General features: G+C 71.1%; 51 protein-coding genes, 1 pseudogene and 1 riboswitch (1 of these 53 cut by a window edge). Of the genes and pseudogenes, 29 read left to right on the top strand and 23 right to left on the bottom strand.

What is annotated here, in order from left to right; all coding sequences use genetic code 11:
- A protein-coding gene (locus ACIRJR_RS05015; RefSeq protein WP_403773975.1) for a hypothetical protein crosses the window boundary here: on the top strand, positions 1-736 show its 3' portion. Its footprint begins 293 nt before the window's first position; only the last 736 of its 1,029 coding nucleotides appear in the window; its start codon lies beyond the left edge, outside the window; its stop codon occupies positions 734-736.
- A 35-nt stretch (positions 737-771) separates the two neighbouring features.
- On the opposite strand, the gene ACIRJR_RS05010 is transcribed toward ACIRJR_RS05015, so the two are convergent.
- Together ACIRJR_RS05010 and ACIRJR_RS05005 are read right to left on the bottom strand one after the other, a co-directional pair.
- Complete coding sequence (locus ACIRJR_RS05010) at positions 772-1,008, bottom strand: hypothetical protein (RefSeq protein WP_403773972.1); 237 nt, start codon at positions 1,006-1,008, stop codon at positions 772-774.
- Positions 998-1,240 carry a hypothetical protein gene (locus ACIRJR_RS05005; protein ID WP_403773969.1) on the bottom strand — a complete coding sequence of 81 codons (243 nt, stop codon included), beginning with the start codon at positions 1,238-1,240 and terminating at the stop codon, positions 998-1,000. The genes ACIRJR_RS05010 and ACIRJR_RS05005 overlap by 11 nt, the downstream gene beginning before the upstream one ends.
- Positions 1,241-1,354: 114 nt before the next feature.
- Here ACIRJR_RS05005 and ACIRJR_RS05000 point away from each other — a divergent pair, with 114 nt between their 5' ends.
- The 7 genes from ACIRJR_RS05000 (at position 1,355) to ACIRJR_RS04970 (ending at position 6,745) form a co-directional block, all read left to right on the top strand.
- Positions 1,355-2,197, top strand: a complete 843-nt coding sequence (locus tag ACIRJR_RS05000) for a Scr1 family TA system antitoxin-like transcriptional regulator (RefSeq protein WP_403773966.1) — start codon at positions 1,355-1,357, stop codon at positions 2,195-2,197.
- Positions 2,178-2,444 carry a DUF397 domain-containing protein gene (locus ACIRJR_RS04995; protein WP_403773964.1) on the top strand — a complete coding sequence of 89 codons (267 nt, stop codon included), beginning with the start codon at positions 2,178-2,180 and terminating at the stop codon, positions 2,442-2,444. Before ACIRJR_RS05000 ends, ACIRJR_RS04995 begins: the two co-directional genes overlap by 20 nt.
- Before the next feature lie 30 nt (positions 2,445-2,474).
- Complete coding sequence (locus ACIRJR_RS04990; protein WP_403773961.1) at positions 2,475-3,203, top strand: haloacid dehalogenase type II; 729 nt, start codon at positions 2,475-2,477, stop codon at positions 3,201-3,203.
- A gap of 353 nt (positions 3,204-3,556) precedes the next feature.
- Positions 3,557-4,456: a hypothetical protein gene (locus ACIRJR_RS04985; RefSeq protein WP_403773958.1), complete on the top strand. Its 900-nt coding sequence runs from the start codon at positions 3,557-3,559 to the stop codon at positions 4,454-4,456.
- 251 nt (positions 4,457-4,707) lie between these two features.
- Positions 4,708-5,232 carry an ECF RNA polymerase sigma factor SigK gene (sigK, locus tag ACIRJR_RS04980; RefSeq protein ID WP_403776347.1) on the top strand — a complete coding sequence of 175 codons (525 nt, stop codon included), beginning with the start codon at positions 4,708-4,710 and terminating at the stop codon, positions 5,230-5,232.
- Entirely contained in the window at positions 5,229-6,044 is an 816-nt protein-coding gene (locus ACIRJR_RS04975; protein ID WP_403773955.1) for an anti-sigma factor domain-containing protein, read from the top strand. The genes sigK and ACIRJR_RS04975 overlap by 4 nt, the downstream gene beginning before the upstream one ends.
- A 266-nt stretch (positions 6,045-6,310) precedes the next feature.
- Positions 6,311-6,745 (top strand): ATP-binding protein, encoded by a 435-nt coding sequence (locus tag ACIRJR_RS04970; protein ID WP_403773952.1) that lies wholly within the window; start codon positions 6,311-6,313, stop codon positions 6,743-6,745.
- 54 nt (positions 6,746-6,799) lie between these two features.
- On the opposite strand, the gene ACIRJR_RS04965 is transcribed toward ACIRJR_RS04970, so the two are convergent.
- The 4 genes from ACIRJR_RS04965 to ACIRJR_RS04950 all read right to left on the bottom strand — a co-directional run bounded on the left by ACIRJR_RS04965 (position 6,800) and on the right by ACIRJR_RS04950 (position 15,603).
- Positions 6,800-8,815, bottom strand: coding sequence for a glycosyl hydrolase family 28-related protein (locus ACIRJR_RS04965; RefSeq protein WP_403773949.1), 2,016 nt, complete (start codon positions 8,813-8,815; stop codon positions 6,800-6,802).
- Positions 8,816-9,060: 245 nt separating this feature from the next.
- A complete protein-coding gene (locus ACIRJR_RS04960) occupies positions 9,061-11,652 on the bottom strand; it encodes a glycoside hydrolase family 9 protein (RefSeq protein ID WP_403776344.1) in 2,592 nt (863 codons plus the stop codon).
- Positions 11,653-11,988: 336 nt separating this feature from the next.
- On the bottom strand, positions 11,989-14,775 hold the full coding sequence (locus tag ACIRJR_RS04955) for a glycosyl hydrolase (protein ID WP_403773946.1): 2,787 nt from the start codon (positions 14,773-14,775) through the stop codon (positions 11,989-11,991).
- A gap of 249 nt (positions 14,776-15,024) precedes the next feature.
- Positions 15,025-15,603, bottom strand: coding sequence for a TetR/AcrR family transcriptional regulator (locus ACIRJR_RS04950; protein ID WP_403773943.1), 579 nt, complete (start codon positions 15,601-15,603; stop codon positions 15,025-15,027).
- A 92-nt stretch (positions 15,604-15,695) separates the two neighbouring features.
- Here ACIRJR_RS04950 and ACIRJR_RS04945 point away from each other — a divergent pair, with 92 nt between their 5' ends.
- Entirely contained in the window at positions 15,696-16,142 is a 447-nt protein-coding gene (locus ACIRJR_RS04945; RefSeq protein WP_403773940.1) for an anthrone oxygenase family protein, read from the top strand.
- A gap of 69 nt (positions 16,143-16,211) precedes the next feature.
- On the opposite strand, the gene ACIRJR_RS04940 is transcribed toward ACIRJR_RS04945, so the two are convergent.
- Positions 16,212-16,721, bottom strand: coding sequence for a DinB family protein (locus ACIRJR_RS04940; RefSeq protein ID WP_403773937.1), 510 nt, complete (start codon positions 16,719-16,721; stop codon positions 16,212-16,214).
- A gap of 165 nt (positions 16,722-16,886) precedes the next feature.
- Here ACIRJR_RS04940 and ACIRJR_RS04935 point away from each other — a divergent pair, with 165 nt between their 5' ends.
- Positions 16,887-17,318: a hypothetical protein gene (locus ACIRJR_RS04935; protein ID WP_403773934.1), complete on the top strand. Its 432-nt coding sequence runs from the start codon at positions 16,887-16,889 to the stop codon at positions 17,316-17,318.
- A 100-nt stretch (positions 17,319-17,418) separates the two neighbouring features.
- On the opposite strand, the gene groL is transcribed toward ACIRJR_RS04935, so the two are convergent.
- The 4 genes from groL to thrC form a co-directional block, all read right to left on the bottom strand.
- Positions 17,419-19,041: a chaperonin GroEL gene (gene groL / locus ACIRJR_RS04930; protein WP_033297197.1), complete on the bottom strand. Its 1,623-nt coding sequence runs from the start codon at positions 19,039-19,041 to the stop codon at positions 17,419-17,421.
- Positions 19,042-19,619: 578 nt separating this feature from the next.
- Entirely contained in the window at positions 19,620-19,826 is a 207-nt protein-coding gene (locus tag ACIRJR_RS04925) for a cold-shock protein (protein WP_003967346.1), read from the bottom strand.
- A gap of 439 nt (positions 19,827-20,265) precedes the next feature.
- Positions 20,266-20,541 carry a MoaD/ThiS family protein gene (locus ACIRJR_RS04920; protein WP_376368846.1) on the bottom strand — a complete coding sequence of 92 codons (276 nt, stop codon included), beginning with the start codon at positions 20,539-20,541 and terminating at the stop codon, positions 20,266-20,268.
- 28 nt (positions 20,542-20,569) lie between these two features.
- Positions 20,570-21,868 carry a threonine synthase gene (gene thrC, locus ACIRJR_RS04915; protein WP_403773931.1) on the bottom strand — a complete coding sequence of 433 codons (1,299 nt, stop codon included), beginning with the start codon at positions 21,866-21,868 and terminating at the stop codon, positions 20,570-20,572.
- 18 nt (positions 21,869-21,886) lie between these two features.
- Positions 21,887-22,014, bottom strand: a riboswitch (SAM riboswitch).
- 153 nt (positions 22,015-22,167) lie between these two features.
- Here thrC and ACIRJR_RS04910 point away from each other — a divergent pair.
- On the top strand, positions 22,168-23,118 hold the full coding sequence (locus ACIRJR_RS04910) for a glucosyl-3-phosphoglycerate synthase (RefSeq protein ID WP_403776342.1): 951 nt from the start codon (positions 22,168-22,170) through the stop codon (positions 23,116-23,118).
- Positions 23,119-23,213: 95 nt separating this feature from the next.
- Positions 23,214-24,590: a trehalose-6-phosphate synthase gene (locus ACIRJR_RS04905; protein ID WP_403773928.1), complete on the top strand. Its 1,377-nt coding sequence runs from the start codon at positions 23,214-23,216 to the stop codon at positions 24,588-24,590.
- Positions 24,591-24,648: 58 nt separating this feature from the next.
- Here ACIRJR_RS04905 and otsB read toward each other — a convergent pair whose 3' ends face one another.
- The 4 genes from otsB to ACIRJR_RS04885 all read right to left on the bottom strand — a co-directional run bounded on the left by otsB (position 24,649) and on the right by ACIRJR_RS04885 (position 28,769).
- A complete protein-coding gene (otsB, locus tag ACIRJR_RS04900) occupies positions 24,649-25,497 on the bottom strand; it encodes a trehalose-phosphatase (protein ID WP_403773925.1) in 849 nt (282 codons plus the stop codon).
- Positions 25,498-25,571: 74 nt separating this feature from the next.
- Positions 25,572-27,170: a hypothetical protein gene (locus tag ACIRJR_RS04895; protein WP_403773922.1), complete on the bottom strand. Its 1,599-nt coding sequence runs from the start codon at positions 27,168-27,170 to the stop codon at positions 25,572-25,574.
- 103 nt (positions 27,171-27,273) lie between these two features.
- Positions 27,274-27,534 (bottom strand): DUF3263 domain-containing protein, encoded by a 261-nt coding sequence (locus ACIRJR_RS04890; protein WP_403773919.1) that lies wholly within the window; start codon positions 27,532-27,534, stop codon positions 27,274-27,276.
- 14 nt (positions 27,535-27,548) lie between these two features.
- Entirely contained in the window at positions 27,549-28,769 is a 1,221-nt protein-coding gene (locus ACIRJR_RS04885) for an extracellular solute-binding protein (RefSeq protein WP_403776339.1), read from the bottom strand.
- A 288-nt stretch (positions 28,770-29,057) separates the two neighbouring features.
- Here ACIRJR_RS04885 and ACIRJR_RS04880 point away from each other — a divergent pair, with 288 nt between their 5' ends.
- From ACIRJR_RS04880 to ACIRJR_RS04870, 3 genes are all read left to right on the top strand, one after another.
- Positions 29,058-29,951, top strand: coding sequence for an ROK family protein (locus ACIRJR_RS04880; RefSeq protein ID WP_403776336.1), 894 nt, complete (start codon positions 29,058-29,060; stop codon positions 29,949-29,951).
- Positions 29,951-31,105, top strand: a complete 1,155-nt coding sequence (nagA, locus tag ACIRJR_RS04875; protein ID WP_403773916.1) for an N-acetylglucosamine-6-phosphate deacetylase — start codon at positions 29,951-29,953, stop codon at positions 31,103-31,105. The genes ACIRJR_RS04880 and nagA overlap by 1 nt, the downstream gene beginning before the upstream one ends.
- 152 nt (positions 31,106-31,257) lie before the next feature.
- Positions 31,258-32,190, top strand: coding sequence for a 1-phosphofructokinase family hexose kinase (locus tag ACIRJR_RS04870; RefSeq protein ID WP_403773914.1), 933 nt, complete (start codon positions 31,258-31,260; stop codon positions 32,188-32,190).
- Between the two features lie 89 nt (positions 32,191-32,279).
- Here ACIRJR_RS04870 and ACIRJR_RS04865 read toward each other — a convergent pair whose 3' ends face one another.
- Both ACIRJR_RS04865 and cdgB read right to left on the bottom strand, forming a co-directional pair.
- Complete coding sequence (locus ACIRJR_RS04865) at positions 32,280-33,278, bottom strand: carbohydrate-binding protein (RefSeq protein ID WP_403773911.1); 999 nt, start codon at positions 33,276-33,278, stop codon at positions 32,280-32,282.
- Positions 33,279-33,410: 132 nt separating this feature from the next.
- Entirely contained in the window at positions 33,411-35,063 is a 1,653-nt protein-coding gene (gene cdgB, locus ACIRJR_RS04860) for a diguanylate cyclase CdgB (protein WP_403773908.1), read from the bottom strand.
- 347 nt (positions 35,064-35,410) lie between these two features.
- On the opposite strand from cdgB, the gene ACIRJR_RS04855 reads away from it, so the two are divergent.
- On the top strand, positions 35,411-35,917 hold the full coding sequence (locus ACIRJR_RS04855) for a flavin reductase family protein (RefSeq protein ID WP_403773905.1): 507 nt from the start codon (positions 35,411-35,413) through the stop codon (positions 35,915-35,917).
- Positions 35,918-36,099: 182 nt separating this feature from the next.
- Here the strand turns inward: ACIRJR_RS04855 and arfB are convergent, their stop codons facing one another.
- Positions 36,100-36,534 carry an alternative ribosome rescue aminoacyl-tRNA hydrolase ArfB gene (arfB, locus tag ACIRJR_RS04850; RefSeq protein WP_403773902.1) on the bottom strand — a complete coding sequence of 145 codons (435 nt, stop codon included), beginning with the start codon at positions 36,532-36,534 and terminating at the stop codon, positions 36,100-36,102.
- Positions 36,535-36,706: 172 nt separating this feature from the next.
- Between arfB and ACIRJR_RS04845 the strand changes: the two genes are divergently transcribed.
- The 5 genes from ACIRJR_RS04845 to ACIRJR_RS04825 all read left to right on the top strand — a co-directional run bounded on the left by ACIRJR_RS04845 (position 36,707) and on the right by ACIRJR_RS04825 (position 42,965).
- Positions 36,707-37,282 carry a TerD family protein gene (locus tag ACIRJR_RS04845; RefSeq protein WP_103516378.1) on the top strand — a complete coding sequence of 192 codons (576 nt, stop codon included), beginning with the start codon at positions 36,707-36,709 and terminating at the stop codon, positions 37,280-37,282.
- A 209-nt stretch (positions 37,283-37,491) separates the two neighbouring features.
- Positions 37,492-39,081 (top strand): M4 family metallopeptidase, encoded by a 1,590-nt coding sequence (locus tag ACIRJR_RS04840; RefSeq protein ID WP_403773899.1) that lies wholly within the window; start codon positions 37,492-37,494, stop codon positions 39,079-39,081.
- 177 nt (positions 39,082-39,258) lie between these two features.
- Positions 39,259-39,711: a hypothetical protein gene (locus tag ACIRJR_RS04835; RefSeq protein WP_403773897.1), complete on the top strand. Its 453-nt coding sequence runs from the start codon at positions 39,259-39,261 to the stop codon at positions 39,709-39,711.
- 35 nt (positions 39,712-39,746) lie between these two features.
- On the top strand, positions 39,747-41,939 hold the full coding sequence (locus ACIRJR_RS04830) for a hypothetical protein (RefSeq protein WP_403773894.1): 2,193 nt from the start codon (positions 39,747-39,749) through the stop codon (positions 41,937-41,939).
- Positions 41,940-41,945: 6 nt separating this feature from the next.
- Entirely contained in the window at positions 41,946-42,965 is a 1,020-nt protein-coding gene (locus ACIRJR_RS04825; protein WP_403773891.1) for a hypothetical protein, read from the top strand.
- Positions 42,966-43,020: 55 nt separating this feature from the next.
- Here the strand turns inward: ACIRJR_RS04825 and ACIRJR_RS04820 are convergent, their stop codons facing one another.
- Positions 43,021-43,578 (bottom strand): heme-binding protein, encoded by a 558-nt coding sequence (locus tag ACIRJR_RS04820; RefSeq protein ID WP_403773888.1) that lies wholly within the window; start codon positions 43,576-43,578, stop codon positions 43,021-43,023.
- A 97-nt stretch (positions 43,579-43,675) separates the two neighbouring features.
- Here ACIRJR_RS04820 and ACIRJR_RS04815 point away from each other — a divergent pair, with 97 nt between their 5' ends.
- From ACIRJR_RS04815 to ACIRJR_RS04805, 3 genes are all read left to right on the top strand, one after another.
- Positions 43,676-45,388 carry a sensor histidine kinase gene (locus ACIRJR_RS04815; RefSeq protein ID WP_403776333.1) on the top strand — a complete coding sequence of 571 codons (1,713 nt, stop codon included), beginning with the start codon at positions 43,676-43,678 and terminating at the stop codon, positions 45,386-45,388.
- Entirely contained in the window at positions 45,385-46,011 is a 627-nt protein-coding gene (locus ACIRJR_RS04810; protein WP_403773885.1) for a response regulator, read from the top strand. Before ACIRJR_RS04815 ends, ACIRJR_RS04810 begins: the two co-directional genes overlap by 4 nt.
- A gap of 75 nt (positions 46,012-46,086) precedes the next feature.
- A complete protein-coding gene (locus ACIRJR_RS04805; protein WP_403773882.1) occupies positions 46,087-46,584 on the top strand; it encodes a hypothetical protein in 498 nt (165 codons plus the stop codon).
- An 18-nt stretch (positions 46,585-46,602) separates the two neighbouring features.
- Here ACIRJR_RS04805 and ACIRJR_RS04800 read toward each other — a convergent pair whose 3' ends face one another.
- Entirely contained in the window at positions 46,603-47,310 is a 708-nt protein-coding gene (locus tag ACIRJR_RS04800) for a pentapeptide repeat-containing protein (RefSeq protein ID WP_403773880.1), read from the bottom strand.
- Between the two features lie 99 nt (positions 47,311-47,409).
- Here ACIRJR_RS04800 and ACIRJR_RS04795 point away from each other — a divergent pair, with 99 nt between their 5' ends.
- Complete coding sequence (locus ACIRJR_RS04795) at positions 47,410-48,603, top strand: NAD(P)-binding protein (RefSeq protein ID WP_403773877.1); 1,194 nt, start codon at positions 47,410-47,412, stop codon at positions 48,601-48,603.
- 168 nt (positions 48,604-48,771) lie between these two features.
- Here the strand turns inward: ACIRJR_RS04795 and ACIRJR_RS04790 are convergent, their stop codons facing one another.
- Together ACIRJR_RS04790 and ACIRJR_RS04785 are read right to left on the bottom strand one after the other, a co-directional pair.
- A complete protein-coding gene (locus ACIRJR_RS04790) occupies positions 48,772-49,248 on the bottom strand; it encodes a GNAT family N-acetyltransferase (RefSeq protein WP_403773873.1) in 477 nt (158 codons plus the stop codon).
- Between the two features lie 37 nt (positions 49,249-49,285).
- Positions 49,286-50,194, bottom strand: coding sequence for an aminoglycoside phosphotransferase family protein (locus tag ACIRJR_RS04785; protein ID WP_403773870.1), 909 nt, complete (start codon positions 50,192-50,194; stop codon positions 49,286-49,288).
- Between the two features lie 63 nt (positions 50,195-50,257).
- Between ACIRJR_RS04785 and ACIRJR_RS04780 the strand changes: the two genes are divergently transcribed.
- From ACIRJR_RS04780 to ACIRJR_RS04765, 4 genes are all read left to right on the top strand, one after another.
- The gene (locus ACIRJR_RS04780; protein WP_403773867.1) at positions 50,258-51,649 is read left to right on the top strand and encodes an NAD(P)/FAD-dependent oxidoreductase; all 1,392 of its coding nucleotides are present in this window, start codon (positions 50,258-50,260) and stop codon (positions 51,647-51,649) included.
- A gap of 220 nt (positions 51,650-51,869) precedes the next feature.
- Positions 51,870-52,568, top strand: a complete 699-nt coding sequence (locus ACIRJR_RS04775) for a TNT domain-containing protein (RefSeq protein ID WP_403773865.1) — start codon at positions 51,870-51,872, stop codon at positions 52,566-52,568.
- Between the two features lie 74 nt (positions 52,569-52,642).
- On the top strand, positions 52,643-53,008 hold the full coding sequence (locus tag ACIRJR_RS04770) for a hypothetical protein (RefSeq protein WP_403773862.1): 366 nt from the start codon (positions 52,643-52,645) through the stop codon (positions 53,006-53,008).
- Between the two features lie 590 nt (positions 53,009-53,598).
- Positions 53,599-54,003 carry a hypothetical protein gene (locus tag ACIRJR_RS04765; RefSeq protein WP_403773859.1) on the top strand — a complete coding sequence of 135 codons (405 nt, stop codon included), beginning with the start codon at positions 53,599-53,601 and terminating at the stop codon, positions 54,001-54,003.
- Positions 54,004-54,875: 872 nt separating this feature from the next.
- Here ACIRJR_RS04765 and ACIRJR_RS04760 read toward each other — a convergent pair.
- Positions 54,876-56,084: pseudogene (locus ACIRJR_RS04760) on the bottom strand (IS701 family transposase).
- Between the last annotated feature and the right edge of the window lie 215 nt (positions 56,085-56,299).

Here is a 56,299-nt window from a genome sequence, read left to right as displayed (position 1 = left end):
CAGCCGGGTGAACACCATGTGGCTCATCCTCCTCGCCTGCCTGCCGTTCCTGATCCTGCTGCTGCACCTGGGCTGCGCCGCCGTCCAGACCGCGGCCACCCGGGCGGTGGGCGAGGGGCGCGGGCGCCTCCGCACGGTCCTGGGTGTGTACGTGCTGCGCGGCGTGTGCGTGTGGACTCCGGTGGTGCTCGGAATCCTGGTGGAGGAGTACTTCACGACCACCACGTTCAGGGAGTACACCGCGATCGTCCCGAAGTGGGAGTACCCCAACCTGTTCGAAGTGCTGCGCTACGGCCCGCCCCTGCTGGGCATGGCGAGCGCGCTGGTGCTCCGGCTCGGCTGGACCCTCGCCCCGGCGGCCGCCGCGGGCGAGGGCCTCGGGCCCCGGGCCGCGATGCGCCGCTCCTGGTCGCTCGTGTGGGGCGGGGCCTCCGCCTGGCTCCGGACCGTGGCCGTCGCGCTGCCGCTGGGCGGGCTCACTGTCGGGCTGTACGTACTGCTCCAGGCCGTCGCCCGGCCGACGCGTGCCGGGGCGGCCACCCTGTTCCTGGGGTGGGGCCCGGACAACACGTACGCCGCCTACGTGGCCGGGGTCCTCGCCCCGATCGCCACCGCCCTGCTGCTCACCGGCGCCCTGGTCCTTCCGCCGGCACACACCGCCCTGGCGGTACTGCACCAGCGGCTCGCCCGGACCACACGGCGGCGGCCCCCGGGACCGGCGGGCACGCGGGCGTGACCGCCGGGACGGCCCTCACGGCGGGCTCCACCGGCTCATGACGGCAGCCGCCCCTCCCGGTTGATCTCCGTAACCCGCGCCCGGAGCACCAGCCCCGGCGGGGCGGGCCGGATGGCCTCCGGCGGGCATTCCCACTCCGCGCCGCCGCCCGGCGGACGTAGTTGTACGTACGGGCCGACGCGGCCCATCACCCGGCCCACCCGGCCGTCCCGGCCGTCCACCGCGAACGTTCCGGGCTCCGGCGTACACGGCTCCAGCCCTTCAACTGTCATGAGCGGCCTTCGCTTCGAGCAGCGCGCTCAGCCGCAGCGCCGTCTCGACCGAGCACCGGCCGAGGTCGACGAGCGGAGTGGGCTCGCTCCTCGCGCACGATGCCAGGTCGACCCGCAGCGACGGCAGCTTCACGCCGACCCCCGCGAACCCGGCCCGCAGCCGCGCCACCGCGTCCTCCGCAGCCCGCACTCTGCCCGCTGCCTCATTGCGCCGTTCCGTAGCCGTCATCATGATCTTCCCCATTTCCACGCTGAGTAGTGGCTATGCCTACTCAGCGTGGCCAATTCATCGCTACCGTGGAAGAGGCGCAGTTCCAACACCCGCACCTGTCCACTGGGAGTCGCCTTGCCCGGACCGAAGAAGCTCGATCCTTCCTCCTCGCCCCGCGCCCTCCTCGGCGCGGAACTCCGGCACCGGAGAGAGGCCGCGGGCCTGTCGCAGGAGGACCTGGGGGCCCCGCTGTTCGTCAGCGGCTCCTTCATCGGGCAACTGGAGGCGGGAACGCGGCGCATGCAGCTCGACCAGGCCCAGAAGCTGGACGAGGTACTGGCGGCGGACGGCTTCTTCGTACGGAACTGCGCGGCCCTGAGGAAGTCCAAGTACCCCGACCACTTCGCGGAGGCGGCGGAGGCGGAGCGCGAAGCGATCGCCATCAAGGAGTACGCGCCTCTCCTGATTCCGGGTCTCTTGCAGACCGAGGCCTATGCGCGAGCCGTGTTCCGGGCGTACCAGCCAACAGCCACGGAGGACACCATCGACGAGTTGGTGGCAGCACGGCTGGCCCGTGCGCAGCTGCTGGTCGATCCAACAACACCACTGGTTTGGGTCGTTCTCGACGAAGCGGCGCTACGTCGTCACACAGGCGGCAGGACCGTGATGGGCCAGGTCCTCCGGCACATCGCCGCACTGGCTCGTCGCCATCGCGTGATCGTCCAGGTGCTGCCGTTCTCCACTGGGGCGCACATGGCTCTCGAAGGCCCGCTCAAATTGATGTCGTTCTCGGACGCACCCCCACTCGCCTACCTCCAAGGCCTGGGCACAGGGAAGTTGCAGGACGATCCGGCAACGGTCAAACGGTACGAACTGACCTACGATCTGGTCGTGGCCAGCGCCCTGTCACCAGAAGTGTCCCTAGCCCTGATCGAGTCGGTGGCGGAGGATTACACCCATGATGATCAGCAGCTCTGACTATGACCTGTCCACGGCCACTTGGCACAAGTCCTCCTACAGCGACGGGAGCGGCGGCAACTGCCTGGAGGTCGCCACCTGGCGCAAGTCGACGTACAGCGGCGGCAGCGGAGGCGACTGCCTCGAAGTCGCCGACAACCTCCCCGACGTCGTCCCCGTCCGTGACTCCAAGGTCACCGACGGCCCGGCGCTCGTGTTCCGGACCGGTGCCTGGACGGCCTTCATCGCCGACCTCAAGCGCTCGTAACCGATCCGTCGCCGCAGGAGGCCACACCGCATGCCCGAGTTACAGATCGACGCCCTGGTCTTCGACGTGCTGGGAACGCTCGTCGACGAACCCACCGGTATCCGCGCCGGAATCCGGGAGCTCGGTCCGTCACTCGACGAGGCCACGACCGAGGGACTCCTGACGCTGTGGCAGGAGCACATCGACCGCGCATCACGTCACGTGCTCGACGGCAGCCGGCCCTACGCCACCAGCGAGGTCCTGGACCAGGAGGCCGCCCGGATCGTCGCCGAGGCCGCCGGTGACCAGGACCCCGCTGCCGTGGCGGCCCTGGCCCTGGCGGGCCGTCGCCTGCCGCCGTGGCCCGACACCGTCGCGGGGCTCGCCCTGCTCGCCGAGCGCTTCCCGCTGATCGGCCTGTCCAACGCGAGCCGGAGTGCGCTGCTGGGGCTCAACGCCCACGCGGGGCTGCGCTGGCACCAGGTGCTGTCGGCCGAGGAGGCCAGGACCTACAAGCCCGACCCGGCGGTCTACCGGCTGGCCGTGACCGCCTCCGGTGTGCCGCCGGAGCGGCTGCTGATGGTGGCCGCCCACGCCTGGGACCTGCGCGGTGCGCAGGCGATCGGGCTCCGCACCGCCTACGTCGCCCGCCCTGTGGGTGATCCGCCCACACCCTCGGACCGGTTCGACCTGTATGCCGACGACCTGACCGACCTGGCCGGACAGCTCGGTGGGGTCCGGAATCCGCCCGGCCGACCGTCGCAGCCCCCTGCGCGATAACAAGAGTCCGCCTCCCGCACCCCTGGGACTCGGCCGGATCCCCACCCGGCCGCACCTGTGAAGCAGGACCGGTTCATCGAGCGGTGCGGCTGCACGTGACGGCGACGGTCTCCGCTCGACCCGGGGCTCAAGTCCTGGAGTCCGAGCGCTCTTTCAGAGGAACGGGAGGAGGACCTTTCCCCACCCACCCACCCTCCTCGGCACCGCGCTCACCTCGAAGAGTTCACTTTTGGTGACCGACTTGCCACGCATCGTGGCGACGCTCTAGCGTGCGGACTGACACAGAACGACCCCCGTCGGTGCGCGAACACCGGACAGGGGTCTGACCACTCAGATCGAAACAGGCGAACTAAATGGCTGTCACTCAGCTTAATGCTGCCCCCTACGCCCCGCAGGCAGCCACGCACCCCATGGCGAACCCCGGCTACGGAAAGCGCTCCGCGCCGGACCAACGCCCCCGCAGCGAGCGCGACTTCTCGCACCTGCCGCCGCGCGAAGCGGCCATCGCGTCGTACGTCGACCGGCTCCCCGACGGCTCCGACATCTCCGTGAAGACGCTCGCCAAGGTCCTCCCGTACGGGCAGTGCGCCCTGCGGACCGCACTCAACAGGCTTCAGGCGGCCGGGCATCTGCGCCGGGGCAGCGAGTGTGTGGCCACCGACGAGGTCATGCTCTGGGTGACGCGGACGTTCTTCTCCCGGACGGCGCGCGACGACGACTGGTGGGCGGCGTTCATCCGGGGCGACGCCCCGCGCGAGGCTCCCCGGCAGCCGACCCGCTCCCGGGCGTTCGTCCTGCTGGCGGCTCTGGGCCGCACGGCACCGGCGCTGAGCCTCTCGGCGGCGGAGTGCGCCGCGCTGGAACCGCAGGCCGGTGAGTGGTTCGAGCGGGGCGCCACGGAGGCGGAGCTGCTGCACGCCCTGACCCAGGGGCTACCGGTGCCGGTCCACCACGCGCCCTCGCTCATCCGCAGGCGGCTGACCGACAAGCTGCCGCCCCACCGGCCGTCACCGGAGCGGCGGGCGGTGCTGCTCGCCCTCGAATGCGGCGAGTGCCGTGCGCCGGGCAGCCCCGAAGCGCTGACGGGCGGACTGTGCGCGACCTGCCGGGGCGAGGCCTCACCCGTACCCGTGGGCCCGCCCGGCGCCGTATCCACAGATGGGGTGCGGGAACGTGTCGCGCAGGTCAGGGCGGGCCTCGTCCCACGAGCCGACAGGACCGCCCGGGCTCGGCGGACGACCCCTGCGGGCTGAGCACCTCCGGACGCCCCGTCCGCCGGTACAGCCTGTTCGGGTGCGCACAGGAGGCCCGGCCCAGGGACCGGTGCCTATATTCGGTGGGTGGCCACCGCTCCTGCCGGGCCACATGACCCGTGCGCCGCACCGTGCCGTGCCGCCCTGCGGCCGCCCGCACGCCGACACGTCAGCGAGGACCCCGGGTGCATGCCGACAACCGCGGAGGGGACGTCCGGGAACGGCCCGGGGAACCGGACCTGGACCAGCTCATGGTCTCGGCCGGCGAAGGCGACCGGGAGGCCTTCGCCGGGATCTACGACGTGACCGCGGGCCCCGTCATGGGACTGGTACGCCGGGTCCTGCGGGACTCCGCCCAGTCGGAGGAGGTCACGCAGGACGTGCTGCTGGAGGTGTGGCGCACGTCCGGGCGGTACAGGCCCGACCGTGGCAGCGCGATGACGTGGATCATGACCCTGGCGCACCACCGCGCCGTCGACCGGGTGCGCGCCGCTCAGGCGAGCCAGGACCGCGAGCTCAGGGCGGCCATGCTCAGCGAGGACACCCCCTTCGACGAGGTGACCGAGCGGGTGGAGACCCGCATGGAGTGGCAGCAGGTGCGCCGCTGCGTGCGCGGGCTCACCGACATCCAGCGCGAGGCCGTCGTCCTCGCCTACTACGGGGGACACACCTACAAGGAGATCGCCCAGTCCCTGTCCCTGCCGCTGGGGACCGTCAAGACCCGCCTGCGGGACGGCCTGCTCCGGCTCCGCCGCTGCCTGGGAGCGAAAGGGTGATCACCACGGACCCGCACGAGTCCTCGGGCGCCTACGTCCTGCACGCCCTGCCCGAGGAGGAACGCCGGGCCTTCGAGGCCCACCTCGCGGGGTGCGAGCAGTGCCAGGAGGAGGTGGCCGAGCTGAGGGCCACGACGGCGCTCCTGGGACGGATGACGGCGGAGCACCCGCCGCAGGCCCTGCGGGACCGGGTCCTGCGCCAGGTCGCCGACACGCCTCAGGAGCCTCGTCCGCGTACGGGCACGAAGGTACGCAGGGTGCGCGGGCGCGGACCGGCCCGGTCCCTGCGCCTCGCGCTCGCCGCCTCGGTGGCCGTCGCCCTGGTCTGTCTCGGCCTCGCCGGATGGCAGCGCCAGGAGGCCGCGGACGCCAAGGACCACGCCCAACGGGCGGAGGCGCAGGCCGCCCAGGTGGAGGCCCAGGCGCACGAGGCGCAGGCGTACGCCCATCGGGTGGAGGCGGAGCAGAAGAACGTGACGAAGGTGCTCACGGCGTCCGACGTCCGCCTGCAGACCCAGGCGCTGAGCGACGGTGCCACGGCTTCCGTCACCTTCTCCCGGAGCGTGGGCTCGGCCACGCTCGCCGTCTCGGGCCTGCCCGCGCTGCCCGCCGGACGGACGTACGCCGCGTGGTTCATGGAGAACGGGACGCCCGTGCCGGCCGGACTGCTCACCGGGGACCCGGGGCGCCGGGTGACGCTGCTGGAGGGGACGCTGGACAACGCCTCGGCGGTCGCCCTGTCGGTCGAACCGGCCGGGGGCTCTCCACAGCCCACCACCGTCCCCTTCGGCGCGGTCCCGCTGACGGCCTGACCCCCTCCGGGCGCGCACCCGCCCGGAGGGGACGACACGGGCGGGCCCTCCCGCGAGCACCGGCCGGGGGGTCGACCTGTGCCGGTCTCCGCCTTTTTGCGAATCAACCCAAACCTTCCCCCCGGTGTCTACGAATCCCTTGTGTAGAGCCACTCACACCATCGGAACCGCATCCGGCAGGCCCGGTATCCCCGACGTCACGCCAGCCGGCTCCCTCCCTGCGGCGCCCCCAACCGGCGACGCCGCGTCCACCTCGGGACACAGCCATGACCACGATGACCGCACCGAAGCCCCCGCCCGCCCCCTCGCCCATCACGGCCGGCACGCTCTCGATCCCCCTGCCGTCCGGCCCGCAGGCGCCCTCGCACGCCCGCCGCGCGGCCGTCGGCTTCCTCCACTGGTCATGGCCCTCTCTGACCGAGGAGCGCTGCGACGACTTCCTGCTGATCGTCTCCGAACTGGTCACGAACGCCGTCCGGCACGCGCCCGGCCCCAGCACGCTGACCCTGACGACCACGGCGGAAGCCCTGGACATCGCCGTGACCGACTGCTCGTGCGTCCGGCCCGCACCGCGGACTCCGGACCTGAGCGACGGAACCGGAGGCATGGGCCTGCACATCGCCGAGGACCTGGGGGCGCGGGTCTTCACGGAGCCGCTGTCGGCGGGGAAGTGCGTACACGCGGCGTTCAGCGAAGCGTGAGGCGCGGGCCGCGCCCCCGTACGGACCTCCCGTACGGGGGCGCGTCGCGCTCGGTCACCAGGCTCCGGGCGCCGGCGGCGCCACGACCGGCGGCCGGTCGTCGCAGGTGATCGTGTTCGGCAGCAGCCACGGCGCCAGCCAGTCGCCCGCCGTGCCGCCGCCGTCGTTGGAACCGAGGTCGACCAGGGAGAACTCCGATCCGGCGGGGGTGAAGTGGAAGGACCCGCAGTTGTTGACCCCCACGGCCCCGACGTTGCGGGCGTCCACGTTCTCGAAGGTCGCCGAGCCCTCCGCGCGCGCACTCACCACGGAGGTGCCCGTGCCGTCCACCCTGATGTCCTTGAAGTGCACGCCCCGGATCTCGTACGTGTCCTTCACCGGCCAGTCGGTGACCAGCATGATCGCGTTGTAGGTGTTGTCGAGGAAGTGGTTGCCCGTGACCCGGATGTCGGCGTCGATGTCCCGGTCCAGAGCGAAGAACCAGATGGCCCCGAGGCCGATGTTCCAGTTCAGCTCGTACGTCCCGGCCCGCACCGTCGTGTTGTCGGTCAGGTCGAGCCGCCCCCGGAACGCCTCCGCGCCGAAGCGTGCGCCGACGTGCAGGGCGCTGCCCTCCCGGACGGGGTCGGCGACCAGGTTGCCGGACACCTCGTTGTCCGTGCCGCCGTAGACGGCGATGCCGTTGGCGAGAACCGGGCTCTGCACGGTGTTGCGTGCGAAGGTGTTGCCCGAGTTGGCCCGCTTCTCCGACCACATCGCGAGGCCGTCGTCACCGGAGTTGCGGACGAAGGTGTGCGAGACTTCCGAACCTGTCACCCCTCCGTGGAAGTTGATGGCGTCGGCGATCTGGTCGACGATGACGTTGCCCTTGATCCGCAGATTCGACATCGGTCCGTCGAACCACATGCCGACCTTGGTGTGGCGGATGTGCAGCCCTTCGATCGAGGAGTCGCTCATCGCACCGCCGATGCCGTTCACCTGGTCGGTGTCGATGCGCTCGCGTACGTCGCCCTCGATGGCGAAGCCGGACAGGTGGACGCCACTGCTGCCGCCGTCGGCCGCGTCCTTGCCGTAGAAGCCGACCCCCGTGTGGACCGAGCCGTCGGCGGCCGGGGTGCCGAGCGCGACCTCGCGGCCCTTGAACTTCGTGTACCAGCTGCCGGCGCCCCTGATCGTGACGTCGTCGACGACGATGTGCCGGTTGACCTGGTAGGTGCCCGGCGGGACGTACACCGGCAGGTTCTTGCGCTTGGCGTGGGCGATCGCCCGGTCCAGGGCGCCCGCCGAGTCCCTGCGCCCCGAAGGGTCGGCCCCGAACAGCAGCACGTTCGCCGCCCTGAGCTCGACGCGGGGAAGGCCGACGAGCTCGGAGTCGAGTACGTCGATGACGGTCCAGGCGGCACGGCTGCCCGCCGGGACCGTCAGACGGACGGTGTCACCCGCTCGGTACCGCTTGCCCAGCAGCAGGCGCTGCTCGTCGTAGAAGTGGTTCGGCCGGAAGGGCTTGGAGATCACGGGAGCGGGTGTCGTCTCGCTGGGGACGCACGCGCACTCGGTGATCCACCAGCCGGGCTGGAGCAGACCGGCGCCCGGGTCGTTGGTGAACGGGTACTGGTTGTAGAGCCAGGAGTACTCCGAGGTCAGCGTCATCGTGGAACGCTTCTTGCCGTTGACGGCGACATCGAGCGGGGCGGTGGTACCGCCTCCCGCGGGAGCGTCCGGGATGCTGTAGCGCACGGTGATCGCGTTCGCGGCCTCCGGCAGCGTGAACTCGACGTGCTCGCCCGGCACCAGCCTGACCGCCTTACGGCCGGAAGCCTCGGCGGGGAGGGTGTAGGCCGTGCGGTCGGGGCCGATGACCGTGCCGTTCGTCGCGGCGTTCTCCGCCTCCTGCTCGACGAAGGGAACGTCGGCGCCGCGGCCGGCCACCAGCGCGGGGGCCAGGCCCGCTCGCGTCACCACCGGCGCGGCCGCCTTCGCCTCCGCGCCCTGGGCCATGGGTGCGCCGGTCAGCGCCCCCAGTCCGACAACGGCGGCCGTCAGCGCGGCGACCGTGATGTGACGTGACATCGCATGCCCGTTTCTCTCGGAGGTGAGGCGACGGTAGGGCGCGCGGAATCACCACCACAAGAGGTGTGCGAGGACTTTGCTCCTCCCTGATGGAAAGATGCAGGGAAACGTCATTCTTTTGCGCACCCAGGCAGGCGGGAAGAGCGGGGAGTGCGCCGGAACAGCCATGCCGGCGAAGGCGGGCAGCTGCTCGCCTTCGCCGGCATGGCGGCGTTCCCAGGACGTCACTCCGTCCCGGCGCGGGATCAACCCGTCGCGCAGGCACGGCCGTTCAGCTTGAAGGCCCCCGGGTCGGGCGCCGGAGCCGCAGCCGCGGTGTTGAAGCCGAAGTCGACCGCGGCACCCGGCGCCAGGGTCCGGTTCCACGACAGCGGCTTCGCACTGACCGTGCGGCCCGCCTGGTCGAACTCCGCGCTCCAGGTGTGGCTCAGCCGCTGGTCACCCGGGAGCAGCCAGGTGAGCGACCACGGGGAGACCGGCTCCGGGCCGGTGTTCTCGACGCGGACCGTCACGGTCGAGCCGCTCTTCCACGGGTGCGAGGAGTACGCGACCCGGCACGTGCGAGCCGGGGCCGCCGTCCCGCCCTCGCCCGCGTCGTCCAGGTAGGAGGCGATGAAGGCGAGCGGCGCGTTCCAGTTGATGGTGATCTCGTTGGTCGACCAGGAGCCGATGTCGTCGATGTAGCACATGGCCGGGGCGCAGCCGGTCAGCTTCTCGGCCGCCACCGGGTCGCCGGAGGCGATCGCGGTGAGGTTGGGCCCACCCGCGAGGGAGCCGGGCGCCGGGTGCGGCAGGGAGGCGTCGTTCTGGTGCGCCCAGAAGCGGTGGTGCTGGTTCTCGGAGTCCCGCTCGCCGTAGCCCGTGACGTACGACTGGTTCAGTGGGTTGCGGCCCAGCAGGTAGTCGGCACCCCGCAGCACGGCGTCCTGATAGGCGGGTTCGCCGGTCAGGTCGTGGGCCGTGGCCAGGACCACCATGTTGTTGAGGACCTGGCTGTTGGAGCCCCAGACGTAGTCCTCGCCGGCCGGCGCGTAGGGCAGCCCGTACGCCTGCTCACGGGACTGCGCGGCGTAGCGGTCGGCACCCCCGGTGACCACGGAGCGGACCTCGCTCAGCTGGTCCGCGGTCAGGCCGCCGGGCACGGTGGCCAGGGTGAGCGCGCCGAGTCCGGCCGTGGAGCCCCAGGAGATGCCGCCGCCCGCCGGGAAGACCTTGTCCACGTCGCCGTGGAGGGCGGAGGAGAGCACCGCCTGGCGGTAGGTGTCCTTGCCCGTCGTGGTGAACAGCTCCGCGGCGGCCCAGTAGAACTCGTCCGAGACGTCGTTGTCGCTGTAGGCGCCGCCGCCGGTGCCGTCGTTCGGGTCCGCGAGCACGTCCGGGTGCTGCTTCGCCGCGGCCCAGGCGGTCTCGGCGGCCCGCAGGCAGCGGTCCGAGAAGGCCTCGTCGAAGGGGGCGTAGAGCCGGGCGCACTGGGCGGCCGAGGCGGCGAGGTTCAGCGTGGCGGCGGTCGACGGGGGATGCAACTCGCGCTGCTGCGGGTCGAGATGGGGCTTCATCGGCAGTCCGGTCCACGCGGCGTCGTGCATCTTGTGGTGCGCCATCCCCGCCAGCGGCTCACCGGCCGGGACCTGCATCTTGATCAGGAAGTCCATCTCCCAGCGCGCCTCGTCCAGGATGTCCGGCACCCCGTTGTCGCGTTCGGGCACCCGCAGCTCACCGTCGCCGAGCTCCGCCGACTCGGCGTCCGGGGCGGTCAGGGTGCGCTCGTACGTGGACATCAGCTGGGCCACCGAGATGCCGCCGTTGACCACGTACTTGCCGTGGTCGCCCGCGTCGTACCAGCCGCCCGACACGTCCAGCCGGTAGTCGCAGACCCCCGGCTGGCAGGGGACGTCCGTGTCGCCCTTGTTGGGCGCGACACCGAGGTGACCGGCGGGGCGCGCGTACTCCTCGCCGACGAGGTCCGCCTCGATCGGGGCACCGCTGCGGTTGTGGTAGAAGTACGCCAGCGCGTCCGAGCGCAGTCCGCCGTACAGGTCGTCGCGGATCGAGAACGGCTCGCTCACCTCGTCGCCGACCTCCACGGTGTAGCCGTCGCCCGCCGTGGTGAGGCTCGTGAAGTCGAAGGTGTGGACCCTCTGCCGCGAGCTGGGGTCCTCGCCCTGCGGATCCGTTTCACCGGTGGCCGCCGTCGACCCGTCCCCGGCCTTCACCGTCCAGGTCAGCGGCGCGTCGGCGTCGGTCACCACAGTGCCGCTCTTCGGGCCGCGGGGCAGGTACCCGACCTGATTGACGCGCACGGGCGACCCGGTGTCCGGTACGTACACGGGCGGTTCGGCCCCGCCCCGCAGCGACACGTCGTCCAGGCAGAAGGTCGTCGCCCGCTCACCGCCGCCGATCTGCAGCTGCACCGACGCGGCCGGCTGGTCCGCCGAGGCCGTGAACGTCCGGGTCACCTGCGTGGCCTCCGAGCCCACCGGGTCCGCGGTGGCGAGCACCGTCGTGTACGGCTCGGCCGCCTCCTGGATCCTGGTCTGGACGGTCAGGGGCACGGTCGAACTGGCCGTGTAGGACAGCTCGTAACTCTCACCCGCGGTGATCGGGACGTCGTTCTGGCCGACGATGACGTCCCAGGCGTTGGCCGTGCCCGCGGGCACCTCGGTGCACAGCCGGCCGTCCGACACGGCTGCCGAGGTGTTCGCCGTCCACCACCAGGGGGCGGTGCCGGCGGCGAAGTCACCGTTGGTGATCTGCTCGGGGCCGGGGGCGGCGTCATCGGCCAGAGCCGTGCCGGGAACCGCCAGCGCCGCCGCGCACAGTAACGCGGCGGCCGACATCCCGAACGCGCGCCGCCCGTGCCGGGGGCGGAGGCGCGTGGGCCGTGCGGAGAGTGGTGAGGCATTCACCGGGAGGGCCTTTCGTCGACGGAAGCGGGAGGAAGGGCGCTCCCCGGACATGGGAGCGCTCCCATGCAGTGTGCGGGTGGATCGAAGGTTTCACCAGGGTCATGACAGAGGTTCGGGAGTGGTCTTCCGTCCGGACCGGGCGGGCCGGGATCGCGGTGGCTCCGCGATCCCGGCCCGCCCGGACGGACGAACCCCGGGCCCCTCGTCCGGATCAGGCCGGGCTCGCGCGCCCCGGCCCCCGATCCGGGCCGATCCGGACGGCGGGTCCTAGGCGAACGGGATCTTCACGACCGCCGCGTCCGTGCCGGTCTGCACCTGGGACGTGCCGGTGCCCAGCGCGTTCCAGACCTCCAGGCGGACCGTTCCGCCCTTCAGGTCGCCCAGGCTCCCCGTCACCGCCTTGGTGCCCACGGCCTGGGTGTACTCCTCCCACCCCGCGACCGGGTCCGTCGCGAAGTAGCGGAAGGTCTCCGTGCGGTCGAACGTGCCGTCTCCGGTGAGGTCGTAACTGACCCTGACCTGCGGGGCGAGACCCACCTTCGTGCCCGCGTCGACCCGCAGGCGGAAGGTCGTGGACGCGCCTGCCGCGAGTTTCCCGTCGACCTTCCTGACCTCGTAGACCGTCGGCCTGTACGGAGTGCCGTCCCGGTTGACGCCGTCGGCCGAGGCCAGCGTGTCGGCCCCCGCCGCGCCGTCCGTGGCGGTGGTGAGGGTGCCGCCGGACTTCAGCCGGAAGGTGTTGCCGGTGGACGGACCGGGCTCCTCGGGATCCGGGTCCGGGTCACCTCCGCCGGCACCCGTGCCGGTGGCCGTGGAACGGGCCTGAACGGAAAGGGTCTTGCCGTCGGAGAAGGTGACGGTGCGGGCGGTGGAGTCGTAGTTGTGGGCGGCGTAGGTACGGACGCCGTTCTTGGCGAAGACCGCGGACGTGGGGATGCTCCCGCTGACCGTCAGGTCGGGCGCGCCCAGGCTGTCGAGCGTGGTGATCCAGTGGTACGTGTGCGCCTTGGACTCACCCTGCTCCGGGGTGTAGCCCGCGTTGCCCGCGTCCCACTTGGCCTTGGCGGCCGCCGGATCGGCCAGTGCCTCGAACTCCCACAGGAGGTCACGCCACTCGACGGCCGGCCCGCCGTTCTCCCGCTGCATCTCGGCGATGTTCCGCTTGATGGCGGCCTTCTCCCGGGCCAGGTGCAGGGAACCACCGGTGACGGGGAGGACGTTGATGCCGTGGATCTCCTCCGGGTTCGCCGTCCACCAGGTGGAGTACGCGCCGCCGCTGCCCCACACCATGCCGACCGTGTCGTGCCCGAAGGAGCCGGGGAAGACCTGCTGGTCGGCGTCGAACCAGTACTGGGTGATCGCTTCCGACTCGGTGGTCAGCAGGTAGCTGCCGAGGTCGCGCAGCCCCGTGTCACCCGTCGCCGCACCCCACAGGACGAGCCCCGCACTGAGGTTGATGGACTCCGACGAGGACTCCTGGTTGTTGCCCGCCGCGAAGCCCTGGTGGCCCGAGGCCCAGCTGTGGCCCGCGTACACGTCGAAGCCACGCAGGAACGGGTACGCCGTGTCCGTGCGGCTGGGGTTCGCGGTGTCGCGGACCAGGGTCTTGACCATGGTGCCCCAGGCGGAGTCGGCGGCCCACGCCTGGTCGTACTGAGCGATGACCGCCGCCGCGTACACGTAGTAGCTGTAGTGGAAGTGGTGGTCGTTGAGCTCGGTGTCGCTGCCGTACGAGGCCGGGTAGCCGGTGAGGGTCTTCCAGTCCTTGTCGTAGCTGAACTCGCTCGCGCCGCCCGCCGTGAACCACTCCTGGAGGCGGCCCTTCATCAGGCCGAGCAGCTTGTCCCGGATGCCGGGCTGCCCGATCTGGTCGGCGACGGGCACCAGTTGGGCGAGGCGGCCCAGCGCCTTGCCGGTCCAGTAGGTGTCGCCCGCCCCGGAGAACGGGTCCGAGGCGTTCGCCACCTCGTTCAGGTAACCGGTCAGCCGCGCCTTGTCGACCCCGCCGGACGCGGGCAGGGCGGGCAGCACGCCCTGGTTCTTCTGGCTGGTGGTGAAGGACGCGGACTCCCGCACCTTCATGGTGCCGCGCGGTGAGACGTAGGTGTACGGCGTGAGCGCGTCGGTGGTGTGCAGCCACTGGTGGCGGTACAGCGCCTGGAGCGTGCCGCGCTCGGTGCCCTCCTTGGCCTCCGTGGTCAGGGTGTAGGTCGCCTTGACCGTGCCGCCGGTGGACTGCCAGGCCACCGTGGAGCCGGTGACGAAGCTGAAGGCGTACTTCCGGTAGGTCGCGAGCGCGTCCGTGGACGGCAGCACTGCGAGCGAGAAGTAGTCCTTGCCTCCGAGACCGGCGGTGATCGCCGTGCCGGAGACGTTCCAGTCACTGCCGGTCGGGGCGAAGAGGGCGTAGTGGTGGCCGCCGACCGTGACGCCGAGGACGTTGCCGTTGTCCGCGAAGACGGTGGGGGTGGAGGCCGTGGTGATGCGGGCGTCACCGCCGGAGCCCTTGGCGTACACGAAGGGCATGCCGTGGCCGATGGTCGTGCGCAGCGTGCGGGTGCCGTCCGACCAGTAGGGGGTGACAGTCCAGTCGGACCAGTCGTCCGCCTTGGTGTCCGGGGAGTTCAGACCGTTCAGGCCGACGGTGAGGTCCGCCTTGTGCGCGTACTCGTACTGGCGGCCGTCCCCGACGATCGCGGGCGTGGTCGGATAGCCGACCTCCAGTCCGCCGGAGGTCGCCTGGTAGGTCAGCGGGTGCCCGTACATCGGGGTGGAGTACGGGTTGTCGCCGTAACGCTGGTAGGCGAGGGAGGACCACCAGTCGTTGGTGGGGACAGGCCTGCTCCTCGCCGCGGCGGTGAGCTTGGGCGTGACGGGGGCTCCGGTGTTGGTGGTGGGACCGGAGGTACCGGCAGGCCTGCTGTCGGTGTAGCTGCCGGAACCGGCGGGGATGGTGGCGGCTGCCGCTGGGGACGCGGCAGGGCCCAGGCCCACGGCGGCCAGGGCGACGGCCAGGATCGTCGCCGCCGCGGGTCTGGAGAGGGAGGCTTGCATGGGGCAGCACCTCGTCATGGGGGACGGAGAACTCTTGAGAGCGCTCTCAGATGCCAAGAAAGTAAAACCTTTGAAACTCTGGGTCAATAGAGCTGACACACAAGGTAGTTGGGCGTCACGCATGGTCGCCATGCATTCGAGTCTTGACGGGACGAAGGGCCCCGGAGAACGCTCCGGGTGCAGAGGGTGGGAGCGGAGGCGGCCGGCCCGCCCGGAGCCGGCCTCCCGTGCCCCTGTCGTGAGAGGGCGTCAGAGCGCGGCGAGGCGGTCCACCAGCAGTTCCACCCTCCGCCCGGTGTCCTCCGGCGGCAGCCGCCCCGTCCTGGTCAGGGTCGCGATCCCGTGCAGGGACGCCCAGAACACCTCGGTGAACAGCCCCGGGTGGACGCCGTCCCCGGCGACCTCGCCGAGGCACTCCAGCAAGGCGGCGAAGGCGTCCTTGAGGGGTTCCGGAGTGTCCTCCCGCGCGTACGCCAGGCCGCCGTCGAGCTGGAACAGGGCTTCGTAGACCGCCGGGTTGCGTGCGGCGAAGTCCAGGTAGCCGTGGGCGAGGGCGGCGACCCGGTCGCGGGGGCCGTCCGCGGCGGCGGTCGCGGCGCGTACCACCTGGGCCAACTCGGCGGCCCCTTCGAGGGCGACCGCGCCGACGATCTCGCGCTTGCCGCGGAAGTGGCTGTAGAGGACGGGCTGGCTGTACTCGATGCTCTCGGCGAGCCGACGCGTGGTGACCGCGTCCCAGCCCTGCCGCTCGGCGAGTTCGCGGGCCGTCGCCACGATGAGGCGCTCACGGGCCGCCCGCTCGCGCTCCTTGCGTTCCTGTACTGACATGGGCAGATTCTAGCACTGCTAGACATCCAAGCGGCAGCAGCACTAGCATCGACTCAACAGCTAGCGGCGCTAGATCCGTGAAGGGGTTCATCATGCTCAGCGCACTCGAGGTCATCACCACCGTGGTCGTCGGCCTGATGGTGGGGGTTGAGTTCTCCGTCGCCTTCATCATGAAACGCATCCTCGACGCACTCCCCGAGGAGAGCAGTCAGCTGGGCCACGCCCACGGGGGCCGGATGCTCGGCGCCGTCATGCCGGTCTGGTACATCGCCTCGGTCGCCCTCGCCGCGGCCTGGGCCGTCGCGGGACGCCATCACGCCGGCACCGGCCTCGTCGTCACCGCCGCCGGACTGCTGATCCTCACCGTGGCCATGTCGGTGCTGGTGCTCGTCCCGATCAACAACCGGAGCAAGACGTGGACCTCCGAGAACCGGCCCGAGGACTGGAAGGAGCAGAAGAACCGCTGGGAGCGCTGGCACTACGCCCGTGTCGCCCTCCTCATCGGCGCCTTCACCCTGCTGGCCGCCGCCCTCGTCTGACGCCCGAGCCCCCGGGACGCCGAGCCGCCCGGCAGTCCGCCTGGCACCCTTCTGTGCGGGCCGCCCGGATCAGGCGCCCACGGTCCCGTCGACACCCTCCCGCAGGAAGTCGGCGTGACCGTTGTGGCGGCCGTACTCGAGCAGCACGTGCACCATGACCATGCGCAGGGACACCTCCTGACCCCAGCGGGGCTGGAGCCCGGTCACATCGAGGGACGCGGCCCGCTCCTCCGTACGCCGCGAGTTCTCGACCTCGGCCTCCCAGGCGGCGAACGCTTCGGCACGGGTCGAGGCACTCGCGTCGTACGCGGCCTGGAAGTCGATCCGGTCCGACCAGACCATCGGCGCCTCGTTGTCCTCGAACACCCGCCGGAACCAGGCCCGTTCCACCTCCGCCATGTGCCGCACCAGGCCGAGGAGGGAAAGGGTCGAGGGGGGCATCGACTGCCCGCGCAGCTGTTCGTCGCTGAGCCCCTCGCACTTCATGGCGAGGGTGGCCCGGTGGTAGTCGAGGAAGGCGCGCAGAGTCTCCCGCTCGTCACCCGCGAGCGGCGGCCCTGTGCGGCGGTCGGTGGTCATACGGGAACGCTCCTCCGCGACGGGGCCAGAACTGCCGAGTATCCACTCCCGCTGCGGTGGGAGCGCCCCCGCCCCCCGGACCACCGGGGCTCCGCGCCCTGTTCTACGCTCCTGCCTGCACGGGCCGTTCGCGCCTGTGCCCCGCGCGAGGTCCCGAGGTGTCCTGTGCCATGTTCCCGCTGGTCATTGCTGGTGTGCGTCCCGCTCGTCCTCGCTCTCGCGGGATGCGGGAGGCTCGCTCCACCGCCGGTCCCCCACGGCAAGCCGATCGAACTGTCCCTGTCCCGGGCGGCCGTGACGTGGACCGACAAGGAGGGCGGCACGCTGGAGCTGAAACGGGACGGAACGTTCACCGCCACCCACGTCTGCAGCGACTACGACAGCACCGACGGCACTGACGAACCCAGATCGGGATCAGGCACCTGGGACAGCTGGACCGGGACGGACGGCACCATGATCACGGCGTCGTTCCGGGACGCCGGCGAGACCACCTCGTACGAGGCGCTGCAGAACGGCAGGACGCTCAAGCTCTGGACCTACGTCGGCGACCCCGACGAAGGGAGCCCGCTCTGCATCCTGACCGCTCCCGCGTGGTGAGACGCCCGCAGCGCACACGACGCCGGCCCCCGGGAAGGAATCCCGGGGGCCGGCGTCGCACGGATACTGCGGGTACTGCCTGGAGCTGCTGATCCGAGGATCAGAAGTCCATGTCACCGCCCGGCATGCCGCCCGGAGCGGCCGCGGAGGCCTTCTCCGGCTTGTCGGCGATGACGGCCTCGGTGGTGAGGAAGAGCGCGGCGATGGACGCGGCGTTCTGCAGGGCGGAGCGCGTGACCTTCGCCGGGTCGATGATGCCCTCGGCGATCATGTCGACGTACTCGCCGGTCGCGGCGTTGAGGCCGTGACCGATCGGCAGGTTGCGCACCTTCTCGACGATGACGCCACCCTCGAGACCACCGTTGACGGCGATCTGCTTGAGCGGGGCCTCCAGCGCGAGCTTCACGGCGTTGGCGCCCGTGGCCTCGTCACCGGTCAGGTCGAGCTTCTCGAAGACGGCCGAGGCCTGGAGCAGAGCCACGCCACCACCGGCGACGATGCCCTCCTCGACGGCGGCCTTGGCGTTGCGCACCGCGTCCTCGATGCGGTGCTTGCGCTCCTTGAGCTCCACCTCGGTGGCGGCGCCGGCCTTGATGACGGCCACGCCGCCGGCCAGCTTCGCGAGACGCTCCTGGAGCTTCTCGCGGTCGTAGTCCGAGTCGGAGTTCTCGATCTCGGCACGGATCTGCTTGACGCGACCCTGGACCTGGTCGCTGTCGCCGCCACCGTCGACGATGGTCGTCTCGTCCTTGGTGATGACGACCTTGCGGGCGGTGCCGAGCAGGTCGACGCCGGCGTTCTCCAGCTTGAGACCGACCTCCTCGGAGATGACGGTGCCACCGGTGAGGATGGCGATGTCGCCGAGCATGGCCTTGCGGCGGTCACCGAAGCCCGGAGCCTTGACGGCGACGGACTTGAAGGTGCCACGGATCTTGTTGACGACCAGGGTCGACAGAGCCTCGCCCTCGACGTCCTCCGCGATGATCAGCAGGGGCTTGCCCGACTGCATGACCTTCTCGAGCAGCGGAAGGAGGTCCTTCACGTTGCTGATCTTGGAGTTGACGATCAGGATGTACGGGTCGTCGAACGACGTCTCCATACGCTCCATGTCGGTGGCGAAGTACGCCGAGATGTAGCCCTTGTCGAAGCGCATACCCTCGGTGAGCTCGAGCTCCAGACCGAAGGTCTGGGACTCCTCGACGGTGATGACGCCTTCCTTGCCGACCTTGTCCATCGCCTCGGCGATCTTGGCGCCGATCTCGGTGTCGGCAGCGGAGATGGAGGCCGTCGAAGCGATCTGCTCCTTGGTCTCCACGTCCTTCGCCTGCTCCAGCAGAGCGGCGGAGACGGCCTCGACGGCCTTCTCGATGCCACGCTTCAGAGCCATCGGGTTGGCACCCGCGGCGACGTTGCGCAGGCCCTCGCGGACGAGCGCCTGGGCGAGAACGGTCGCGGTGGTCGTACCGTCGCCGGCGACGTCGTCCGTCTTCTTGGCGACCTCCTTGACCAGCTCCGCACCGATCTTCTCGTACGGGTCCTCGAGCTCGATCTCCTTGGCGATGGAAACACCATCGTTGGTGATCGTGGGCGCGCCCCACTTCTTCTCGAGGACGACGTTACGGCCCTTGGGGCCGAGGGTGACCTTGACGGCGTCGGCGAGCTGGTTCATCCCGCGCTCGAGACCGCGCCGTGCCTCCTCGTCGAACGCGATGATCTTGGCCATGTGAAGTGGTCCTCCCGGACAGGGGTGGATTTCTCCGGACCGGGAGGCGCCCGCGACGGACGGCCTGCGGCTCAGTGGTTCCTTGCCCCACTGCACCTGCGGGCCTCACCGGCCCGATCCAAGTTTCTGTCACTCTCACCTGGAGAGTGCTAACGCCAATGATTAGCACTCGACCCCAGAGAGTGCAAGCGCCTTCGGCGAAGGCACGCTGGACGGATGACGGGCCTCCCCGCTCGGGCAGAGCCTTGAACTGGGGGAACGCCGGGCGACGGGTGGGCGCGGGCACCCGCTCGGGATGTGGACGAACCGGGCGGGCGTGAGCGCCCCGCTCCGGCGCGGACGGCCGACGGGGCGACGGAGAGACGGGGCGACGGGGCGACGGGGCGACGGGGCGACGGGGCGACGGAGAGACGGAGAGACGCACCCTCCGTCCGCGGACAACGGACGGGGCGACGGAGAGACGCACCCTCCGACCGTGGACGGCCACGGCGCCACACAGACGCACGCGGGGCCCGTACCCCTGATGGAGGTACGGGCCCCGCGTGCGTGAGTAGTGTCGTTGGCCGACCGCGCCGAGCTCAGCCGACGGCGAGCTTGACCATGTCCGCCTGCGGCCCCTTCTGGCCCTGCGAGATCTCGAATTCAACTCGCTGACCCTCTTCGAGGGTGCGGTACCCGTCCATCTGGATCGCGCTGTAGTGGACGAAAACATCCGCACCACCGTCGACCGCGATGAAGCCGTACCCCTTCTCCGCGTTGAACCACTTGACGGTGCCCTGAGCCATGCCTAACTCCCCTATTACTGGCCCTTGCACGAGCACCGCACTTCGCGGGCCCGGGTCAGAACTCACCCTCCGACAGGAGAGGGTGGCGTGCGCCGGAACGCGTCGACCGCGGCCGAATGTATCTGCCCAACTGCCCTCTGCAACAGGTCAATCGGACGAGAATTCTGGGCGCGCGGGAACGAACGGATTGCCCGAACTCATAGGATTCCGGGGCAAGTCGGGCCTGACAAAGGTTACTTATGCCACAAGGAGTGCACGCACATTGGCTGCTTCTTGTCGTGACCGGGCGCATTCTCATATGCGGGCGGCACGGGCAGCGGCGGGGACTTCCCCAACTGTACCGCGCTCAACCATGCAGAATGGCCCCCTCCGCTTCTCTCGCGGAGGGGGCCACATCGCTCACTCTGTGGAATCGGGCAGCCGGGCGCGCCCGTAGCCGTCAGCCGCCGGCGACGGCCGGGATGATCGAGACGCCGGCGCCGTCCGGGGTGGCCGCGTCCAGACCGCCCTCGAAGCGCACGTCGTCGTCGTTGACGTACACGTTGACGAAGCGGCGCAGCTTGCCCTGGTCGTCGAGGACACGGGCGCCGATGCCCGGGTGGTTCTGCTCCAGGGACGCGATGACCTCGGAGAGGACAGCCCCCTCCGCCGAGACCTCGGCCTGACCGTCCGTGTAGGTGCGGAGGATGGTGGGGATACGGACCTTGACGCTCATGTGGGTGCCTTCCTTCGGTCTCGGGTGGTCAGTTGGCGGCGGCGAGGCCGGCGTCGCGGAACGCGTCCAGGCTGGGCCGGATCGTCGCGGACAGGCCGGTCGTGGGAGCGACCGCGTCGAGCGTCTTCAGCCCGTCGCCGGTGTTCAGGACGACGGTGGTGAGGGCCGGGTCGAGCAGACCGGCGTCGATCAGCTTCTTCGTCACGCCGACCGTCACCCCGCCCGCGGTCTCGGCGAAGATGCCCTCGGTGCGGGCCAGCAGCTTGATCGCGTCGACGACCTGCTCGTCGTTGACGTCCTCGACGGCACCCCCGGTGCGCCGGGCGATGTCCAGGACGTACGGGCCGTCGGCCGGGTTGCCGATCGCCAGCGACTTGGCGATGGTGTTCGGCTTCTGGGGCCGCACGACGTCGTGGCCGGCCTTGAAGGCGGTCGAGACCGGGGAGCATCCCTCGGCCTGGGCACCGAAGATCTTGTACGGCTTGTCCTCGACGAGGCCGAGCTTGATCAGCTCCTGCAGACCCTTGTCGATCTTCGTGAGCTGCGAGCCGGACGCGATCGGGATGACCAGCTGGTCGGGCAGCTGCCAGCCGAGCTGCTCGCAGATCTCGTAGGCCAGGGTCTTGGAGCCCTCGCCGTAGTACGGGCGCAGGTTGACGTTGACGAAGCCCCAGCCCTCGCCGAGCGGGTCGCCGATGAGCTCCGAGCAGAAGCGGTTGACGTCGTCGTAATTGCCCTCGATGCCGACCAGCTCACCGCCGTACACCGCGGCCATGACGACCTTGCCCTGCTCCAGGTCGTGCGGGATGAACACGCAGGAGCGGAAGCCGGCGCGGGCCGCGGCGGCGCCCACGGCGCCGGCGAGGTTGCCGGTGGAGGAGCAGGACAGCGTGGTGAATCCGAAGGCGCGGGCGGCCTCGACGGCGATGGCGACGACACGGTCCTTGAAGGAGTGCGTCGGGTTGCCGGAGTCGTCCTTGACGTACAGGCCGCCGGTCACGCCCAGCTCGCGGGCGAGGTTGTCGGCCTTGACCAGCTTCGTGAAGCCGGGGTTGATGTTGGGCTTGTCCGCGACGTCGGAGGGGACCGGCAGCAGCGGCGCGTAACGCCAGATGTTGTTCGGACCCTCGGCGATGCGCTTCTTCAGCTCTTCGGGGGAGCCGCTCGGCAGGTCGTACGCCACTTCGAGCGGCCCGAAACAGGACGCACAGGCGAAAATGGGGCCGAGTTCGAAACGCTCGCCGCATTCGCGGCAGGAAAGCGCCGCGGCGGGACCGAGGTCCACGGCGGAAGAATCGGTGTTTGCTGCAACTGTCTGCACGGCCATGATGGCGGAGGCCCTTTCTCCTCATCTTCCCTGCGACGTATTTCGCCGCAAGACGGAATTGGCACCTTCCCCACCGTGACCTCGCGGTCGGCAGGAGGGTTGCCGGGACTTCAACGGGCCGTTCCCTCAGTCCCTCTGGATGAGCGCTGTGGCACCGGACCATGGATCCGGGCGTTTATTCGCGGACCGACCCCGACATGCGAGGGTCATCCGCGTTGTTCAAGACTGTAACCGAAGCACTGGACGGTTGAGATAGTCGTCCGAACCGCGAGATGGATCACATACAGGGAGTATCGACCGTGCTGGAAGAGGTGGAACGCTGGCTGACCAGGCGTTCCTGGTCCGCTGCCGACCGCCCGCTGGACAGCCTCACGGCCGCCCGGGCGGGGGATCCGCGCCGCTCGCGGGTGAGCGTCGTCCTGCCGGCGCTGAACGAGGAGGCGACCGTCGGCGCGATCGTCGCGGAGATCCGGCGCGAGCTGATGGAGAAGGTCCAGCTCGTCGACGAACTCGTCGTGATCGACTCCGGATCCACCGACGCCACCGCCGAACGGGCACGCCGGGCCGGCGCCCGCGTCGTGCACCGGGACGCGATCCTCCCCCGCATCCCCGCGCTGCCGGGCAAGGGCGAGGTCCTGTGGCGGTCGCTCCTGGTGACCAGCGGGGAGATCGTCTGCTTCGTCGACGCGGACCTCAAGGACTTCTCCGCGGACTTCGTCTCCGGGATCGTCGGCCCGCTGCTGACCGATCCCACGGTGCACTTCGTCAAGGCCATGTACGACCGGCCGCTCGGCGAGAAGCCGGGTCAGGGCGGCCGGGTGACCGAACTGGTGGCCCGCCCGCTACTCAATCTGCACTGGCCTCGACTGGCCGGCTTCGTCCAGCCGCTGGGCGGCGAATACGCCGTGCGGCGCTCCCTGCTGGAGCAGCTCCCCTTCCCCGTCGGTTACGGAGTGGAGCTGGGCCTGCTCGTCGACGCACTGCACACGGTCGGCCTGGACGCGCTGGCCCAGGTCGACGTCGGCGTACGCAGACACCGCCACCAGGACGGACAGGCCCTCGGCCGGATGGCCGCGGCGATCTACCGCACGGCGCAGCTGCGGCTGTCCCGGGGACCCCTCGTACGGCCCGAGATCACCCAGTTCGAGCGGGGACCCGACGGCTTCGTCCCGCGCACCCATGCGGTGGACACCGAGGAGCGGCCGCCGATGCGGGACATCGCGGAGTACGCGTCGCACGACGCGGCGTAGACGGTTCCCTCCGCCCGGCTCCGCGCCCGTCCTCCGGTCAGGCTGCGCGCCCGCTTCACGTTTGGCGGCTTCCCGAACGGGCTAGGTTCGGGTACATGGTCTCCGAGCACGCTGCCCAGGTCCTCGTCGCGTCCAATCGCGGCCCGGTGTCGTACACACGGCGGGAGGACGGCTCGCTCGACTCGAAGCGGGGCGGCGGCGGGCTCGTCTCCGGCCTCAGCGCCGTCGACGACAAGCTGTGGGTGTGCGCGGCCCTCAGCGACGGCGACCGGGAAGCGGTCCGGCGCGGCGTGTCCGAGCCCGGCGTACGGATGCTCGACATCGACGCCGGGGTCCACGCCGACGCGTACAACGGCATCGCGAACTCGGTGCTCTGGTTCGTGCACCACATGATCTACCAGACGCCGGTGGAGCCCGTCTTCGACGCGGAGTTCCGCCGGCAGTGGGCCTCCTACGAGACGTACAACCGGGCCTTCGCCGAGGCGCTCGCCGAGGAGGCGGGCGAGGGCGCCGCGGTCCTGGTGCAGGACTACCACCTCTCGCTGGTACCCGGCATACTGCGCGAGCTCCGCCCCGACCTGCGCATCGGACACTTCTCCCACACTCCCTGGGCGCCCGTCGACTACTTCCGGCTGCTGCCCGACGACATCGGCGAGCAGCTGCTCAAGGGCATCCTGGGCGCCGACCGCGCCGCGTTCCTGACCCGCCGCTGGTCGGACGCCTTCATCGGCTGCTGCACGGAGATCCTCGGCGGCACCGGCCACACCCGGATCGGGGTGCACGGGCTGGGCGCCGACGCGGACTTCCTCCGCCGCCGCTCCCGTGAGGACGACGTGGACGAGCGCATGGAGATCCTGCGCGACCAGGTGGGCGCGGACCGGCGCACGATCGTGCGGGTGGACCGCACCGAGCTCTCCAAGAACATCGTCCGCGGCCTGCACGCCTACCGGGCCCTTCTGGAGGAGCGCCCCGAGTGGCGCGGGCGCGTGGTCCACGTCGCCTTCGCCTACCCCTCCCGGCAGGACCTCGCGGTCTACCGCGACTACACGGCGGAGGTCCAGCGGGTCGCCGACGCGATCAACGCGGAGTACGGCACGGAGGGCTGGACCCCGGTCATCCTCCACGTCGACGACGACTTCGCCCGCTCCCTGGCGGCGTACCGGCTGGCGGACGTGGCACTGGTCAACCCGATCCGCGACGGCATGAACCTGGTCGCCAAGGAGGTCCCGGTCGTCTCGGACCACGGCTGCGCGCTGGTGCTCTCCCGGGAGGCGGGGGCGTACGAGGAGCTGGGCGAGGACGCGATCGTGGTCAACCCGTACGACGTGTCGGCGACGGCGGCGGCGCTGCACGAGGCGCTGACCATGGACGCCGACGAGCGGGGCGCCCGTACGAAGCGCCTGGCCGCCGCGGCGACCGCGCTGCCGCCGCAGCAGTGGTTCCTGGACCAGCTGGAGGCGCTGCGCGGTTAGGGTCTCCCGTCCGGATCAGGCCGGGCTCGCGTGCCCGGCCTGATCCCGACGAGATGCCTCAGGGTCCGACCCGCTGGGCGAGGGCCGAGAGCAGGTCCGCCACCGCTTCCGGTCCCGGCAGCACCAGGTCGGCGCGCTCGGCGAGTTCGGGGACCTCGGCGCCGCTGCACACCAGCAGGCCCGGGGTGCCGTGGGCGCGGAGCTTCTCCACCGCGGCGTACGCGGCCAGGTCGCCGAGGTCGTCACCGGCGTACAGCACCGCCTCGGCCCCGACCTCCTTCACGTACTCCTCCAGCGCCACGCCCTTGTCCATGCCCGGCGGGCGCAGCTCCAGGACCAGGCGGCCCGGTTCGACGATCAGCCCGTGGCGTGCGGCGAGGCCGGCGAGCGGGGCGGCCAGGGCCTCGAAGGCGGCCTGCGGGTCGTCGGCGCGGCGGGTGTGGACGGCGACCGCCCGGCCGCCCTTCTCCTCGATCCAGGTGCCGCTGCCGGCTCCCGCCTCCTCCAGCACGGCGGGGAGCTCCGCCCGCACGGCCTCCACCCCCGGGTCCGCGGCGGGAGCGTGGACGGTGGCCGTGGCGGCGTCCCAGCGCTCGGCGCCGTAGTGCCCGAGGACGACGAGGTGGTCCAGGCCCGGCGCCCCGGCGAAGCCCCCGTACCGGACGGCGGTGTCGGCCGGGCGGCCGGTGATCACGGCCACGGCGGCGACGCGGGGGGCGAGGGCGGAGAGGGCCGGGACCACCCGGGGGTGGGCGCGGGACCGCTCCGGGTCGGGGACGATGTCGGCGAGCGTGCCGTCGAAGTCCAGCGCGACGACCGCACGGCCGGGCCGGGCGAGGAGCGCGGCGAGACCGTCACGGCCGGCCTGGGTGGACGGGGTCGGGAGGGGGTGTGCCGGGTTACCCATACGCCCGAGCGTATCGGTGACCGGGCGGGCGGCGGGGTCCGCGCCGCGCCCACGACGGAACTGTTCCGCGGCACTCACCCCGAGGCCAGCTGCTCCGCGATCTCCTTGAGCCAATCACCGGTCCTGGCCGGGTCGTTGAGGGTCTCGGCCCACACTTCCGGCTCCAGCTTGTGCTCGGCGGGGCCGGACTTGAGCGCGATGAGCAGGGCTCTGGCGGACTCCCGGATCTCGGCCGTCGTCCCCCCGCTCCCGGAGATGTCGGGCCCCGCCGCCAGAGCGTAGATCTCCCGGGCCATGGCCGCGCGTTCGCCCTTCGACACCTTCTTCCAGAACTTCAGGGCGTGCTGAAGCGACTCCGTGCGGTTCTTGGCCTGCTCAGAGGTCTCTCCCTCCGGCGCCCAGCGCTCGGGGTGGCGGGCCTCCTCGTAGCGCTTCGTGGCGGCGCGGAGCGCCTTGTACAGGGTGACGCCCAGGACGAGGCCGGCTCCGGCCCCGGCGAGGCCCCAGCCGACCGGGTTGCTCGCCAGCGCACCTGTTCCCGCCGCTACCGCCGTGACGATGCCCGCCGCGGCCTTGGTGGACTCTCCGACCGCACCGCCGACCGCTTCCTTGCCGATCTTGGTGAGCTGCTTCTTCTTCGCGTACTTCTGAGCCGCGCTCAGCCTCTCCGCCTCGTCCTCCCCGAGACTCTCCGTGTGCTGGAGGTTCTCGGCGGCGGTACGGGCCGCGCCCGCCGCCTGCCAGACACCGTCGAAGGCCTCGGACACGGCCTCCATCCGGCCCTCGGCGTCATCCTGGTCCCAGGCGGCGCTCAACGCGACGTCCGCGTCCTCCACGGCCCTGCCGGTCTGCTCCACCGACCGGTGCAGCCGGTCCACCGACTCCGTGAGGACGAGGTGGGGATCTCTGAGATCCTTCACGTTCTTGTACTTGCGGCCCGTCTTCGCTATGCGGACCACGGCCCGTCCGCCCTTCGCCAGACCGGCGGAAGCGCTGAGAGCACCACTCGCCTCGGACGCCACCGCGGCCTCCGCCACCTTCTGGAGCTTGGTCGTCTCCTTGGCGATGCCGGCGCCGTAGGCTCCGACGCTGACGGCGCTGACGGCCGTGTCGGTCCCCTTGACCTTGGCCTTCTTGTTCGCCGTGTGGTGCTTGGCCCCGCTCTCGTGCTTCTTGGCGTCCTTCATGTTCTTGTACGCGTCCATACCGCTGACCACGGTGCCGGGGAGCTCGGTGAGGAGGTTCCCCGCCGCGGCGGATGTCCCCGAGGCGGCGGTGGAGTGCTTGAGGCCCTCGTTGGCCGTGGACGCGGCCTGCTGGGTGAAGCCCGCGTTGGCGGGGGTCTGGAATCCCTTGATGAAGGTGTCGATGGGCTCGAGATTCTTCTTGAACCTGTCGAGGAAGGCGGAGATCCGACCCCGATAGTCCTTCTTCTTCGCTTCGGCGGGCACGTCGCCGTTCTCCGGAGCCGTCTCCCCTCCCGCGGCCTCCCGGGCGCGCTGTACGGCTGCGGTCGCGGCCCGGTTGCCCGCGCGGGGCTGCATCGCGAGGAAGGCCTGCTCCGGCGCGCCCGCGGACGTGCTCCCGGTCCGGCTTCCTTCCCGGCGCTGCCGGGCCGCCGTCGGGACGACCGCGGGCTGCCGTGCCGGGGTGCGGTGGACCGGAGTGCTCATGGGCGTACCTCTCCTGTGACCGACCGGGCGAGGGGAGAGTAGCCAGGCGTGGTCAACAGCAGGGGTACGACGAGGAAACTCCGCGGACGGTGTGGAACGCGCCTCAGCGCCGCCCGCGCCGAGCCTCCCGGACCCGGCGCAGGCGGTTGACCGTGACCGGGTCCTCCTCCAGCGCGCGGCGGTCGTCCAGCAGCGCGTTGAGCAGCTGGTAATAGCGGACCGGTGCGATCCCCAGCTCCTCGCGGATCGCCCGTTCCTTGGCCCCGGGGCCCGGCCAGGAGCGCCGCTCCAGGGCCAGGACCGCGCGGTCCTGGTCGGAGAGCGGGGCGGCGGAGCCGTCGGGATCCGGGGGGCGGGCGGTCATATCAACCAACCTACCTACTCCGCGCTCTCCGCCTGCCGGGCCTTGGACGCGATGTCCACCAGCACGCCCTCCGGGCTGCCGCCCGGCTCGACCGCGGCGCCGATCCCTTCCTTGACCGTCTCGCTGACCTGGGCCCATGACGTCTTGCCGAACGGGGGCAGCGTGGAGTTCGGCAGTGCCGTGAGGAACTCGTGCAGCGACTTGTGCTTGCTGTCCTCCGCCATCTCGGCGGAGGCGCTGCTGGTCACGGGCAGCAGGTCGTACTGGTCGGCGAAGGCCAGCACGTTGTCGTCGTCGTAGGCGAAGTCGAGGAACTTGCCTATCTCCACCCGGTGGCCGTTCTGCTTGAAGCCCATCATCCAGTCGGCCACGCCCATGGAGCCCCGGGTCGGTCCGTCGATCCCGGGCAGCGGGACCATCCCGACGTCGACGCCCTTCTTCTCGGCCTCCTGCATCAGCGTCGGGTGGCCGTTCAGCATGCCCACCTTGCCGTCGGTGAACGCGTCGAAGGCCTTCGCCCGGTCGAGCTTCCCGGGCGCCACGGGTCCGGTGAGGCCCTTGCCGACGAGGTTGTTCCTGAGCCACTGGAAGGTCGCGATGTTGGCCGGGGAGTCGATGGCGTAGTTGCCGACGTCGTCCGTGTAGCCGCCGCCCCCGCTGAGCAGCCACATCAGGGTCTCGGCCTGGGACTCCTCCTGGCCCAGCGGCAGGGCGAAGGGGTACGTCACACCGCGCTGCTTCAGCGCGGTGGCGTCGGCCTGGATGTCGTCCCAGGTCTGCGGGGCGCCGATGCCCGCCTTGTCGAAGAGGCCCTTGTTGTAGAAGAGCAGCCGGGTGCTGGCCACGAAGGGCAGGCCGTAGAGATTGCCGTCGACCTTGCCCGCGTCGGTGAGCGAGGGCAGGAAGTTGGAGCCGGTGCGGATGGCTATCATCTCGTCGGCCGTGTAGAGCTTGCCCGCCTCGGCGTAGTCGGCGTACGCCCCGATCTGCGCGATGTCGGGGGCCTTGCCGGCCTTCACCATCTCGGCGACCTTGCGGTCGACGTCCTTCCAGGAGTAGACGCTGACCTCGACCGTGATCCCGGGGTTGTCCTTCTCGAACTTCCCGGCGACGTCGTCCCAGTACTTCTGCGAGCTGTTCTCCGCACCGGTGCCGTAGTCGGCCGCGACCAGCCGCAGGGTGACGTCGCCGCCGCCTCCGGTGTCCGAACCACACCCCGACAACGCCATTGTCATACCGAGTGCGGCCACCGCCGCGGTCAGACCCACAAAGCGCCGCTGCACAGCCCTGTCCACCCCTACATTGGTCGACGCGGAAGTCATCGCTCCGGCGACGACCCCGCGATCCTGCCCTCACCTCCGCACGGAGGTCTACACCACCGGTGCATCGATCCGGCAATCTAGCAGGACCGTTTTGTATGGGTGCTCAACAAACCTCGATAGTGGACTAGACCTTTTGGGGGTCGTCGGGCGAAACTGTCTCCCGTGAGACACGTCATCGCCCTCGATGTGGGCGGCACAGGAATGAAGGCCGCTCTGGTCGGGGCCGACGGCACCCTCCTCCACGAGGCGCGCCGGGCCACCGGCAGGGACCGCGGTGCCGAGGCCGTCGTCCAGACGATCCTGGGCTTCGCCGCGGATCTGTACGCCTACGGCGAGGAGCACCTCGGCGAGGGCGCGGTGGCGGCCGGCGTCGCCGTGCCCGGCATCGTCGACGCGGACCGCGGGATCGCCGTCTACGCCGCCAATCTGGGCTGGCGCGACGTGCCCCTGCGGAAACTGATCGGCGAACGCCTCGGCGGCATACCGGTCGCGCTCGGACACGACGTCAGGACGGGCGGGCTCGCCGAGGGGCGGATCGGTGCCGGCCGCGGCGCGGACCGCTTCCTCTTCGTGCCGCTGGGCACCGGGATCGCCGGAGCCATCGGCATCGCCGGCACCATCGAGGCGGGCGCCCACGGCTACGCGGGCGAGATCGGCCATGTGGTGGTCCGCCCGGACGGCCCGGACTGCGGCTGCGGACAGCGCGGCTGCCTGGAGACCCTCGCCTCGGCCTCCGCCGTCTCCCGGGCCTGGGCCGCCGCGTCCGGCGACCCCGACGCGGACGCCGCCGACTGCGCGAAGGCCGTCGCCTCGGGGGACCCGGCGGCCCTGCGCGTGTGGCAGGACGCCGTCGACGCGCTCGCCGCCGGGCTGGTCACCGCCCTCACCCTGCTGGACCCCCGCACGCTCATCATCGGTGGCGGACTTGCCGAGGCGGGGGAAACCTTGTTCACACCACTGCGTGCGGCTGTCGAGGAACGGGTCACGTTCCAGAAGCTGCCTCACATCGTCCCGGCGGCCCTCGGGGACACCGCCGGATGCCTGGGCGCAGGGCTGCTCGCCTGGGATCTACTCTCCACGGAGGTATCCGCCTGATGGCCGGACGCGCAGACAGCACGGTTCTCACCGGTGCCCGGGTGGTGCTTCCCACCGGGACCGTCGAGAACGGCCGGGTGATCGTCGAGGGCACCCGGATCGCCGGCAGCACGACGGAGGACGCCCGGACCGTCGACCTCTCGGGCCACTGGGTGGTCCCCGGATTCGTGGACATCCACAACCACGGCGGCGGCGGCGCGTCCTTCGCCACCGGCACCGCCGAGGACGTCCTGACCGGGGTGAGGGCGCACCGCGAACACGGCACGACGACCGTCGTCGCCTCCACCGTCACCGGCGAGATGGACTTCCTGGCCCGCCAGGCGGGCCTGCTCTCCGAACTGGTCGAACAGGGCGAGCTCGCCGGGATCCACTTCGAGGGCCCGTTCATCTCACCGTGCCGCAAGGGCGCCCACAGCGAGGAGCTGCTCCGCGACCCGGACCCCGCCGAGGTCCGCAAGCTGCTCGAAGCGGCGCGCGGCAGCGCCAGGATGGTCACCCTGGCCACCGAACTCCCGGGCGGCATCGAGTCCGTGCGGCTGCTCGCCGAGCACGGGGTGATCGCAGCCGTCGGCCACACGGACGCGACGTACGAGCAGACCGTCGAGGCGATCGACGCCGGTGCCACCGTCGCCACCCACCTCTACAACGCGATGCCCGCCATCGGGCACCGCGCCCCGGGACCGATCGCGGCCCTCCTGGAGGACGAGCGGGTCACCGTCGAGCTGATCAACGACGGCACCCATCTGCACCCCGCGGCCCTGGAGCTCGCCTACCACCACGCGGGGGCCGACCGGGTCGCGCTGATCACCGACGCCATGGACGCGGCCGGCGCGGGCGACGGCCTCTACGAGCTCGGTCCGCTCGCCGTCGAGGTCAGGGACGGTGTGGCCCGTCTGGTCGAAGGCGGGTCGATCGCGGGCTCCACCCTCACCCTGGACACCGCCTTCCGCAGGGCCGTGACGATCGACAGGATCCCCGTCGACGACGTCGTCCGGTCGATCTCCGCCAACCCGGCCCGCCTCCTCGGCCTGTACGACAGGGTCGGCTCGCTGGACCCGGGCAAGGACGCCGACCTGGTGGTCCTGGACGCGGACTTCGCGCTCAAGGGCGTCATGCGCCGCGGCGAGTGGATCGTGAAGCCCGCCGCTGTCTGACGGGCAACCGGCGATCGAACACGTAACGAAGAGACGGCGGTTGTCCCCGGCACCTGGGACGGCCGCCGCCTCTTTGGCATGATCACCGAGGGCGGCGCCGCGAGGAGACGGCACGCGGGAACGGACGACGAAGGAACCGGGGGCCGGTACAGGTGATACTGACCGTCACGCTGAACACCGCACTCGACCTGACGTACGCCGTCCCCGCCCTCGTCCCGCACTCCAGCCACCGCGTCCGGGAAGTGACCGAACGCCCCGGCGGCAAGGGCGTCAACGTGGCCCGGGTGCTCTCCGCGCTCGGCCACGACACCGTGGTCACCGGCTTCGCCGGCGGCGCCACCGGAGCCGTCCTGCGCGAACTCCTCGGCGCACTCCCCCACGGCCCGGCCGACGCCCTCGTGACCGTCGCGGGGAACACCCGCCGCACCCTCGCGGTCGTCGACCGCTCCTCCGGCGACACCACCCAGCTGAACGAACCGGGCCCGCACATCGGCCCCGGTGAATGGGCGGCCTTCCTGGGGACGTTCGGGGACCTGCTCCCCGCCGCCGAGGCCGTCGCCCTCTGCGGCAGCCTGCCACCCGGCATCCACGTCGGCGCGTACGCCGAGCTCATACGGCTCGCCCGCACCGCCGGCGTACCCGTGCTCCTGGACACCGGCGGCGAACCCCTGCGCCGCGGCATCGCCGCACGCCCCGATCTCGTCAAGCCGAACGCCGACGAGCTCGCCCAGCTCACCGGAGCCCGCGAGCCGCTGCGCGCCACCCGCGACGCCCGCCGCCGGGGCGCGCACAGCGTCGTCGCGTCGCTCGGCGCCGACGGGCTCCTCGCCGTGACCCCCGACGGCATCTTCCGGGCCGCACCGCCGTCCGCGGTGCGGGGCAACCCGACGGGTGCGGGTGACTCCGCCGTGGCCGGACTGCTCTCCGCCATCGCCGAGGGGCTGGGCTGGCAGGACCGGCTCGTACGGGCGGTGGCACTCTCGACGGCGACCGTGCTGGCCCCGGCGGCCGGCGAGTTCGACCGCGCGGCCTACGAGGACCTGCTGGACCGCGTCACCGTCGAACAGCACGCGCCGGCCGCCTGAGCCGCCACCGGAGGAGAACCCGGAAAACACCGCGTCCCGGCTCGCGGTGTGCGAGGACCGGGACGACGGTGGTGGACCGCTGGGCGCCGTCAGTTCTTGACGTGACCCGACTTCAGCGACAACTGGTCGAGGTTGGCGTCGCACGAGTCGCCCTCGTTGCACGAGAGCATCAGCGTGTTCGACCCCTTCTCGAGCTGGACGTACGCGTACGTGTTGGTCCAGCCCTTCTCCAGGTCTCCCTCGGCGGCGTGCGCGAAGTTCTTCATGTTGATGGAGCGGGGGTCCTGGTCGTTGACCGTGAGGGACGTCTTGGCGTCCTTGCCGGGCACGCCGTACGTCACGTACAGCGTGTACGGACCGCTCGCCGGCACGTCGACCGTCCAGGTGGCCGACCGGCCGACCTCGTTGAGGCTGATGTACTGGCCGTTGGCGCTCTTGGCACCCTTGACCGTGTTGTCCAGCGACGCCGTACCACCGAGCGACAGCGTCGCCGCGTCCTGCTCCGGCAGATCGACGGGCTCCTTGGACGGCTTCGTGGACTTCTCCGGCTTCGGGGACTCCTGGACCTCGTCGGCCGGACCCGCCGACGAACCGGCCTCGTCCTTCTTGCCCTCGCTGTCGTCACCCGTCATCAGGGCGGCGCCGATACCGACGAGCACGACCGCGACCACGGCGACGGCCGCGATCAGCAGCGCCTTGGTGTTGGGTCCGCCACGGCCGGGACCGGCATTCCTGCCGCCGCCGCCCGGCACGGACCCGTGCTGCGCGGTCACCGCACCGCCGGGGTAGGTCTCCGGCGCCGCGTACTGCGCGTTCGGCTGCCCGTACTGCTGGGACTGCTGGCCGTACTGCGGCGGAGCCTGCTGGCCGTACGCCTGCTGCGGCGGGACCTGCCCGTACTGGCGCTCACCGACCGTCCGCACCTGGTTGTACGACGTTCTGGGCACGCCGGGCTGCGCTGCCGGACCGGGGTAGCCGTAACCACCCTGCCCGGGCGGCTGTGCGCCTGCCGCCTGCCCGTCCGCGTACAGATAGCCGAACGGATCGTCGTCCTCGGGCTTGCTCGCGCCGTTGTTTCCGGCCGTCATCCCTGGGTCACTCCTCACCATGTCGCCAGCCGTCGCCGACCGGCCGAGCCTACCCCGAACGGAGCACGCGTCGAATTGCCCTCGGCCGCCCGGAAAACCGGGCGTGGTACGGGAACAGCCAGGGCGTGAACGTCAGCCGGCTCTGCGGTGAACCTTCGACCTGGACCGCTTTTCCACGTACATCCGCTGGTCGGCGGAGTGCAGGACCTCTTCCTCGGTCATGCCGCACTCGGCCCAGCCGATACCGAAACTCGCCCCGACCCTGACTGCCCGGCCGTCCACCCGGATGGGCGGAATGATGGCGTTACGCAAGCGTACGGCCAGATCTGCGGCATCTGCCGCCCCGAGGCCGTCCGCGAGGACGACGAATTCGTCACCTCCGAGCCGCGCGACCGTGTCACCGTCCCGTACGCAGGTCGTCAGCCGTCTGGCGACCTCGATGAGAACCGCGTCACCCGCGTGGTGCCCGAAGCGGTCGTTGATGGACTTGAAGCCGTCGAGGTCGCAGAAGAGCACCGCGAGCCCCTTCGTCCCGTCGTCGCGGTCCGGGTCGGGCGCCACGACGTGCACGTGGTGGTCGTAGGGGCCGACCCCCGGCGCGACCTCAGCCTCGTACACGTCCGACCGGTAGCCGTGCACCGCGCTCTCGACGTCCCCGTACGCCGCGTCCAGCGCCTCGATGGCGGAGGAGGTGACGGAGTGAGGCCTCTCACACAGGCGCGCGCCGAGCCGGGATCGCAGCTCGGCGCTGTTGGGCAGACCGGTGAGCGCGTCGTGCGAGGCGCGGTGCGCGAGGTTCAGCTCGTTGCGCTTGCGCTCCTCTATGTCCTCGACGTGGGTGAGCAGGAAGCGCGGTCCGTCGGTGGTGTCGGCGACGACCGAGTTGCGCAGCGAGACCCAGAGGTAGGTGCCGTCCCTGCGCCCGAGCCGCAGCTCGGCCCTGCCTCCCTCGGCGGACGTGCGGAGCAGGGTGCCTATGTCCTCGGGGTGGACGAGGTCGGCGAAGGAGTAGCGCCGCAGGACCGAGGCGGGGCGGCCGAGGAGCCGGCAGAGCGCGTCGTTGGTGCGCAGCAGCCTGCCGTGCTGGTCACCGCCCATCTCGGCGATGGCCATGCCGCTGGGGGCGTACTCGAAGGCCTGGCGAAAGGATTCCTCGCTGGCTCGCAGCGCCTGCTGTTCGCGCTCGAGCCTGACCAGTGCGCGCTGCATGTTTGCACGGAGGCGAGCGTTACTGATCGCAATGGCCGCCTGGGAGGCGTACATCTGGAGGGCCTCCCGGCCCCAGGCGCCGGGACGGCGGCCGTTGCGCGGCCTGTCGACCGACAGGACCCCCAGGAGGTCCAGACCTCCGCCGGAGGCGTACATGGGGGCGTAGAGGCGGTCCAGAGGGTGCCACTCGTCCTCGAAGCGGGGCTCCGGGCCCTCGGTGTGCCACTGGGGCACGTCGTCGTCGAGGAGCACCCAGCCCTCGGTGTGGGGTATGAACCGGAGTCCGTCCCACGCCTCACCCATCGAGAGCCTGCGCTCCCAGGACTCACGGGAGCCGATACGGCCGGTGATCAGGGCTTCCGCGGCGCTGTTGCCGGCGAACGCGGCGACGACGAGATCGCCGTCGGGGCGGACGAGGTTCACGCAGCCCAGTTCGTACCCGAGGCCGGTGACGATGCCGTCGGCCACGGACTGCAGCGTGTCCGCCAGGCTCCGCGCCGTGTTGAGATCAGCGACGGCCTGGTGCAACTGCCGCATGGTCGCAAGGCGGACGTACGGCTCCGACTCGGCCTCCATTGCTCGCACTCCCTGAGACCTCGACAGCAACTCCAGGTTTCATATCGACGTACTTGTTGCAGTGTCACGGCCACTGAATCACAGTGAGCTGTGCACCCGGTACACAGGGTCAACAAATATTGCTCTCTGTGAGTCATGTCACAACAGATGGTTAAGGGCATCCGGGACACCTCGTGGGACCGCTGTTATTTACCGAACGCAAATCAGGGCATCCGGTTCCCGGGTCCTAGGACCCGGCTGGTCCCCTGGCCCGATGCGGCGGCGTGCCCCGCGGGACTAGCGTGCCCGATGTGCCGCAGAAGACTCCCCCCGCCCCGCGCCCCGAAGCCGTCCCCCATGCTGAGGGGGTGAGCAACGACGAATTCCGTGCCGCCCTGTCCCGACTGGCAGCAGGAGTGGTGCTGGTCACCGCCCAGGAACCACCGCTCGACGAGCACGGCCGGGGCGAGGACGCCGGGATGACGGCGACCGCCTTCATGTCGGTCTCGCTGGACCCGCCGCTGGTCATGGTGAGCCTGCGCAACGACTCACGGATGGACGACCTCCTCGCCGAGCAGCCCTTGTGGGCGGTGTCCGTCCTCACCGGGGCCCAGCGGCACATCGCCGGACGGTTCTCCATGAAGGGCCGGATCAGCGACCGGCTGCTGTTCGAGGACATCCCGTACATACGGGGCGAGATCACGGGAGCGCCCCTGGTGGGCGGCGCGCTGGCCACCCTGGAGTGCCGCACCGAGCAGCGCGTCCTGGCCGGTGACCACACGCTGGTGATCGGCCGGGTGCTGACGGCGTCACTCCCGAGCGCGGACGACGAGCCGCTGACGTACTTCAAGGGCCGGTACCGACAGCTGGGCTGAGCGGCCGGGGGCCGCCTCGGCATCGACCGCGGGGACCGGCCGGGGGCGGCCTCGGCATCGACCGCGGGGACCGGCTCGGCGCCTGCCGCGCGGACACCTTCCGTGCCTGTCGCGGCCCGGTACCTCCCGTACCGGTCGCGGCGCGTCACCTTCCCTGCCGGTCGCGGCGCGGACGCCCTTCCCTACCAGTCGCGGCCCGAGCGCCCGCGCTTCGTGTCGCCGCGCTGCTTCTTCTCGCGCAGGCGCCGCTCGTTGATGCCGCGGGGGATCTTCTTCTTCAGACGGGGCTTGGGCGGCGGTGCCGTCGCCTCCGCCAGCAGGGCCGCCAGCCGCACGGCGGCAGTCTCCCGGTTGCGCCACTGGGACCGGTGCTCCGACGCACGCACGGACACCACACCACCGACCAGCCGGCCCCCGAGCCGCTCCAGCGCCCGGGCCTTCCACACCTCGGGCAGGGAGTCGGTCGCGGCGAGGTCGAAGCGGAGCTCCACCTGGGAGTCGCTCGTGTTGACGTGCTGCCCACCGGGCCCCGAGGACCTCGAGAAACGCCACATCAGCTCGGCCTCCGGCAGGGAGACCGAACCGCGGATGACATAGGGCCCGGACATGACACCCATGTTCCCTGGCGTACGGCCGGTTCGTCACCTTGTTTTGCGAGCGTTCGGCCAGAAGTTCGGCAAAGAAAGTAAAGCGAGCAGGAACCTCGTGGTCTCTTGTCTGCGTTAGGACGGGTGACGGTAGCTTTCGTGATGGCACGAAGCCCGCACATGACGAGGAAAGGGACTTCCCATGGCTGTAAGCCTGTCCAAGGGCGGCAACGTCTCGCTCACCAAGGAGGCCCCGGGCCTGACCGCCGTCACGGTCGGCCTCGGCTGGGACGTCCGCACCACCACCGGCACCGACTTCGACCTCGACGCCTCGGCGATCGCGGTCAACAACGCCGGCAAGGTCTACTCCGACGGCCACTTCGTCTTCTTCAACAACAAGGCGACGCCCGACCAGACCATCGTCCACACCGGTGACAACGTCACCGGCCAGGGCGAGGGCGACGACGAGCAGATCAACGTCAACCTCGCGGGCCTCCCGGCAGACATCGACAAGATCGTCTTCCCGGTCTCCATCTACGACGCCGAGGCGCGCAGCCAGAACTTCGGCCAGGTGCGGAACGCCTTCATCCGCATCATCAACCAGGCCGGCGGCACCGAGATCGCCCGCTACGACCTGAGCGAGGACGCCGCCACCGAGACCGCCATGGTCTTCGGCGAGCTCTACCGCAACGGCGCCGAGTGGAAGTTCCGCGCGGTCGGCCAGGGCTACGCCTCGGGCCTGCGCGGCATCGCGCAGGACTTCGGCGTCAACCTCTGACGTCACGGCTTCTCCGCAGGAGCCCCCGGCCGACTCCGTCGGCCGGGGGCTCCTGTGCGTTCGCCCTGCATAGCGGACACGGGCGCCTCCCATTCGGACAAGAACTGGTCAAAAACTTGTGAGGCAATTGTCGGCGTCCCGTCAAAACCGTTCATTCGGTGGCACGCTCTCCGCTCGTAACCCCCACAGGAACGAGCAACGGAGAAGGCATGACCCCCCACATGAACACCCGTCGCGCCGCTGCCCTGACCGCAGTTGCCGCGATGGTCGTCGTAGGCGTCCAGACCGGCACGGCCACGGCGGGACCCCACACCGCCGACGACACCGCCTCTTCCTCCCGCTCCACCGCCGGAGCCACCACCCTCGGCGTGAACACCGCGGCCCTCCGCACCACAGCTCTGCGGGCCGCCCAGGCGGACGCCCCCGCCGCCGCCGAGTCCCTCGGGCTGGGCAGCCAGGAGAAGCTGATCGTCCGTGACGTCATCAAGGACGCCCGCGGCACCGTGCACACCCGCTACGAACGCACCTACGCGGGGCTCCCCGTCCTCGGCGGCGACCTCGTCACCCACACCGCCGCCGACGGAACCCCGAAGGGCGTGGACAAGGCCACCTCGGCCCGTATCGCCGTACCGTCCACCCAGCCGAAGCGGAAGGCCGCAGCGAGCGCGCGCACGGTCGTCTGGGCGGGCAGTGGAAAGCCCGCCCTCGCCTTCGAGACCGTGAGGACCGGTGTCCAGAAGGACGGCACGCCCAGCAAGCTGCACACGATCACGGACGCCACGACCGGCAAGCGGCTGCACAGCTTCGAGGCCGTGGAGACGGGCACCGGGAACAGCCAGTACAGCGGTGAGGTCACGCTGTCGACCACCGAGGGCGGTTCGGGCTTCGAACTGACCGACGGCGACCGGGGCGGCCACAAGACGTACGACCTGAACCAGGGCCAGACCGGCACCGGCACCCTCCTCACCGACACCGACGACACCTGGGGCGACGGAACCGGCGACGACCGCCAGACCGCGGCGGTCGACGCCCACTACGGCGCGGCGACGACCTGGGACTTCTACAAGTCCGAGCTGGGCCGCGACGGCATAGCCGGGGACGGCCGGGCCGCCTACTCCCGCGTCCACTTCGGCACCGGATACGTCAACGCCTTCTGGGACGACAGCTGCTTCTGCATGACCTACGGCGACGGGGCCGACGACAAGAGCGCCCTCACCGCCATCGACGTGGCCGGCCACGAGATGAGCCACGGCCTGACCGCGGCCACCGCCAACCTCGACTACGCGGGCGAGTCCGGCGGGCTCAACGAGGCGACCAGCGACATATTCGGCACCTCGGTCGAGTTCTTCGCCGACAACACCACCGACCCCGGTGACTACCTCATCGGCGAGAAGATCGACATCAACGGCGACGGCACCCCGCTGCGTCACATGGACAAGCCGAGCAAGGACGGCGGCTCGGCGGACTACTGGGACGCCGGCGTCGGCGACCTCGACGTGCACTACTCCTCCGGCGTCGCCAACCACTTCTTCTACCTGCTGGCGGAGGGCAGCGGTGCCAAGACCATCGACGGGGTCGACTACGACTCCCCGACCGCCGACGGCTCCACGGTCACCGGCATCGGCCGCCAGAAGGCCTACCAGATCTGGTACAAGGCGCTCTCCGTCTACATGACGTCGAGCACCGACTACGCGGGAGCCCGCGTCGCGACCGAGAAGGCGGCCACCGACCTGTTCGGTGCCGACAGCGCCGAACTGACGGCTGTCCAGGCCGCCTGGACGGGCGTCAACGTCAAGTAACACCATCGGCTGGGAGCCGGCCGGCCTCCGGCCGGCCGGTTCCCACGCGTCGGCGTGTCCAGGCGCCCGCCCCAGGCGCCTCACGAGCAGACGCCCACCTCGCCATTCATACTTGTATGTTGGCATGCACGTACGTGCGGCAAGAAAGCACGACCAGGCGGACGGGGGCCGGATTCCATGGCATGGGACGAGTGGGAACAGATCAAATCCACCCACCGTGAGAACGCGTCGACCGGAATGCAGCTGAACCAGCTTCCGGCCGACCAGGGTGGTCCTCCTCCTGTGTACGGCCCCTTCGCCCCCTCCTTCGCGTCGTCACCCGCCGAGAAGAAGGCCGCGGCCGACGCGATCGACGAGCACATCCTCGGCGACACGCGTGCCGCGGGTAGGTGGGCCGACGAGGCCAACAGCGCGGCGGTCAAGGCGTTCGGGCCCAAGGACGCCGACGGCTGGGACGCGGCGGGCGCCCTGAAGGCGGCGGACAAGGCATGGGACGGCTCGGTCCGGGTGCTCTGCAACCGGCTTTCGTCGGAGAGCGCCTCCTTGCGCGAGACCCGCTTCCAGTTCCGGTCCGACGATCTCGGCATCGGTACCCAGCTCGGTGGCAACTCGAAGATCAACGGGCTCTGAGGGGGCGACGGACCATGCCGAGTTACCACGAAGTCATGACGACGGACCTGTCCGCGCTGACCACCGCCGCCGCCAAATGGGAGTCGATGGCAGGGGAACTGGCCAAGCAGGAAGCCGCCTACAAGCGCGATGTGCACGGGATCAGCATCGGCCCCTCCTGGGTGGGCCAGAGCGCCGAGGCCGCCAACCGCCGCTTCGACGTCACCCTCAAGGAGTACGCGGGGGCACAGACCGAGGCGAAGGCCATCGCCTCGCTGATCAGGGACGCGCACTCCCAGTTCGTCGAACTGCGGGGCAAGGTGAAGGCCGCGGCCAACGAAGCCGTCACCGCCAAGATGACCGTCTCCGACCAGGGGCAGTGCCGCCTGGACTTCGGCAAACTGACGGAGAACGAGCGCTTCACCGCCCACCACGACCCCGACCTGCGGGCCACCGAGCAGTCGTGGACCGACCACATAGCCAAGGCGGTGCAGGCGGTCGCCGACGCCGACGCGGGATTCGCCGTGGCCATGAAGGCGGTCACCCAGGACAGCGACCCCCTGGACGGCACAGTGGGCGGCTTCAACCACAAGGCCACCGGCGACATCGAGGGGTACGAGGCGAAGGCCGCCGCGGCGACCGCGATGAAGCTCAACTCGGGCGAGAAGGTGTCCGCCGCGGAACTGGCGGGACTGGAGCGCTCGCTGCGCGACAACAGCGGGAACAAGGAGTTCAGCCAGCCCTTCCTCACGAAGATCGGCGCGGACGGCACGATCAAGCTCGGCAACAAGATGTTCGACATGGCAGAGGGCGACAAGGGTGCCCGCACCCAGCTGCTGGGGATGCAGCACGAGCTCGCCAACTCCATCGCGAGCGCCACGAAGGACCCGGCGAACGCCCAGGAGCGTGCCTTCTACGAGGACTTCACCAAGGACCTCAAGGAGAACGGGACCAAGAGCTTCGGTGAGTCCGACAACCCCGTCAAGGGCTACTCGGGGTTCGTCGCCGTGATGAACATGGCGGACGAGAAGTTCGACCCGGACTTCATGGAGTCGCTGGGTGACGACATGATCGCCGCCGAGAAGAAGGACAAGGGCCTCTTCGTCCAGATCGGTGCCGGCCACGACGGCATCAGGGCCGACGCGATCGACAACCTCCTCGGCATCATGAGCCGCGACCCCGACACGGCGACCGCCTTCCTCGATCCCGGCCCGGACCCGGAGAAGGGGAACGGCAGGCTGGAATACCTCACCGGTCACGGCGACGGCGCCCGGGAGTGGCCCGACCTCCTGCTCTCCATGTACCCCGAGGTCAAGGTCGACGACCCGTTCGCACACGTCGGTATCGGCGCCGCCCTGGAAGCCGCCACCACCGGCCATCCCCCGCTGGCCGAGGGCGAGTCCAACGGCGCTCCCGGCCCGCACAGTCCCGCCCAGGCACGGATCATGCAGAACACCATCGAGTACCTCGACGCCGGGGCCTCGGGCGACGACGTACCGAAGAACATGCACCAGAACCTGGCGAACTCCCTGGCGGACTACGCGGCCGACAACCACAACATCCTCGCGGAGAACGACAGCCGCCGGTACGGCAGCCCGGAAGGACTGGACGGCGTCTGGCAGGACGGGTCCGACGCGGGGATCACCGTGGGCAAGGACTCGCTCATGCGTGTCATGCGCGGTGTCACCGAGGAGGCCGACACCGCGGATCTCCTCTACTCCACCCAGCGGAACTACGCGATGGAGCAGCTGGGCAACGCACCGGCCCAGGGCGGCGAGGGCCAGCTGCGCTGGATCAATCCCGCCAGCGACCTCGGCCAGGTCATGGGAGCGATGAACTCCATCGGTTCCGACGTGATCCTCGACCAGCGCGACGACAAGGCAGCCGAGACCAACGACCAGGCCCGGTACGCCTACCACGCCATCGGAGCCCCGATCACAGGCCTGCCGGTCTTCGGCGACACAGCCCAGCGGCTGGTCGACGCGGCGACGTACGAATGGTCGAAGGACGTCATCGACTCGGCCAACTCGGCGGCCCAGGAGCAGAACTCGAAGCACTACGGCTCGGGCGTCGGCGGCACGTACAGCCTCATCGACGCCTGGGCCGCAGAGCGGGGCGTGGACATCGAAGACCGCGACAACAGCAAGAACGACCCGAACTGGGACGCTTGGCAGGCCATGCGTGACGAAGCCAAGCAGTCCTACACCGGATCGCGCGGCGATGCCGCTGTCTACCTCGGACGGGACTGAGTACCAGTGAACACGGAGACACCCCGCAAGCGCCGGTGGAGCTGGCGGGCAACGGCCGTCGTCGGAGCCCTGGCCGTCGTGGCGGCCGGTGCGACGGTGGCGACCAACACCAACGCCTTCGGTCCGGGCGACCTGTGCGACGGCCTGTTGAGCAGTGGTGCGGCGTCTGACGCCCTGCACGGCTCGGGGCGGGTGACGGCCTCCTCGGACTCCGAGGGCTCCTGCACGGTGGAGCAGTCCGGCTGGCTGCCCGGCACCGAGGACGCGAAGATCCGCCTGAGTGCCACTGCCGTCACCCCTGACCACCCCTTCGGCCGGTCCGAGTGGAAGGCATCCGGGGCCCGGAACATCCTGCAGGGCGAGCTGCCCGGCGCCTTCGACCAGTACGGCAACGGGTGGGTGTCCTTGCCGTCCGACTGCGGCCCCCTGGGCACCGCATGGGCCGAGGGCGACCACACGGTTCTGAGCGTCTTCGTCGATCAAGGGAACGCCGACCCGGAAGAACTGGCCCGGCTGACCCGGTCGGCCGCCCGCAAGCTCGCCGCCGATCACGACTGCGCACCCACCGCCTCATCACCGCGGAACGCAGGCACGGACCTCATCGAAGCGTCCGCACCGGCCGAGAGCGACCCGGCCGAGGTGTGCGGCCTGGACGGCTTCACCCTCGGCTCCGAGGCCCCCGCGGGCAGCCCGCTGCGGGAACAGACCTCGGGCTCCCGCGACGACGCCTGGTACTGCGACCTCTCCCTGGCTCAGCCCGAGACCGGCCTGCCCAGGGACGACGACCGCGAGCCCTTCGTCCGCCTCGCGATCATCCGCAACCCCGAACTGCTGGCCGCCGCGAAGAAGCAGCGCTTCGACCATGCTGTCTGCGGCGGCAAGGCGACCTACTTCGCGACGGACAGCGCCACGTACGTCTTCGCCCCCGACACCCCACAGGAGAAGGCCGCGGCGACCCTCTTCAAGGCATCCGACGTCACGGACCGCTTCGCCGAGGCCGCGCGGGCGGCACTCGACTGCGACTGACCCCGGGAGCGGCACTGCCCGTACGGTTCGCACGCCCGCCGGGCCGGACCGTCCGCTACCGGCCGAGAGCCGCGACGCCCGCCGCGGCGAACTTCTCGTCCAGGTCGCCGCTCGGGGCGCCCGCGACGCCGATGCCGGCCACCGGAGCGCCCTTGACCTGCACGGGCGAGCCGCCCGCCAGGAACAGGGTGCCGGGGATGTCCTTCAGGTTCGGGGCCTGCTCCAGGCGCTTGACCAGCTCGGACGTGGGCGCGTTCCAGGAGACGGCGGTGTACGCCTTCTTCACGGCGGACTCCGGGGACTGCGGGCCCGCGCCGTCGCCGCGCAGGGTGACGACGGTGTTGCCGTTGCGGTCGACGACGGCCACCGAGACGCGCTGGTTCTCCTTCTTCGCGGCGTCCAGCACGGCCTGCGCGGCCTTGGTGGCGGCGGCGACGGTCAGGTGGGTGGACTGCTGGAGATTCCGGTCGGCGGCGTCGGCCTTCACCGCGGCGGCGGGCGCGGCGGCCGGGGCGGACGCGTTCGCGGACATCGCGCCGAAGGTGCCGGCACTCAGGGCCGCGGCGGCGACGGCACCGGTCAGGACACGGGTGCGCAGCGACATCTTCTTCATGGTGGGCTCCTCGGGGTGATTGCGGTCCGGCCTCGAACCGTTGGCTTCCTCCATCGATCCTCCGGCCGGATCCGGGTCCGGGGCGTCGGCGTACCGGATGGACCCGGCAGCCACGTCGGCCGACGGCCCGGTCGGCCGATCGGTTGATGCGGAAGGGGCCCGGAGGGGTGACCATGGGGTGTCCGCGCAGGTCAGCAGCGCGGCGTACGACGACACAGGTCAGCAGCAGCGGCGTACGGCGCCGCCAGGTCAGCAGCAGCGGCGTACGGCGCCACAGGTCAGCAGCAGCGGCGGTCACGGCCGAGGGAGCGCGGGGTACGAGGTGCGGCGGAACGGAACCGGGCCGGACACGGGACGGCCGGGGCCGGCGGACCGGCCGGGGGCCACGGGCACCCATGGACGCAGGGGCCCACACCCGGCGACGGGTCTGCCCGGGGCGGCCGACGACCCGGACGCCCGGTGGCTGGCCCTCCTCATGCACGCCGCGTTCTTCCTGCTGCTCGGCGCCTCCCTCGCGCGCTTCCTGATGCGCCACCCCGGCGAGACCCGTACCCCCTGGATCATCGCGCTGTCGGCCGTCCTCGCCCTGCTGTACCTCGTCGGCCCGGTGCTCGGATCCCGCCCGACCCCCCGCCGGCTGACCTGGCTCGGCATCCTCGTCGTCGTGTGGATGGTCCTGGTCGTCCTCGCGCCGAGCTTCGCGTGGTGCGCCGTCCCGCTCTTCTACACCGGCCTGCGGATCCTGCCCCCGCGCGCGGCCCTCGCACTCGTCGCCCTGCTCACCGTGTTCGTCGTCGCCGCGCAGCTCCGGCTCGCCACGGGCTTCGACCCGAACCTCGTCCTGGCCCCGCCCGCCGTCGCCGCCGTCGCCACCGCGGTGTTCGTGCACATGCAGCGCCAGGCCGTACGCCAACGGGACCTGGCCGCGCGTCAGCGCGAGCTGATCGACGACCTGCTGCGCACCCGCCGGGAGCTGGCCGCCACGGAGCGCCGGGAAGGCACCCTGGCCGAACGCCAGCGGCTCTCCATGGAGATCCACGACACCCTCGCCCAGGGCCTCTCCAGCCAGCAGATGCTGCTCCAGGCGGCCGAACGCTCCTGGGACACCGACCCGGCCACCGCCCGCCGCCATGTCCTGACCGCCACCGGCATCGCCGAGCGGAACCTGGCCGAGGCACGCCGCTTTGTGCATGACCTCGCCCCGGCCGACCTGGCGGAGGGCGGGGGGCTGGAGGCAGCGCTGCACGCCCTGGCCGCCCGGGAGACCGCCCAGGCGGGCGGCGGCCTCACCGTCCGCTGCCATGTGGAGGGCGTCCCGGCCGCTCCCCTCCCCGACCGGGTCCAGTCGGCGCTGCTGCGGATCGCGCAGGGTGCCCTCGCCAACGTCACCGAGCACGCGGAGGCGACCGTCGCCGCGCTCACGCTCACCCACCTCGACGACCGGGTCGTCCTCGACATCGCCGACGACGGAAGGGGCTTCGGCCCCGCCCGGCCCCGCCCGGCCGAGGGCGTACGCGGCCACGGGCTGCCGGCGATGCGGGCCCGGGTCCATCAGCTCGGCGGCACCCTGACCGTCGAATCGGCACCGGGCGAAGGCACGGTCCTGTCCGCCGCCGTCCCCCTGCCCCACCCAGCCGCCCCGCCCACACCGCCCGGACCGCACACACCGTCCGCCCCACACACGCCGTCGGCCCCGTCCACCCCCCACACACCGTCCGCCCCGTCCACCCCACACACACCGTCCGCCCCGTCCACACCGTCCGCCCCGTCCACACCGTCCGCCCCGCCCGCCCCGGAGGAACGCGCATGACCCCGCCCGTACGGATCCTGCTCTGCGACGACCACGCCGTCGTACGCGCCGGGCTGCTCGCCCTCCTCGGTGGTGAGCCCGACATCGAGGTCGTGGGCGAAGCCGGCAGCGGCGAGGAGGCCGTGGCCCTCGCCACCCGGCTCGGCCCCGACGTCGTCCTGATGGACCTGCAGCTGGGCCCCGGGATCGACGGCGTCGAAGCCACCCGCCGTATCGCCGCCACAGGGACCGCCAACGTGCTGGTCCTCACCACGTACGACACCGACGCCGACATCACCCGCGCGATCGAGGCCGGGGCGACGGGCTACCTGCTGAAGGCCGAACGGCCGGAGGAGCTCTTCGCCGCGATCCGCGCCGCCGCGCAGGGCCGCACCACGCTCTCCCCGCCGGTCGCCAGCCGTGTCATGGCCCGGATGCGCAGCCCCCGGCCCACCCTGACCGACCGCGAACTCGACATCCTGGGCCAGTTGTCGCAGGGACTCGGCAACCGTGACATCGCGCGCGCCCTCTTCATCAGCGAGGCGACCGTCAAGACCCACCTGGGCCGGATCTACGAGAAGCTCGGCGTGGACACCCGGGCGGGAGCGGTCGCCGTCGCCAACGAACAGCGGCTGCTGCCCTGACCCGCGAGCCCCGCCCTCCCCGGCCCTCAGCGCCGCACGGCGCGGGGCGCTCGCCGGGCATGACACCATCGAACCGTGCTCGACATCGGCTACTCCCTCTCCCGGCGCTTCCCGGACCCCCCGCAGACCGACTACCGCCGCGCGGACGTCCACGCCCTGCGGCACGACCTGTTCTCCGGGGACGTCTACCTGGCCGACACCAAGGCCGACCGCGAGGTGTCCACAGCCTGGGGATGGGTCCCCGTGCTCGACTTCGCCTGGGCCCTCTGCGACATCGTGGAGCAGATCGACCGCGACCCGCGGGGGAACCGCTCGCACCGCCAGCAGTTCGCCGAGCTCGACTTCACCGAATCGTCCGACCGCATGCTCTTCGAGCGCCGCTTCGGCTGGGTGGACGTCGAGGCCGACTGGATGCCCGGCGACGAGCCCCCGCTCACCTTCAGCCACTCCCTGCTGCGCCGCGAGGCCCGCGATTTCCTGCACGACCTGATCGCAGACCTGGCCGACATGCACGAGGGCCTCGCCGACAACCCGGTCATCTGGGACCTCCAGGCCCGCTTCCCCCGTCTCTGACGGCGCCGGAACCCTCGTCTACGCCTCCACCCGCACCCCGATCTGCGCCGCGAAGGCCGGAGCCAGCTCCATCAGCTGGGACGGGCTGATCACCGCCCCCGCCAGGCGCTCCACCCCTCGCGCGATGCCGAGCTCTGCCACCGTCCGCAGATCGACGGACTCCATCCGCACCGAACTGAAGTCGGCCCGCTTCAGCACACAGTCCCGGAACTCCACCCGGACCAGCTGCGCCTCCCCGAAGTCCGGCTCCGAGAGCACACAGCCCTCGAACACGACGTCCTTCAGCCTGGCCCTGCGGAGATTCAGGTAATCGATCTTCCCGCCCCGCACGAGGACCCGCTCCAGCACCGCACCGTGCAGCTGCACCCCGCCCAGCCTCGCGTCCACGACCTCCACGTCCCGCAACGACGCCCCCGCGAGATCGGTGCCCACACCGCGCACACCCGTCAGCACCGAGTCGATGAATCTGGCCCGCACCAGCTCCGTGCGGTCCAGCGCGCACCCGCGCAGCTCGCAGTCCATGAAGCGCGCGCCGGGACCCGAGGCGTCGGCGAGGTCCGTCCCCCCGAAGAGCACCCCGTCGTAGTCCCCGTCCGGCTCCAGCCCCTCGCCGTCGTACTCCACGAGCGGCGGAAGCCGGACCTCAGGCCGCCGCGCCGGGGCCACCCCGTCCTTCGCGCCCGCGCTCCTGCCGCTCCTGTTGCCTGTACGTGCCATGCCCCCCATCGTGACGCACACCACTGACATCGCCCCGGCCCGATGTCACAGAACCAGCGGGCCGAACGTCCTCCGTGCAGAAGCACCCACCCGCGAGGAGACCCAGCCATGCAGCGCATCCACGTCGTCGGCGGCGGCCTCGCCGGGCTGACCGCCGCCATCACCGCCGCCGAGTCCCGGGCCCAGGTCACCCTTCACGAGGCCCACCACACCCTCGGCGGGCGGGCCAGGACCGCGGAAGGCCGCTACCTCACCAACGAGGGGCCGCACGCCCTGTACCGCCGCGGCCCGCACTGGGCCTGGCTCGAACGGCGGGGACTCCTCGGCCCGTTCGCCTCCGTGCCGCCCCTCGAAGGCACCCGCTTCCTCTTCCACCGCGACGGGGCCCTGCGCAGGACCCCGCCCCTCGCCCTGCTGCGTCTCGCCCTGCGAAGCCCCCGCCGCGCCCCCGTCGACAGCGATTTCCGCACCTGGGCCACCGGCCAGGTGGGCGAGCAGGGCGCCCGCGCCGCGGCGCACCACATGGGTGTGGCCCTCTTCCACCACGACCCCGGATCGCTCTCGGCCGCCTTCGTCCAGGAACGGCTGCGACGCGCCACCGCGCTGCCGCCCGAGGCCCGCTACCCCGTCGGCGGCTGGGCGCGCCTCGTCGGCCGGATGGCCTCCCGGGCCTGGGACCTCGGCGTCCGCATCGAGACCGGCGCACGCATCGGCCCCCGCGACCTGGCCGGCCTCCGGCGCGGCGGACCGGTGATCGTGGCCACCCATCTGGACTCCGCCCGCGCCCTCCTGGAGGACCCCGCCCTGACCTGGGACAGCGGCCGGACCGCCCTGCTCGACCTCGCGCTGCGGACGCGGCGCGGCGATCCGTTCATCGTCTCCGACCTCGACGCCCCCGGCTGGGTCGAACGGTTCACCGCCCAGGACCCGACCCTCGCCCCGCGTGGCCAGCAGCTCGTCCAGGCCCAGATCCCCCTCGCCCCCGGCGCCCCCCGCGCCGACGCCGTCCGTCGCGCCGAGCACCTGCTCGACCTGGGCTTCCCCGGCTGGCGCGACCGCACCACCTGGCGCCGCGAAGCCCTCGCCTCCGGCCGCACCGGCGCCGTCGACCGCCCCGGCACGACCTGGCGCGACCGGCCCGCCGTGGACCGCGGCGACGGGATCCTGCTCGCGGGCGACCAGGTCGCCGCACCCGGGCTCCTCAGCGAGGTCGCGTTCAACAGCGGGATCCGAGCCGCGGTCCTGGCGGTGGGGCTCCTCGGCCACGCTCCGCGGGAAGGGCTCGACCTCGAGCACACCTGAGGGCACTCAGGTCACCGGCCGGCGCACCGCACCACCTGGGGCGCGGGCCGGCGACCGGCCGGCACCTCACCGCCACCGCCCCCGGGGAGCCCCGCCATGCGGCCCGGGCCCGCACGGGTCGTCCTCGTACCGTGACGCCGCCCCCGGACCGCGCGTGACCGCGCCGGCTCAGGCCGCCCCGAGCTCCGCCAGGGCCCCGTCCGTCAGCCGGTACACGGTCCACTCGTCCTGGGGGCGTGCGCCCAGCGACTCGTAGAACGCGATGGACGGGGCGTTCCAGTTCAGCACCGACCACTCCAGGCGCCCGTACCCGCGCTCCACACAGATCCGCGCCAGCTCCGCCAGCAGCGCCTTCCCGTAGCCGCCGCCGCGTCGCTCCGGGCGCACGTAGAGGTCCTCCAGATACACGCCGTGCACCCCGCGCCACGTCGAGAAGTTGAGGAACCACAGGGCGAACCCGACCACTTCACCGTCGTCGTCCGACACCGCGATGTGCGCGTAGGCGGCCGGCCGCTCGCCGAACAGGGCCTCGTGCAGCTGCTCCTCGGTGGCGTTCGCCTCGTCGAGCGCCTTCTCGTACTCGGCGAGCTCTCGGACCATGGCGCGGATGGCGGGGACGTCTTCGGGGGTGGCTACGCGAATCATGGGGGCAGCCTAGACAGGCGCCCCGGCCCCGCGCTCCTCAATTGCGCCCCAGCAGCCGCCGGGCGATCTCCGCGTGGTGCGGCGCCAGCCGCCACCCGCCCCTGGCCCCCCACAGCCCGTTCTGCAGCACCCGGCCCAGCGTCCAGGCCCGCGCCCGCTCCCGGTCCAGCCCCAGCACCCCGGACAGCAGGTCGAACCTCCACAGCACCTCGGACGCGTCGAACCTGTTGTCCAGGGCGGGGAACAGCTCGAACCCCGGGTCACCGCTCAGCGGCTTCGGGTCCAGCACCACCCACTCCCCCGCCCGCCCCTCCTCAGCCCGGCCCGCCAGGAGGTTGCCGTAGTGCAGGTCCCAGTGCAGCAGCCGGTCCCCCGGCTCCCCCGCCACCTCCCGCACCGCCGCCGCGCAGTCCAGAAGCAACCGCCGTTCGCCCTCGTCCGCCAGCTCCGCCGCCACCCCGGGCGCCGCCTCCAGCATCCGCGCGGCCACGTCCTCCAGGCTCCGCATCCCCGCCGGAGCGGACACCCCTGCCAGCCGGGCCAGCGATTCCGCGAGCACCCGCACCGCCGCCCGGGCATCCGCGACACCGCTCAGCGGACGCCGCTCGTCGAGCCGTTCCAGCAGCATCGCCCCGGTCGTCGCGTCATGCTCCAGCAGCGCCACCGTCCCGGCGCCGGCCGCTCCCCAGATCCTCAGCGCGACGGGCTCCCCCGCCGTCTCCTCGTCCACCATCTGGAGCTTCAGCGCGGCCCGCCGGCCGTCCGCCTCCCGCGCCACCGGCAGCACCAGCGCACACATCCCGGACATCGAGGCCCCGTCGGGCCGCAGCCCCCACTCCTCCAGGAACCTCCCGGCGAGCCCCGGCAACGCGGCGGCGAACGCCTCTCCCGCCGCACCACTGTGTGTCCTCAGATTCACCGTCAGGTCATCCGGTACGTCGATCACACCGCGAGCCTAGAGGTACCGTCCCTCCAGCGACTGGGCTGCACACGGACAAGCAGGGGACACATGAACACCGTCAACGGCGGCATCTCGTTCTGGTACGCGCACGAGGGCACCCCCTCCCCACGCGAACCCCTGCCCGGCGACAGCTCGGCCGACGTCTGCATCGTCGGCGGCGGCTACACCGGTCTCTGGACGGCGTACTACCTCAAGAAGGCCGTGCCCTTCCTCAACATCACCGTGCTGGAAGCCAAGTTCTGCGGCTACGGCGCCTCCGGCCGCAACGGCGGCTGGCTGTACAACGGCATCGCGGGCCGCGCCCGCTACGCCCAGCTGCACGGCCACGAAGCCGCCGTCCGCCTCCAGCAGGCCATGAACGACACCGTCGGCGAAGTCATCCGCGTCACCGGTGAGGAGGGCATCGACGCCGACATCCACCACGGCGGCGTCCTCGAGGTCGCCCACACGCCCTCCCAACTCGCCCGCCTCAAGGACTTCCACTCCGTCGAGATCGCCTTCGGCGAGACCGACCGCGTCCTGCGCGGCGCCCGCGAGACGGCCGAACGCGTCCGGGTCAGCGGAGCCGTCGGCTCCAGCTGGACCCCGCACGGCGCGCGCCTGCACCCGGCCAAGCTGGTCAAGGGCCTCGCCGACGCCGTCGAGGCCCTCGGCGTCACGATCCACGAGTCGACCCCCGTCACCGAGATCAAGCCCAAGCACGCCGTCACCCCCTACGGCACGGTCCGCGCCCCGTACGTGCTGCGGTGCACCGAGGGCTTCACCGCGGGCCTCAAGGGCCACCGCCGGACCTGGCTCCCGATGAACTCCTCCATGATCGTCACCGAACCGCTGCCCAAGGCCCTCTGGGACACCATCGGCTGGGACGGCCGCGAGACGCTCGGCGACATGGCCCACGCCTACATGTACGCGCAGCGCACCGCCGACGACCGCATCGCCCTCGGCGGCCGCGGCGTCCCCTACCGCTACGGCTCGGCAACCGACAACGACGGCCGCACCCGGCCCGAGACCGTCGAGGCCCTGCGCGACCTGCTCGTCCGCTTCTTCCCCACCACCGCGGGCACCCGCATCGACCACGCCTGGTCCGGAGTGCTCGGCGTCCCCCGCGACTGGTGCGCCACCGTCACCCTGGACCGCTCCACCGGCCTCGGCTGGGCCGGCGGCTACGTCGGCTCGGGCGTCGCCACCGCCAACCTCGCGGCCCGCACCCTGCGCGACCTGATCCAGCAGGACTCCGGCCAGGGCGGCCCCACGGACCTGACCGCGCTCCCGTGGGTCAACCACCGGGTCCGCCGCTGGGAGCCCGAGCCCTTCCGCTGGCTCGGCGTCCACACCCTCTACGCCGCCTACCGCGCCGCCGACCGCCGCGAGGCCGCCTCACCGCGGCTCGGGACGGACCGGATCGCGAAGGCCGCGGACCGCATCGCGGGACGCCACTGACCCGGCCGTGAGCCTGCCCCAGGGTCCGTCCTAGGCCAATCAGGAGAAACCGCGACTCCGTGCGGGTGACGTCGCGCATCCCTCCCTTCGCGCACACCCCCGCACCCCATTGACTGAGGGTCACCACACCATGGCGCCCCTACCGACGGGGCGCCTTCGCGCGACCTCTACGCCCCGTCACCTCATGGCCGGCGCGGGCAAAGAGAAGGGACCGACTTCTATGCGGGTGCTGCGGAACATCGCCTTCAGTGCGATCGCCTCGTTCCTCCTCCTCGTCGGCACGGCGCCGACGGCCGTCCACGCCGACACGACCGACACCGTCGGCGCGGCCCGCCCCAAGGCGGCCGGCTGCCCGACCGAGGGCCGGACACGCGGTACGGCCGGAGCACCCAACCCGGCGCTGGAGCAGTACTACCTCGACGACTGGCGGCTCGGCCCGCGCGTCCTGCCGAGGACCGGCGCCATCGGGGCGATGCTTCGGGACTACGACCGCACGGGCCCGTACTCGGCCTACTGGTTCCTCGGTTGCTACTGGCAGACCAACCCGCAGACCGGCGAGTCCGGTTGGTGGTACCCGGACAACGACGGCTTCGTCCTCGACCGCGCGGGCGAACCCGTGAAGAAGACCCTGACGCTCCGCGTGGGCCAGCTGGTCGACCTCTTCGGCAGCGGCCGCGGCAACTTCCTCGCCCCCGCCGGGACGCCGTACGCCAAGCGCGCCATCCCGCCGAGCAACCTCGTCAGGTACACCGACGCCTACCCGTACAGCTACCACCTGTACCGGGTCGAGGAAGCCTTCACCGTGGAGGCCGGCCGCATCCGGCCGTGGTTCGGGCAGCCCGGCCTGGGGATCCAGTACAAGACGGCCCAGCGGGTCTCGGACCTGGTGACCGCGGAGAAGCTCGAAGCCCTGAACTGATCGCGACCGCACTCCCTGGGCGGGCCCCGGCACAGCCGGGGCCCGCCCAGGCGCGTAGGAGGGGAACCCAGGCGATGAACAGGACCGAACTCACCGAACGCCTCCACCGCGAGGGGGTCCCGGACGCCCTGTACGAGATCCCGGGCGTCCACCCCGTGTCCCTCCAGCTGGACGCCTACTACGTACTGCGCCCGGAGGGGGACGCCTGGCCGGTCCTGCTGCGCCAGCGGGGCACGGACGAGGTGATCGCGCGCTTCGGCACCGAGGCGGAGGCATGCGACTACCTGTACGACACCCTCACCGACGTCCCGCCGCCCGTCCCCGGCGGCCCCGAGCGGGTCGACCGCCTCCTGGCCGACGCCGACGAGATCCAGCGCCGGGCCGAGGAGGACTTCGAGCAGGCCCCCGGCACGGGCACCGACGAACCACCCGGCGCATGAACTGAAGCAGATGCCCTGGAGGTCGGCTGGTGGTGGGGCATGCGGTGCACTCCTCGCGGACCGCCTGGCGGATCGTCCGGGACAACGGCTTGGCGCGCGTTCGACACACGCAGAGGCCGAGGCATGTACGCCGGGTCCGGCCCTCCGCTCCACGACGGCCGGGTAAGGCGCGACTTCATCGCCGACGGACCGAACCGGCTGTGGCTGACGGACGTCATCGAACGCGCCACCGGCGGCAAGCTGCACCTGTCGGCGGTAAAGGACGTAAACTCCTCTCTCACCGCGCCTACTTCATCGAAGGCCGGACGAAGTCCATCATCGTGTTGAGAGCCCTCAGCTCGGCGGCCGCCCGTCGCGCACAGGTCGCCGGACGGACGGTTCTTCCGACTGCGGGGCACAATTCCGCTCACAGGGGTTCGTCGCGCTACTCGAACGTCACATCATGACCGGCTCGATGGGCGGATCCGGTGCCGCAGGCGACAACCCAGCCATGGAGAGCTTCCTCTCGCTTCTGCGGCCTGCCCGTCGCTTGAGACAGGCGAAGGCCGAAAACGGCGCCACGGCCATGCCTACCGTGATGCCATGCCCCCATGACACCTGACGGTATGAAGCGGATGCCCCTGACGAGGGGCTCGGACCGGTACAACGAGGCGCGCGACGCCATGATGGAGATCATCATGCGGTGGGCCGCTGCGCGTAGAACGGACAACTACAAGACCCTCAGTGCGGAACTCGCCGCCGAGGGCTTCGCCGTTCCCTACTTCTCGAAGCTCATGAGCGAACTCCTGGAGTCGGCCTGCCGGGAGGCAGACCGTGCGGGTGCCCCGGGCATGTTGACCGCCATCGTCGTGAACAACGCGACGAGCAGGCCGTCCCAGCAGTTCTTCACCCTGGCGGAGCAGTCACCGTTCCGGCGGCAGGACCGGCCGGGTTGGGAGTGGGAGGCGGAGCGCGACATCGTGTTCGAGCACGCGCAGACTGAGGCGGCCGACTAGCTTTCCTGTGTGCCAGCAGGATTCCGGCCATGGCCGGCCCGGCACTGGTGCTGAGACGAGCGCCGTCCCGCACTCTCCTACGATCAGATGACGCCCGCGCTCGACCGTTGAAGGACCTTCAAGCGGGAATGCCACCGCCGAACCCGAGGCTCTTGCACAGCCTCTCACCGGCTCCCGCGCTGATCAGGCGATCACCACCCGCACCGGCCCCTCCAGCGCAAGGCCGCAGCCGAGAAGGCTGACAGGGCCAACGACGGCAAGGCGAAGGGCGGGGCCGAGGAGCCCGCGAAGGCCAAGCGCCAGAAGCCCAAGAAGTAGGGGCCCCCGAGCGGCACCGCTCACGCAGGCCCTCCCGCCGCGCCCCGGCCATCCGGCACACCACCCCCGGAACAGCAGAAACCCCAGGTCAGACACTGCCTGACCTGGGGTTTCATGGAGCCCCCTGTCGGATTCGAACCGACGACCTACGCATTACAAGGGCCTGTAAGATCATCCCGGGTCATGCTGGGCGGTGTCTGCGAATCCCGTTTCCCCAGGTAGGAAACCTGGACCGCTCGCAACACGTACCGCCCGATCCATCCGGTGCCGCCCCGTCCGCTCACGCAGCGCTCACGCATGTAGTCCCGGCCAATGCCCGCCCGGCTCGCAAGCCAGAGCATCAGTGCTGCCACTCTGCTTCTCACCCAGACGACGAAGGCCGTTGAAGGACAGCACGTTATGCAGTCCGCCCGGGATCCCCGTCTCCTGGGTCAAGCCCCTAGTAGGGCTTGGTCATGTTGGTGCGGGGTCTGGCATGTCGCGGTGACAGGTGGGGCAGGCGCCGGTCCAGGTCGCGAGGAGTATCTACAGCTTGCGAACGACTCGGTAGAGGCTCAGGCCGGCGCCGTCTCTTTTGGGGATCGGGTCAGGCGCTGCAGGGTGCAGAAGGCGTGGGCGACCGAGACGAGGGTGACGTGGTGGTGCCAGCCTGGCCAGGTTCAGCCCTCGAAGTGGGCCAGGCCGAGCGCTTGTTTCATCTCGCGGTAGTCGTTCTCGATGCGCCAGCGGAGCTTCGCGATGCGCACGAGGACGGGCAGCGGCGTGGTCTCGGGCAGGTTGGAGAGCCAGAACTGCACGAGCTCGTCCTGGTCGGCGGGCCATTCGGCCAGCAGCCAGCGGACCGGCAGCTCGGTGGCGGCCGTGGCTTTGCGGACCTCACGTCCGGCGGGCCGGATCCGCAGGGCCACGAACCGCGAATACATGCGCTTGAATCCGCTGCGGCCGCTGCCCGGCCGTGATCCCTCCGTCCACCGCACCGGCCGCGCGGAGGATTTTCCGGCCGCGATGACCAGGCTCTTCACCCTCTGCGCGGGCTCGGAGTAGGCAGGAACCGGATGTGGGCCGCGGCCGGAGTAGGCAGGGAGGCATGTCTGTGCGTTTTCAGGTTGCGCGGTGGTCGTGGTCGAGATGCCCACCACGTAGTCGAGACCGCGTTCCTCCAGGCCGAGCCGGAAGGCGGCGGTGTCCCCGTAGCCGCCGTCGGCGACGACCTGGGGCACCTCGATGCCCCAGAACCGCGTCTCGTCGATCATGTCGAGGGCCAGCTGCCACTTCTCGACATGGCCCGCCTCGGCAGGGATAGCGCACTTGTCACGGCGGGCGACCTTGGCCGGATTGGCTTTCGGCGAGGCGGAGTCCCAGCTCCCGGGCATGAACAGAAGCCAGTTGACCGCCGCTGAGGCGCCGTTGGAAGCCAGGTGCAGCGAGAGGCCGGCCTGGCAGTTGGTGACCTTGCCCGCAGTGCCGGTGTACTGCCGGGTCACGCACGCCGACGAGTCCCCGTCCTTGAGGAACCCGGTGTCATCGATGGCCAGCGCGCTGGGTCTGATGACCGGCTGTATGCGCCAGGCCAACCGAGCGCGCACATGCGCCGCGTCCCACGGGCTGGAGGTGACGAAGTGGGCCAGGGCCTGCCGGTTCCCGTCCTCGCCCAGGCGGGCGGCCATCGGCTCCACCGACTTGCGCCCACCGCCCAGCAGCAGACCCCGCAGATAGATCCCACCCCATCGACGCTGATCCGCCCGCGAGAACGGCTCGAACATCTCCGCGAAGTCCTCAAGATCACACCGGACCGCAGCCAACTCCTCACCCAGTACACCCGGTCAACGACACGACCGTTCAAGAAGACACGCCATCACGGACCGCATATGACCAAGCCCTACTAGCCTCGGGCTTTCACGGGCGGGCCGGCGCGGACCTTGATCAGATAGGCGGAGAGTACCGCTGAGCTGCGGCGATGGGACTTGCCAGGAGGGCT

The organism is Streptomyces sp. NPDC102402 (assembly GCF_044765765.1).
Taxonomy (GTDB): domain Bacteria; phylum Actinomycetota; class Actinomycetes; order Streptomycetales; family Streptomycetaceae; genus Streptomyces.
This window is presented reverse-complemented; position numbering and strand designations above follow the sequence as displayed.

Coding starts and splice junctions, on each gene's coding strand:
- ACIRJR_RS05010 (WP_403773972.1), bottom strand. CDS start 1,008: ATGACAGTTGAAGGGCTGGAGCCGTGTACGCCGGAGCCCGGAACGTTC.
- ACIRJR_RS05005 (WP_403773969.1), bottom strand. CDS start 1,240: ATGATGACGGCTACGGAACGGCGCAATGAGGCAGCGGGCAGAGTGCGG.
- ACIRJR_RS04995 (WP_403773964.1), top strand. CDS start 2,178: ATGATGATCAGCAGCTCTGACTATGACCTGTCCACGGCCACTTGGCAC.
- ACIRJR_RS04990 (WP_403773961.1), top strand. CDS start 2,475: ATGCCCGAGTTACAGATCGACGCCCTGGTCTTCGACGTGCTGGGAACG.
- ACIRJR_RS04985 (WP_403773958.1), top strand. CDS start 3,557: ATGGCTGTCACTCAGCTTAATGCTGCCCCCTACGCCCCGCAGGCAGCC.
- sigK (WP_403776347.1), top strand. CDS start 4,708: ATGGTCTCGGCCGGCGAAGGCGACCGGGAGGCCTTCGCCGGGATCTAC.
- ACIRJR_RS04970 (WP_403773952.1), top strand. CDS start 6,311: ATGACCACGATGACCGCACCGAAGCCCCCGCCCGCCCCCTCGCCCATC.
- ACIRJR_RS04965 (WP_403773949.1), bottom strand. CDS start 8,815: ATGTCACGTCACATCACGGTCGCCGCGCTGACGGCCGCCGTTGTCGGA.
- ACIRJR_RS04960 (WP_403776344.1), bottom strand. CDS start 11,652: ATGTCGGCCGCCGCGTTACTGTGCGCGGCGGCGCTGGCGGTTCCCGGC.
- ACIRJR_RS04955 (WP_403773946.1), bottom strand. CDS start 14,775: ATGCAAGCCTCCCTCTCCAGACCCGCGGCGGCGACGATCCTGGCCGTC.
- ACIRJR_RS04950 (WP_403773943.1), bottom strand. CDS start 15,603: ATGTCAGTACAGGAACGCAAGGAGCGCGAGCGGGCGGCCCGTGAGCGC.
- ACIRJR_RS04945 (WP_403773940.1), top strand. CDS start 15,696: ATGCTCAGCGCACTCGAGGTCATCACCACCGTGGTCGTCGGCCTGATG.
- ACIRJR_RS04940 (WP_403773937.1), bottom strand. CDS start 16,721: ATGACCACCGACCGCCGCACAGGGCCGCCGCTCGCGGGTGACGAGCGG.
- groL (WP_033297197.1), bottom strand. CDS start 19,041: ATGGCCAAGATCATCGCGTTCGACGAGGAGGCACGGCGCGGTCTCGAG.
- ACIRJR_RS04925 (WP_003967346.1), bottom strand. CDS start 19,826: ATGGCTCAGGGCACCGTCAAGTGGTTCAACGCGGAGAAGGGGTACGGC.
- ACIRJR_RS04920 (WP_376368846.1), bottom strand. CDS start 20,541: ATGAGCGTCAAGGTCCGTATCCCCACCATCCTCCGCACCTACACGGAC.
- thrC (WP_403773931.1), bottom strand. CDS start 21,868: ATGGCCGTGCAGACAGTTGCAGCAAACACCGATTCTTCCGCCGTGGAC.
- ACIRJR_RS04905 (WP_403773928.1), top strand. CDS start 23,214: ATGGTCTCCGAGCACGCTGCCCAGGTCCTCGTCGCGTCCAATCGCGGC.
- otsB (WP_403773925.1), bottom strand. CDS start 25,497: ATGGGTAACCCGGCACACCCCCTCCCGACCCCGTCCACCCAGGCCGGC.
- ACIRJR_RS04895 (WP_403773922.1), bottom strand. CDS start 27,170: ATGAGCACTCCGGTCCACCGCACCCCGGCACGGCAGCCCGCGGTCGTC.
- ACIRJR_RS04890 (WP_403773919.1), bottom strand. CDS start 27,534: ATGACCGCCCGCCCCCCGGATCCCGACGGCTCCGCCGCCCCGCTCTCC.
- ACIRJR_RS04885 (WP_403776339.1), bottom strand. CDS start 28,769: ATGACAATGGCGTTGTCGGGGTGTGGTTCGGACACCGGAGGCGGCGGC.
- ACIRJR_RS04880 (WP_403776336.1), top strand. CDS start 29,058: ATGAAGGCCGCTCTGGTCGGGGCCGACGGCACCCTCCTCCACGAGGCG.
- nagA (WP_403773916.1), top strand. CDS start 29,951: ATGGCCGGACGCGCAGACAGCACGGTTCTCACCGGTGCCCGGGTGGTG.
- ACIRJR_RS04865 (WP_403773911.1), bottom strand. CDS start 33,278: ATGACGGCCGGAAACAACGGCGCGAGCAAGCCCGAGGACGACGATCCG.
- cdgB (WP_403773908.1), bottom strand. CDS start 35,063: ATGGAGGCCGAGTCGGAGCCGTACGTCCGCCTTGCGACCATGCGGCAG.
- arfB (WP_403773902.1), bottom strand. CDS start 36,534: ATGGGTGTCATGTCCGGGCCCTATGTCATCCGCGGTTCGGTCTCCCTG.
- ACIRJR_RS04845 (WP_103516378.1), top strand. CDS start 36,707: ATGGCTGTAAGCCTGTCCAAGGGCGGCAACGTCTCGCTCACCAAGGAG.
- ACIRJR_RS04840 (WP_403773899.1), top strand. CDS start 37,492: ATGACCCCCCACATGAACACCCGTCGCGCCGCTGCCCTGACCGCAGTT.
- ACIRJR_RS04835 (WP_403773897.1), top strand. CDS start 39,259: ATGGCATGGGACGAGTGGGAACAGATCAAATCCACCCACCGTGAGAAC.
- ACIRJR_RS04830 (WP_403773894.1), top strand. CDS start 39,747: ATGACGACGGACCTGTCCGCGCTGACCACCGCCGCCGCCAAATGGGAG.
- ACIRJR_RS04820 (WP_403773888.1), bottom strand. CDS start 43,578: ATGAAGAAGATGTCGCTGCGCACCCGTGTCCTGACCGGTGCCGTCGCC.
- ACIRJR_RS04815 (WP_403776333.1), top strand. CDS start 43,676: ATGGACCCGGCAGCCACGTCGGCCGACGGCCCGGTCGGCCGATCGGTT.
- ACIRJR_RS04810 (WP_403773885.1), top strand. CDS start 45,385: ATGACCCCGCCCGTACGGATCCTGCTCTGCGACGACCACGCCGTCGTA.
- ACIRJR_RS04800 (WP_403773880.1), bottom strand. CDS start 47,310: ATGGGGGGCATGGCACGTACAGGCAACAGGAGCGGCAGGAGCGCGGGC.
- ACIRJR_RS04795 (WP_403773877.1), top strand. CDS start 47,410: ATGCAGCGCATCCACGTCGTCGGCGGCGGCCTCGCCGGGCTGACCGCC.
- ACIRJR_RS04790 (WP_403773873.1), bottom strand. CDS start 49,248: ATGATTCGCGTAGCCACCCCCGAAGACGTCCCCGCCATCCGCGCCATG.
- ACIRJR_RS04780 (WP_403773867.1), top strand. CDS start 50,258: ATGAACACCGTCAACGGCGGCATCTCGTTCTGGTACGCGCACGAGGGC.
- ACIRJR_RS04775 (WP_403773865.1), top strand. CDS start 51,870: ATGCGGGTGCTGCGGAACATCGCCTTCAGTGCGATCGCCTCGTTCCTC.
- ACIRJR_RS04770 (WP_403773862.1), top strand. CDS start 52,643: ATGAACAGGACCGAACTCACCGAACGCCTCCACCGCGAGGGGGTCCCG.
- ACIRJR_RS04765 (WP_403773859.1), top strand. CDS start 53,599: ATGACACCTGACGGTATGAAGCGGATGCCCCTGACGAGGGGCTCGGAC.